At 39.8% G+C, this 41,035-nt stretch carries 32 protein-coding genes, 1 tRNA gene and 1 pseudogene; 22 read left to right on the forward strand and 12 right to left on the reverse strand.

All coding sequences use genetic code 11. The features are described from left to right. On the forward strand, positions 1-854 hold an 854-nt coding region (locus tag CXF69_RS13120), incomplete at its 5' end, for an ATP-grasp domain-containing protein (RefSeq protein WP_102078715.1). Between the two features lie 40 nt (positions 855-894). Here the strand turns inward: CXF69_RS13120 and CXF69_RS13125 are convergent. After that, positions 895-1,254 carry a hypothetical protein gene (locus CXF69_RS13125; RefSeq protein ID WP_228706795.1) on the reverse strand — a complete coding sequence of 120 codons (360 nt, stop codon included), beginning with the start codon at positions 1,252-1,254 and terminating at the stop codon, positions 895-897. Between the two features lie 387 nt (positions 1,255-1,641). Between CXF69_RS13125 and CXF69_RS13130 the strand changes: the two genes are divergently transcribed. After that, positions 1,642-2,031 (forward strand): DUF6122 family protein, encoded by a 390-nt coding sequence (locus tag CXF69_RS13130; protein WP_025652669.1) that lies wholly within the window; start codon positions 1,642-1,644, stop codon positions 2,029-2,031. Between the two features lie 209 nt (positions 2,032-2,240). On the opposite strand, the gene CXF69_RS13135 is transcribed toward CXF69_RS13130, so the two are convergent. From CXF69_RS13135 to CXF69_RS13155, 5 genes are all read right to left on the reverse strand, one after another. After that, the gene (locus CXF69_RS13135) at positions 2,241-2,834 is read right to left on the reverse strand and encodes a hypothetical protein (RefSeq protein ID WP_057758583.1); all 594 of its coding nucleotides are present in this window, start codon (positions 2,832-2,834) and stop codon (positions 2,241-2,243) included. After that, on the reverse strand, positions 2,831-5,896 hold the full coding sequence (locus CXF69_RS13140; protein ID WP_102078716.1) for a site-specific integrase: 3,066 nt from the start codon (positions 5,894-5,896) through the stop codon (positions 2,831-2,833). Before CXF69_RS13140 ends, CXF69_RS13135 begins: the two co-directional genes overlap by 4 nt. After that, on the reverse strand, positions 5,896-8,433 hold the full coding sequence (locus CXF69_RS13145) for a hypothetical protein (RefSeq protein ID WP_057758587.1): 2,538 nt from the start codon (positions 8,431-8,433) through the stop codon (positions 5,896-5,898). Before CXF69_RS13145 ends, CXF69_RS13140 begins: the two co-directional genes overlap by 1 nt. Before the next feature lie 118 nt (positions 8,434-8,551). Next, complete coding sequence (locus CXF69_RS13150) at positions 8,552-9,727, reverse strand: site-specific integrase (protein ID WP_057758589.1); 1,176 nt, start codon at positions 9,725-9,727, stop codon at positions 8,552-8,554. A gap of 2 nt (positions 9,728-9,729) precedes the next feature. Continuing rightward, positions 9,730-9,945, reverse strand: a complete 216-nt coding sequence (locus CXF69_RS13155) for a hypothetical protein (protein ID WP_021813684.1) — start codon at positions 9,943-9,945, stop codon at positions 9,730-9,732. A 136-nt stretch (positions 9,946-10,081) separates the two neighbouring features. Here CXF69_RS13155 and CXF69_RS13160 point away from each other — a divergent pair, with 136 nt between their 5' ends. Next, a complete protein-coding gene (locus CXF69_RS13160; RefSeq protein WP_057762347.1) occupies positions 10,082-10,291 on the forward strand; it encodes a helix-turn-helix domain-containing protein in 210 nt (69 codons plus the stop codon). A gap of 225 nt (positions 10,292-10,516) precedes the next feature. Continuing rightward, entirely contained in the window at positions 10,517-10,795 is a 279-nt protein-coding gene (locus tag CXF69_RS13165; RefSeq protein ID WP_057758591.1) for a hypothetical protein, read from the forward strand. 447 nt (positions 10,796-11,242) lie between these two features. On the opposite strand, the gene CXF69_RS13175 is transcribed toward CXF69_RS13165, so the two are convergent. Beyond that, positions 11,243-14,476: a hypothetical protein gene (locus CXF69_RS13175; RefSeq protein WP_102078718.1), complete on the reverse strand. Its 3,234-nt coding sequence runs from the start codon at positions 14,474-14,476 to the stop codon at positions 11,243-11,245. Positions 14,477-15,007: 531 nt separating this feature from the next. Here CXF69_RS13175 and CXF69_RS13180 point away from each other — a divergent pair. From CXF69_RS13180 to CXF69_RS13200, 5 genes are read left to right on the forward strand one after another with little or no spacing between them, the layout of a single operon-like run. Beyond that, positions 15,008-16,312, forward strand: coding sequence for a 5'-methylthioadenosine/S-adenosylhomocysteine nucleosidase family protein (locus tag CXF69_RS13180; RefSeq protein ID WP_102078719.1), 1,305 nt, complete (start codon positions 15,008-15,010; stop codon positions 16,310-16,312). Positions 16,313-16,329: 17 nt separating this feature from the next. Continuing rightward, on the forward strand, positions 16,330-17,460 hold the full coding sequence (locus tag CXF69_RS13185; RefSeq protein WP_102078720.1) for a GTPase-associated system all-helical protein GASH: 1,131 nt from the start codon (positions 16,330-16,332) through the stop codon (positions 17,458-17,460). Between the two features lie 2 nt (positions 17,461-17,462). Then, complete coding sequence (locus CXF69_RS13190) at positions 17,463-18,440, forward strand: TRAFAC clade GTPase domain-containing protein (protein WP_102083184.1); 978 nt, start codon at positions 17,463-17,465, stop codon at positions 18,438-18,440. Further along, positions 18,433-19,278 (forward strand): TRAFAC clade GTPase domain-containing protein, encoded by an 846-nt coding sequence (locus CXF69_RS13195; protein ID WP_102078927.1) that lies wholly within the window; start codon positions 18,433-18,435, stop codon positions 19,276-19,278. The genes CXF69_RS13190 and CXF69_RS13195 overlap by 8 nt, the downstream gene beginning before the upstream one ends. Beyond that, entirely contained in the window at positions 19,271-21,706 is a 2,436-nt protein-coding gene (locus tag CXF69_RS13200) for a GAP1-N1 domain-containing protein (RefSeq protein WP_102083185.1), read from the forward strand. The genes CXF69_RS13195 and CXF69_RS13200 overlap by 8 nt, the downstream gene beginning before the upstream one ends. Positions 21,707-22,028: 322 nt before the next feature. Here CXF69_RS13200 and CXF69_RS13205 read toward each other — a convergent pair. Continuing rightward, positions 22,029-22,105: transfer RNA gene (locus CXF69_RS13205), tRNA-Arg, on the reverse strand. Positions 22,106-22,457: 352 nt separating this feature from the next. On the opposite strand from CXF69_RS13205, the gene CXF69_RS13210 reads away from it, so the two are divergent. The 4 genes from CXF69_RS13210 (at position 22,458) to queF (ending at position 26,150) form a co-directional block, all read left to right on the forward strand. Then, the gene (locus tag CXF69_RS13210; protein ID WP_101204943.1) at positions 22,458-23,114 is read left to right on the forward strand and encodes a c-type cytochrome; all 657 of its coding nucleotides are present in this window, start codon (positions 22,458-22,460) and stop codon (positions 23,112-23,114) included. Positions 23,115-23,431: 317 nt separating this feature from the next. Further along, positions 23,432-24,394: an ABC transporter ATP-binding protein gene (locus CXF69_RS13215; RefSeq protein ID WP_101204942.1), complete on the forward strand. Its 963-nt coding sequence runs from the start codon at positions 23,432-23,434 to the stop codon at positions 24,392-24,394. A 29-nt stretch (positions 24,395-24,423) separates the two neighbouring features. Beyond that, positions 24,424-25,197, forward strand: coding sequence for an ABC transporter permease (locus CXF69_RS13220; RefSeq protein WP_057762348.1), 774 nt, complete (start codon positions 24,424-24,426; stop codon positions 25,195-25,197). 65 nt (positions 25,198-25,262) lie between these two features. Further along, positions 25,263-26,150: an NADPH-dependent 7-cyano-7-deazaguanine reductase QueF gene (gene queF / locus CXF69_RS13225; protein ID WP_101204941.1), complete on the forward strand. Its 888-nt coding sequence runs from the start codon at positions 25,263-25,265 to the stop codon at positions 26,148-26,150. Between the two features lie 123 nt (positions 26,151-26,273). On the opposite strand, the gene CXF69_RS13230 is transcribed toward queF, so the two are convergent. Continuing rightward, the gene (locus CXF69_RS13230; protein WP_101204940.1) at positions 26,274-27,992 is read right to left on the reverse strand and encodes a proline--tRNA ligase; all 1,719 of its coding nucleotides are present in this window, start codon (positions 27,990-27,992) and stop codon (positions 26,274-26,276) included. 593 nt (positions 27,993-28,585) lie between these two features. On the opposite strand from CXF69_RS13230, the gene CXF69_RS13235 reads away from it, so the two are divergent. Next, a complete protein-coding gene (locus CXF69_RS13235; RefSeq protein WP_227522903.1) occupies positions 28,586-29,332 on the forward strand; it encodes a DUF4230 domain-containing protein in 747 nt (248 codons plus the stop codon). Positions 29,333-29,353: 21 nt separating this feature from the next. On the opposite strand, the gene CXF69_RS13240 is transcribed toward CXF69_RS13235, so the two are convergent. Next, the gene (locus tag CXF69_RS13240; RefSeq protein ID WP_101204939.1) at positions 29,354-30,982 is read right to left on the reverse strand and encodes a cryptochrome/photolyase family protein; all 1,629 of its coding nucleotides are present in this window, start codon (positions 30,980-30,982) and stop codon (positions 29,354-29,356) included. Between the two features lie 171 nt (positions 30,983-31,153). Here CXF69_RS13240 and CXF69_RS13245 point away from each other — a divergent pair, with 171 nt between their 5' ends. The 7 genes from CXF69_RS13245 (at position 31,154) to CXF69_RS13275 (ending at position 39,422) form a co-directional block, all read left to right on the forward strand. Next, positions 31,154-31,855 carry a phosphoribosylanthranilate isomerase gene (locus CXF69_RS13245; protein WP_264754899.1) on the forward strand — a complete coding sequence of 234 codons (702 nt, stop codon included), beginning with the start codon at positions 31,154-31,156 and terminating at the stop codon, positions 31,853-31,855. 160 nt (positions 31,856-32,015) lie between these two features. Next, on the forward strand, positions 32,016-33,290 hold the full coding sequence (gene trpB, locus CXF69_RS13250; RefSeq protein WP_101204937.1) for a tryptophan synthase subunit beta: 1,275 nt from the start codon (positions 32,016-32,018) through the stop codon (positions 33,288-33,290). 142 nt (positions 33,291-33,432) lie between these two features. Then, positions 33,433-34,257, forward strand: coding sequence for a tryptophan synthase subunit alpha (gene trpA, locus CXF69_RS13255; protein WP_101204936.1), 825 nt, complete (start codon positions 33,433-33,435; stop codon positions 34,255-34,257). A 382-nt stretch (positions 34,258-34,639) separates the two neighbouring features. Further along, entirely contained in the window at positions 34,640-35,587 is a 948-nt protein-coding gene (gene accD / locus CXF69_RS13260) for an acetyl-CoA carboxylase, carboxyltransferase subunit beta (RefSeq protein WP_180952657.1), read from the forward strand. 200 nt (positions 35,588-35,787) lie between these two features. After that, positions 35,788-37,146, forward strand: coding sequence for a bifunctional tetrahydrofolate synthase/dihydrofolate synthase (gene folC, locus CXF69_RS13265; protein ID WP_101204935.1), 1,359 nt, complete (start codon positions 35,788-35,790; stop codon positions 37,144-37,146). A gap of 258 nt (positions 37,147-37,404) precedes the next feature. Continuing rightward, positions 37,405-38,628, forward strand: a complete 1,224-nt coding sequence (locus tag CXF69_RS13270) for an SPOR and LysM peptidoglycan-binding domain-containing protein (RefSeq protein ID WP_101204934.1) — start codon at positions 37,405-37,407, stop codon at positions 38,626-38,628. Between the two features lie 251 nt (positions 38,629-38,879). Next, positions 38,880-39,422 carry a DUF2726 domain-containing protein gene (locus CXF69_RS13275; protein ID WP_102078690.1) on the forward strand — a complete coding sequence of 181 codons (543 nt, stop codon included), beginning with the start codon at positions 38,880-38,882 and terminating at the stop codon, positions 39,420-39,422. A gap of 81 nt (positions 39,423-39,503) precedes the next feature. On the opposite strand, the gene CXF69_RS13280 is transcribed toward CXF69_RS13275, so the two are convergent. Both CXF69_RS13280 and CXF69_RS14365 read right to left on the reverse strand, forming a co-directional pair. Continuing rightward, positions 39,504-40,481 (reverse strand): DUF1853 family protein, encoded by a 978-nt coding sequence (locus CXF69_RS13280; RefSeq protein ID WP_101204932.1) that lies wholly within the window; start codon positions 40,479-40,481, stop codon positions 39,504-39,506. A 102-nt stretch (positions 40,482-40,583) separates the two neighbouring features. Beyond that, positions 40,584-40,751 (reverse strand): hypothetical protein, encoded by a 168-nt coding sequence (locus CXF69_RS14365; RefSeq protein WP_180952655.1) that lies wholly within the window; start codon positions 40,749-40,751, stop codon positions 40,584-40,586. Positions 40,752-40,949: 198 nt separating this feature from the next. Here CXF69_RS14365 and CXF69_RS14665 point away from each other — a divergent pair. After that, positions 40,950-41,035 (forward strand): annotated as a pseudogene (locus CXF69_RS14665) (transposase); the annotation flags it as partial.

Here is a 41,035-nt window from a genome sequence, read left to right on the forward strand (position 1 = left end):
AATGCTGCCACCCTTCTGAGCAAAGTGCTGATATTACTAAAATGCTTGATGGGTTTGAAGAAGCTGTCACTAGCATGTTCATACAAGAGTGGCAGCGACAATCAGCTACTGCCATGCCTAATCGCATAGCTATTATCGATAATGACCCTAAGAATCAGTTCATGTTTTTGGAGTTCCAGTTAGCACGTCAACTGCTCCAAGCTAAGGGCGTTGACACTGTGATACTAGATCCCTCTGAACTCGACTATGTCGATGGTACGTTAACAGCCCATGGCCAGAAAATCGATATGATATACAATCGTCTGGTCGACTTTGCATTTGAAAACCCTAACCACGCCGTGCTTAAAAGTGCTTATCTAGAGGGTGCTGTGGTGGTGACACCCAATCCCCATGTACATGCTATGTTGGCCAATAAGCAAAACCTGACCTTGCTATCCGATTCGCAGACATTGCGCGCTTGGGGTCTAGATGAGGCTGCAGCGAGGTACCTTGAAAAGTCGATACCAAAGACTAAGCTTGTATCAAAAGACGAGGCAGCAGCGTTGTGGCGTACTCGGCGACAGCTGTTTTTTAAGCCAGTTGCTGGTCATGGAAGCAAAGGGGTCTATCGCGGTAGCAAGCTGACTCGACGCGTTTTTGAGAACATTCTTGATGAGGATTATATCGTACAGACCTTTGTTCCTGCAGGAGAGCGATCAATAAAAATTGATGACACTGTAACAACGAGAAAGGTGGATATACGTCTTTATACGTATGACGGACAACTGCTACTACCTGCGGCGCGTGTGTATCAAGGTCAGACGACTAATTTCCGTACACCAGGAGGTGGGTTTGCGCCCGTCTTTCAGGTGTAATGAGCTAAATAGCACCAACTGCTCTTAATGCTAACCTCTATTAATTGGATATCTGCCAACCTAGGAACATCCACTTGACAGTGTAGATTAACAGTATCGGAATGACCACCCACTGAACGAGCGGCAACGCACCTATGCTTAATAACGGAACATCAGGCATCAGCCCACTATAATTCCACCTTTGGCCAGCGCCAGTTGCCCAGTATTCAAAGAGTATTGTTACGGTCAGGCCAACGCCAAGGTATATCGATAAAGTCGACAGACGCCACGGCTTTGCAATCCAAAGCCAATCTTTTACAAATAACGCCGCAAGCACGTAGGCGCCAAAAGCAATATTGGCATCACCGACGGTCGCACGCGTACAAAGCCAGACCACGTCCCAGTGTCTCGCTTCGGCCATACCGGAGAAGAACGGTACCTGTGCCATCTCCCAAAAAAAATGGAGAAAGAAACTTACGCTCCATATCATTAGGGCAAGCACTGCTGATGTCGCTGCTCGGCGGGATAGGTTTGCAAGAGTCATCATTCCTCCAAAAATAGCCATAGCAATAAATGCAGTTCCATGTTTACTCGTTCGTTATTACCAGACCGAAACGCCGCTTACTGGCGTCTCCCAACGGCAGATTAGTATGTTACTTGCTGCGCGTGTTTATTAAGGTCAGGTGACTAACTTCCGTACGTCAGGTGGTGGATTCGTGCTTGCCTTTCAGGTGTGAAGGTATACCTCAGATCGTGTATGATACTCTTAGAACAATTTTTAAAACACCCTCTTAGTTCGGAAAAAGCGATGAGTCAAACCGTTATCCATTATTTTCTACATTTTGGCATGCCGTTGATTATCGCCTATATGTTTTTTCGTAGTGACTATAAGCGAGTTTATTTGATCCTAATAGCAACCATGCTAGTTGATTTAGATCATCTGCTAGCGACACCTATCTTTTCGCCCAATCGTTGTAGTATTAATTTCCATCCGCTACATACTTATTATGCGATGGCAGTATATGCGGGCATGTTGTTTCTACCAAAGCCCTATAAGATAATTGGTTTAGGGTTATTACTGCATATGTTGACTGATTTAAATGACTGTATAATGACCTATATTAATTGTCCACAGTGTTTGAGTCAGGCTCCTGCCCGTGAGTTGGTAGCGTGGTTAGGCAGAGCTATTAAGTTTTAATACGGTTGTGACTACATCCCTTTGTATTTCTCTCATAAATCATCTCTTTAATGACTCCTAGAAGTAGATATATCGCTATCCAATCCTGAATAAGTCCTCGCATTAGATCGCTTGTGTTCCAATTCGAGGATTAAGGTTGTCTAGCTTGTTACTCTAAGCTTAGTGAGATAGCTCTGTTTCTAATCAGGCATAGCGGAAAGAATTAACCGCTACTTCTTTAGTTTAGTATGACTATTCAATGTGCCACGTGTTGTATCAAGCAGATCGGCGACGTTATTTAATAAAATGTAATCTTTTGGGGTTTTTGATTCCCTATTGAATATTTCACTCCATATCTGACTTTTATACTCTTGCATTATTGTTTTAAGGCTTGGATACATAAGCCCAGGTTTAGCTAACGAGAGTATTGATATTGCTCGGATAAAGTCCATGTATATAAAGTCAATCACATCCTGATCAAATTCTTTCTTAACTTGTTTCTTATGCTCAGGCTTAGAGTCTTTTTTAGAGGTTTTATAACTTAAGAAAATAGTATTGTTGTTATTAATATCTTTGAGGTTAAATACAGGTGAAAAACAACCACCAATGAGTAAATACTCATTCACATCCTTATTTACTAACGATACATTATGAATAGGTAAACTGTTATAACAATCAAACTTAGTCTGCATAGATTTAATATAGGCTTCTTGACCACCACTTAAGTAGGCTTTCACTATTAGCTTAGTTAGTTGGCTAGCCAACGGATGAAGACTAATTTTAGTGCTACTATTAATGCTGATAGACTTTGCTGACAGATTCATGGCTTGTGATCTCCTAAATTAATTCTTTGCCCTATCATAATGAAAGCGTAATGACAGAAAATTTGTAAAGTTCTAACGGTCCATTGCTTGATTGGGAGATTTGATTTCTCTCTATTATTAAGCCTAGTCTGCTCAGTTTGGCTAGATAGTGATAATTCAGCACGGATCTGCTTTTTGTATATCTTGCCGTTTAATTTATCAGCTACATTGCACTTTTTTATTTGAGATGAGGCAAGTAATTTCATCACAGGCTTCCATTGCTCTTTATCATCATCGCTAGCTTGTGCATAATGGTATATTTTTAAATTAATATTTTTTTTAAAGACTAGTTGTCCTAATACTTGTATATAGCTATATAGATCTAATGCTTGATCAAAACTAATATGATTTTTATGGTATTGGGAGTTCATAAGCGTATGCGCTATAAACTGAAGCATAGATTCTCGTCTTTTTTCTATCTTATATAAGTCACGAAATTTATTGGTCATCTGCATGAGTATGTTGTTATCTTCGACATACCTGTCGAATACCGGTAATAAGCTCATATTATCATCAGGCGCGAATAATCTTGAATTACCATGTATGGTTTTAAAAGAAGGGTGATCTTGCAACTGCTGAGCGTTATTAAGCCATATTTCAAAAGTATTTTGATCAAGCTTATAAATATCCATTTTTTCCTTGAAATCTTCTTCCTTATCATGTACCTCAAGAGTCTGACGGACTTCATCGAATGAATATCTTTTTGGCTTTGTAGATGTTTTATCTTCTGTCTTTAGTAGTTCACTATGTTTTGGTTTAGGCAGTGGTTTAAGTTTGAGCTTGTTAAGCAAATAATAATTAATTGCAGTAGGTGTAGCACCTAACAGCTTTTCCCTACGTCTCGGAACGCTTAGTAATTTATAGTGTTTAGCCGTCAACTGGTAATCCATGTGCCAAAGTAGCAATCCAATCTGAATGTCAGTCAAATGCACATAAGAGTCAAAAGTAGTGCTAGGACTGGCATGTCCAGCTACTCCAGCTAAGGCATATATTTTTTTGTATTGTAGGGATGTCTCAATATAAGCCAATATTTTACAAGACTTGTCTTCGTCATAAGGTAATAAGTCTTTTAAAGTTTGAGAGCATTGATGCCCATTAAAAGCATTAGCTTTATCATACAAAAATGACATTAATTGAAAATTAGTTAAGAAGCTATGTCTTAAATGATGGGTCGTGAGATGAGAAAGTCCTGTTGTAGTTTTAATTAACTGAGATATGGTTTTTGATAAATCACTGGCACGATAAGCCATACCAGCTTGATTAGCGATTAAGGTATCCCCTTTACTTTTACTACGCCTAAGCTCGACTCTCTTGAAAAACGACATTTCTGAATTTGTTAAAAGTTGTTCTAACAATGTCCGTCTTAAGGCAGAACCCGTTTTATTATTACCATATTTATTATTACGCACTTCTAGATAAGCTGAAGTTATAGCCACATCTTTTAATCTAATCTTAACTATTTCACCTATCCTGAGTCCACAGCGCTGCCCTAAAATCAAAGCGAGCTTCACCGCTTCTATTTCATCCTTAGTCATTTCAAGATTGTCAGCATTATTAAGAATAGCCTGAAACATGGTTTCTGAAAGATAGCCTGTCCTATGATGCGCTCGCTTGGTAGATGAAAAAGGTGCAATAGGTTCAATGCCATGATGATTAACTAAATATGCATGTATCTCATCAATATTAGTGGCAATAGCATTTTGAGCGTCTTTAGACTTACCAAGTTCGATAAGTTCGCTATAAAGTTGAATATAATCCTCTTCAGTATGATCCTCAAATGCAACACCTTGAGTTAATGATAACCAGCGATTCGTAATACCACCGCTATGAGTCCGCATGCTGCTTACCTTTTTACTAGTCACTGTTTTCGTCAGTAACCAACCTACGATTGCAAGCTCACTCAAAGGAGCGTTGTTCGTTAATAAACGTTCATATAGCTGCTTGAGACCAATTGTGAATCTAGCCATTGAGGTTTTTCCATCTTTAGTCGTTTTCAATAGCTTTGCAATCTCAACGGTAATGGTAGGATTGCCTTTTTTAGGTTCCACTGCGACATCTTTGTGACACTCAATGTTAATAGCTATCTTAGTAGTGGGCTTATGAGATATGCTAAAGATTAAAGACTGCCAGTTAGCTATTGACAGGCCATATGTCGTCTCCAAACCAAGTAGTAGATACCAAGTATGTTCTGGCAGATCTAAAAATAGATAATCTTCTAAAACATAGACCGCACCTATCAAAAACTCTTCTAAAGTCATAGATAGGTGATTTTGGCTAAGAGATTTTGTCATCTTTAACATTTGATAAAGATTTTGAACATCAGTACTAGACTTTAATTTTCTAGTTTCATTCCCTTTGACATAGAGCTTGATCAAATAGCTCGTTAATGGCGATAAAAAGACTTTTACCTCATGCACCGCTTTTGAATTGCTATAAGTATTAGTATGATAGCTATCGTCGTCAATAATGAGAGTTACTACAGGCAGTTCAAATATGCTTTCTATAGTTAATGATTTGTCACTGATGCAAGATATAATCGTTTGCAATACTGGCTTTCTCAATATAGCACTGTGGAAAATCAGTGATAGCATCAAATCTGTGATAGTAATCTCGTAAGCTTTGCTAGCTATACTATCCATCCAATATAAATAAAAATCTAATATTTGCTTTTTTTCAGAAAAGGTCACTTTATTTCTAAAGGACTTTGGACGGTATGAGGTAACGATAAGCTTTGGAAAGCCAATAGCAATGTCCTTATCTTCAATATAGTTTTGACAGCAGTTTACTGCTTCGTTATATCCTTCTACATAACTAAGATAGCCCTGAAAGTGTTTGTTTTCTGATAATCTCTTATCAAGCTGCTCCCACATAGCATTAAATATTGTTTGAGGATCACTTGAGGCAATAATTTGGTCAAAATCTATAGACTCTTTGACCAGTCGTTTGGATAAGTTTTTACGCTTCGAGGTTTCCTTATGTCTATTTTCTGAACGCTGGTCAATAGCTGATTTACGCTGAGCCATTATCTAGTCTCCAAACTTATGACTTTAAAGCCGTTATATTTAATTATTCCATTAAGCTCATCAGAGAATCGGCGCAACTCGCTCCTTCTAAGTCCACTGTGCTTATCGTAGTAGTCAAAACCAAGCTCATCAGCGTGACCCATCCAAGCGCCAATTACATCGTGACCGAAGCTATTAGATAATGATGAGTTAGGCTTAGCAGAAAAGATTCCAACTTCTAGGCTTTTATAAGATCGTATAAAGTGACGATGCCAGTTTGATGGGAGATCTAAAATTTTAGACAGTCTTCCGTGAATAAATGTTTTGGTAAGACTAACTTCAGTAATAGTGTTAGTTTTTTCATCCAGCTTTAGATAAGTAATAAGGCCAATATTACTGTCAAGAATATCTGAGTAAATATCACCTAGACTATTACCCAGACTATTTAAAATAAAGGCATTACTCTTTAAATACTTGATGTACTGCTCAATCTGTTGATTTGCTATATCAGGTAGATAAATATATCTGCCTCGAGTATGTTGACGGTTTTCCTTGTCGCTAATAAAATATTTTTTAGTTCTAACATCTATATCTACAAGCCTACCAAAAGGTTCACGTACGGGACGATAACCGCTTGAGACCGAGAGCAGAACATATAAATAATCAGTAAAAATATTATGTAGGTCAACTATAGATCTAGGATTGAGAGTTTTTTTATCCCAAAGGGCAGAATTGATCTGAGTGATTAAATCGCTAACTATAGATGTTAAGCGGCTTTCTCTTATGGCTAAAACACTACCTATTTGTTTATCCCAATATCCTGTAACTCTTTCGTCAGGTAATTCAAAAAATTGATATTCTTCATTACATTTGGATTCATCGCTGACTGTATTAAATGCTATATCATACAAATGATCATTAAAATCATATTGGCATAAGAATAAATCTAGCTGGCTAACATTAAAGTAAGGAAGTGCTGAAGAATGGTGTATTGGTTTGCTAATTAGAACATTAACTAAAGCTTGATCTCGACCACTCTGTATGAGGTAGTGTTCTAAATAGTTCTTAACTTTATTAAAAGTTAATCTAGTTTTGCTCTTCTTATTTATAGCCTTTAGAGCCTCACTGGCCTTTTGTTTGACCTCCTCCAAAACCTTTGTGCTTATGTTACGTAAAAGATGAGAATATATATTGCCAACTGCAATAGGGTAGAAAAGATTGAGAGTAGATGTATTATCTGCGCATAGTTTAGAATCCCAGTTTTCTTGAACTTTACTACGAGTAGGTGCAAACTCTAGTGGATACCGATAGCATAAATAACTCTCCCTCAAATCTTCTGAGATAAGTAGTTCAGATCTACCTGTCAATAAAATTATTAGTAGATATAAAGAAGTTTGATGGTCTAGATCATATTCAATGTTTAAAGTACCTTGTTCATCATTGTTGTCAGCATTTATACTTCTGATATCTAAACTCATCAGACTATTGAGTAAATATGTGACTAAAATCTGTACTTCATCAGCATGTGCAACATTTACATCAGTTACCTGACTTAAAGTCCGTTGATGTCTACAGTTAACTTGTTGTTCAGCTCTGATTTTATCTAGATAGTAGTTTGTAGGTTGCTCGAAATTAACCTGCTCAAACGATTGCTCTTCATCGTCTTGGCGTTCTTGGTCTTCAAATCCATTTGCTTCGCTAGCATTTTCTGATATGTAGGTGAGATCGCTAACAGTATTGCCAGTGATATCATCTTTATCCTGTAAGATACTTATAATCTTATGAGTCTCAGTCGTCACGCGAGTAATGCCGGAGTCATTTTTGAAATAGTTTTCGATTGGTAAGATATATTCGTAAAGGTATTTAGCTATACGTTCATTGATTTCAAATTGAGCTTCAACAGATGATAGAGATGTCTCTTTACTTAATAATCTATTCTTGTACTTCTGTATTTCAAAATCAAAAGTTAGGGGCCGCTCATCAAGCCATCTAGTGTAGCTATCGTTTTGTTGAGCATTAATAAGAAACTCCTCAATATCCTTTAGGCTTTTCAATTCTGTTACATCAGGTAAAAACGGAACTAAAAATTCACGAGTTTTGTTCGTTAAAAATCTGCATTCATCGAGCGTAGTTTCAATTCGACTATCATAGTCAGTTAACTCAACCATCCTTAAACATAGAAAAAAGTAGACAGCACGGATAGTATTTATTTTAGACGAGTCTGCTCGATGGATTAAAAAGGTAATTAGATAGAGATCTTTTAAATGCAGATGAGGCTTTCTAATATTTTCTAAAAATACTTTATGAGCAATTCCATTTTCGTATATCTGTAATTCATGCGTCTTCGTCAAATTACTATTCACATCTAATGTTTTTATCCATTCAGACAATGTTCGATACTCATCTTTCAATTCTGATCTAAATTGCTCAGGTAAGGTATCTTTTAAAAATTTTAGCTCGATAAGTAATATTTCAAGATCATTGCCATTAGCGAAATCAAGGAGATTTAGCTTCAACCAATCCTTAATATTTGTAGAGTTACTATCTTTATTAGCCATTATGCTGCTACCGTTACAAGTCATTCAAATAACTGTAGCTTCATTAATGTAAAGCATCCAGCATTAAAATCGAAAAAAGACATCTATTTGGATGTCTTTTTGTTAAACATAGGTATTTTCATGGATTTTGTATTATACCTCGCTCTATCAGTAGCTTATCTAAAGCACTCCCATCCTGACGAGTTAGATTGGGCACATAACGTGAATACACTGTGAATAACATTGTAGTGCTGCTATGACCCATTTGCGCAGCAATCCATTCAGGAGACTCGCCTGCAGCAAGCCAAAGAGTGGCAGCCGTATGTCTACTTTGATAGGGATTACGTATATCAAGCTCCAGATATCGCAATAACGGATACCAAACTCTCTTTGTCACATTGCGATGACTCAAAGGAGTACCTGCTTTTGTACTAAACACAAACTCACTTCGATGTTTAGTGAAGCTCTGCTGCTCAATCAATGCATCGTAAACCAGTTGATTCATGTGGATAATACGATTAGAGCCGGAAGTTTTAGTGTCACCTATAACACCTCCAACAATTGCTTGATCAATAACGATTTGTCTACGTTCAAAGTCAATATTTTTCCACGGTAAACCGTCAATTTCACCTGTACGCATGCCTGTAAAAAACCGTACTGTGAAATATGGCTTATAGTCTACTCTGACGTTGTCAATGATGAGCATGACTTCCTCTAAGGTAAAAGGACTAACATTACTTTTAGGTACACTTAGTGGCTTTATATTCTTCCAAGGGTTCTCAAAATCAAAACGCTCAGATGCTTCGGTAATCACCATACGTAATGGCGTCATAATGTGGTTGATTCGAGATGCTGATAAAAGTCGTCCACTATTTCCTTCCTTGACTAGATTACCCCGAAAAGCCATTATTTTAGCTTTGTTTATGGTATTTAGTGGCACATTGCCAAAATGGGGAAGTAGATAAATCTTAAGTATGTTTTCTACATTAGTTATCTGAGAGCACCGCCATTCCGGTTTTTTTTCCTCTAACCAAACTCTGCTAAAGCAATCAAATCCTGAGCTTGAGTCCTTATGGCTATTCGTTGATCTCATGAGCTCTAAGCTTTGAAACTGCTCAAGCTTTTTACTCTGTGGAAAATAGTTTTCATATCGAAAACTACCTAATTGAATCTCTGCTTGCATTTTACTAACGAAATTTTCTAGACGCTTTCGATTAGGCTTAGTGTCTGCCAGTAAGGTTTGCTCTCTACAACGTTGGCCTATGTATCGAAAATCTACATATAGGTTGCCATTACGGCTATTGATACTCGCCATGATTACGCTCCCGCTGCAAATGGAATGTTATCGTCGTAGCCTGTCAGCATTAACTCTTCAATCTTTTGCCATATGAAAAGAATTTTTCTACCTCCAAATGGTTTGATGTAATGAACGCCCTCAATGAATACCGCATCCTTAAGTTGATTGCGTATTGTCTTGCTGTCATATTTAATACGTTGTGACAGCTCTTCGGTTGTTAAATAGGTATAACTCATAGTAAAATCCTTACTAAAGATTAAAGTGTTATTATCTAATAGCTTTATGACCTGCTATAGAACATAATTTACACTAAAAATCATCTTTTGCAAGACATTTTTATCTACAGTAGGTTATTTTATTATGGGGGAGGTTATGGTGAAATGTAATTTATCTAGAATTATGGGCGAAAAAAGACTTAAGATTGCCGATGTGTCTAGAGATACAGATGTCAACAGAGGCACAATCACACGTATGTATAACGAAGAAGCGACCAGAGTGGATCTAGAGGTAGTAGAAAAGCTATGCTTATATTTAGATATTGAAGTGGGCGACCTTTATGAGCTAGTTAAGGAAGAAGAATAAACTTTCCTCCTTTTAAAATTCAAGATAGTGCTGCGCTTATCAGTTATTACACCAAATAATACGCAGCAATATAGTTTCTCAAATGAGTTAAATGTTCTATTAAGTAATAAAAAGCTCTATAGAAGGTCATTTTGATTTGCATCAGCTCAAAATGTATGTATAATTCAATCTGTAGGAAGTCATTACGACTAACAGAAAGAAATATTAATCTACAGGAGGTTATACATGAACACATTTATTAAGTCACCGCATGCTTCAATCTGGTTAAGCGCCGAAGCGATATCGCTATCTACCAAGCTTATGGTAAACCTGCAAATACAACAGGGCTCGCAGTTAGCAAGAATGCTAGGCGTTAACCCCCTTTTCTACAATGATGAAGCGGTTAGGATATGGGTTCAACGTGAGCTCAATGAGGGGTTAGCGCTAAATCATTATGCATTAACGAATCTTGAGACCAAATTTTTGGACATTATGAATCACTACGATATTCCTTATTCGTTGTGATCAACGTTAACTATTTGGTTTGGAGATAACCATGAGCTTAAAACTTATTTTTAGCGCCAATGCAGATCAGTCCGACATACAACTATGTGAAGACTATTGGGCATACGGGCATAATGGACGGTATGTAGAGCATATAGAAACGCTCTGTAGACAGTATAGTGTTGATTATCATATTTTGTTTGGTGTATTAGCGGAGTGCCAAGCTTACTTAGATGATGTGCACTGTGAGTACTGTGGACGGCCTTATCAACTTGATGTACCAGCGGATATACCTTATATCAGAAAACAATCATCTTGGTTCTGCGAATCATGTATTAGTTTTTCTGGCGGGCAGCTTACAGTTGGTAGGTGAGATTTAAGAGCAGTAATAATAACCAAATAGTCTATCGGTTATTTGGTTATTATTATGTCATAAGATAAAGAAGTTTCTATTTAGAGCGATCTAGCTTATTTTGACTCTAATACCTTCTGAAAAGGTGGATTAACTATACCTTCTGGTACTAGAATATTATCTTCAGGGTGTATAGCTATTTTTTCAATATCATTAATACCGATTTCCCAAGCTTGCTTGACATGAATTTCTTTTATACTGATAGCGGAATCAAACTCAACTTCTGGATATTGATTTCCTTTGATCATATAGGCTGGCGCTAATCTAAAGCTTTTGAACTTATTGTACGATTCTTCAAACTGCATCCAACTTGAGTCATTATTAGGTTCCATTGTTTGGATTCTAGCTATCATAGTAAATAACTTTGCATTACTTCCTGTTTTAATATTTTCTGATAAAACTACACGGTAGTGAGCAGGGTTTTCTCTATCAATTCCCCTTATAACTGATACACGAAATCTTTTACCTATGTCTACATGTGTCAATTGTTTCAGTAAGTGCTCAAATATACTCAAGCCCTTCTTTTTATCTTTAAAGAGTAGGAACATGTAAGGGGGTTCATCAGGTGATCCCATGTAACCAACTCCCTCCCATCTTGTTGAGTCCCACAAGTCTGATCTGATTAGCTTTGTTACTACAATGTCTTTATGAGTATGTTTCTCCATATCGAATACAGGTATGTTTTCATGATCACCTAGCTCTATGGGTTCAATATCTATACTATCTTGTTTGGGTGCATCAACATCCCACGAGATGTTTCTCAGCAGTGGGAAATGTGTACCTTGAGTCAATTTTTTAAGTAAATCGTTATGTGAATTCTTACCTAGAATATTATAAATAGCTCCTAAACAGGTTTCAAACATCATTGATCGCGCAAAAATTTTATCTTCTGTAATTAGCTTCTCAAGAGTCATTTTAGAGTCTTTGATTAAAAAACAGCTATCAACAAAATCTGCAATAAAGAACATAAACCATTCACCTATAATAGGTTTGTTATTTTGGTTTAGATCTTCCCATAAGAAAGGGTGGCACAATATTTCGAATACTGTTCCTCTATCATTAACAATATATTCATGAGAAATTAAGTTTTCAGAATCTTCAAAAGAGACTATATCAATATTTACGATAGGTATTTTTGCAATAATATTATCTATCAGAGCAGTAGCTAAGAAGCTTTCAAGACTAGTTAAAATCGCCTCTGTCAATTCAATAAACGGTGTCTTATTAGGGAAGGATAATTTAATTTCACAACCTAATATTTTGGTACTATAAGTATTGTATTGAGGTAATGAAGGTAGCACTTTTGAAGTAGGGTGTTCTGTATCGTAATTTCTAAGGTCCAGCATTAACTTCAGTACACCTTCATCGTTACTACTTTCTAAAAGTTCCCGTACTTTATCTTTATATCCCAAAGTATATAATAAGGTTATCTGCGAATAAAATAGACCTAGCTCTTCTAAATTATCAACTAAATACTCGAACTCTTGAATTTCTTTTAAGTTACAACTAAGTATTAAATTAGCCATGCAGCCATCAAAATTAATAATCTTATCTTCATCTATAAACCTATCATTAATAACTTGCGAGCTCCATAATCCAGTTTTTAACCATGTTAATGATTGAGCAATACGGCCAAGAGTAAGTTCGTTCCAAGCTAGTGAGAAGTATGCTTCTATAGCCAATGGAAGAATAACTTTATTTTTATGAAAGTAGTTTGTCAACAACGAAGCTGCGTTTAAAAGAGTTCCTCTTGCTGCCCAATGCAAATCGACTTGTGAATATATATCCGATAATGCCATATTGGCGTAAGTCATCTCTTCAAGTGCTTCTTCTTTATTTAAGCCTACTAAAGTCTTTCCAATCAATTGAATAGCTCTATAGTAGTTACCTCTCTCTGCCTGCTTAATACCACGCTCAAGAGCTATTTTACTAGTCTTTAAGTCACCATTACGTTTGATAGATTGTTCAGTTAGGTAGTCTTGTAGCGCCTGATAATTTGGGTAAGTATGAAATATATCGTCTAACTGATCAATATACCCATAAATATTTTCAAATGAAAAACCTATTAGATATTCACCTTGTTGGCATACTTTCTGGATTCTTTGAAAGATTTCTTCCATTTTATCTTTACTATCAAAGTTCAGAATAAGCTGTAGCTGAGTCAAAGCTATTTCTGCTTGTAAAGCGTTACTAGGTCGGCTTTTATCCAGAATGATTTCATTTAACTGAGAAACAGTATTGTTTGTAACATTATCAACTGCATAAGTACCTTGTCCTTCATGTCTATATCGATGACTAATCTGAATAACTAATAAAGTAACAAAGTCTGCCCAGAGAATAGAGTTACTGGATTCAGTGATTGTTTCGTACGCGCTCTTAAAGTTACTTTCGAAACTTTTAAAATCTTCATGCCAGTAGTATGAAGCTCTAGCATAGTTGTAATAGGCATAAAATATTTGGTTTGTTGTACCATACCTTTGAGCTATTTTGACAGCTCGGTCATACAAACCTTGTGTCTCAAACACTGGATTTTCAAGTTGCTTACTCAACTCAGCAATATCTAAGAAAATATTAACTTGATTAAAAGTAATTTCATTAGGATTAATGTCACTATTGATTTGAAAAGTAAGTTTCTCAAGCCTTTGCTTCTTGCCATAGTCCTCAGGACTGAGGATAATTTCTCGTTTGAAATTAGTTGGAACCTGTAAAGTATCAATAGCAATATACTCAAGTTTATTTTTATAAGTCTCATCCAATAACCAGTTAATATCTAAGATGCAGACTTGAATACTGTATTGGTTTGAAAGCTCGTCTTCAAGCTTGCTTCTTTGATCAGCTTTAGCAAGCTGATTTGTAATACAAAAAACTTTAGTATAGCCTCGATTAGTTTCAACTATTTTCTCAACATCTTTTTTACATTTTGTTTTCCATGACTTTTGAGTGCTGACTGCGAATGCCCAACGTTCATTATTAGCATTACTATTTACACCTACATACCAAAGTAGTTTGTTCTGCTCTGAGACTGGAAAAGTCTGTGTGTCCGTTTTGCCATCGCCACCTGCTACAGGGCCAGTTTGCTCAAGCAAGTTTGGGCAAATAGTTTTTTGGCATATTTCTTTGACAAATGTTTCAAATGCGAGCTCTTTGCTCTTAGCATTTAGGTTAGATAAGTAGGTTTCAAGGTGTACTCTGTCAAGCTGACTACTAATCATTTTTTCAGAAGAAGAGAATTGTTCGGGACGTCTGTTTTTGAGAAACTGCTTCGGAGTAGGTAAGGCTTTAATATCCATATGATTTTTCCTGAAGACGATGAATACGTTATACGACTATTTGTGAATCTATATGATAGCAACTGCAATAGGCAAGCCAAGCGGTCACAAGCTATATTGAACACCTGCTATTCACTAAATCTGTTCAATATAGGTGTATCGACTAACTTACTTCTTTGTTTTCAGCCATAGATGGCTGACATGTTAAGTACTTAAGATGCTGAATGGTAATTTGTCATATGAAAGGCTCACTCTCTCCAGATATCGACTGATAATGCAATGTCTTATTAATTTGCTCTGGTAGAGCTACTTTAAGCTACTTCAGATATTTTTCAGCGTTGATTTGGCTAGTTGCGATATTACCTGTCATATACAAATGCTCTGTAACTATCAATTTTTGTGAAGTATTGGTATATTCCATAAATATAAATATTTGATTAGTATGACTGCTGCTGTCAAACCGCCTTCTCATGTTGATGCGGACAAACACACTACCGTATTTTGAAGTAGTGTTAAACTATAAAAATTTGAAAGTTACAATTAGGATCTAAAATGTACTCAACTCCCTCTAATACCGATATTTTGATAATGTGTGCATTAAAAGATGAATATGACCAACTCATTGAGGTAAATAGTGGAATATCTAAAAACTGGCAAGAATTTAATGTCAGTGATAGAAACGCTTCTAAAGCTGAATTTGTAACCGATTCGGGCACTACTATTACTATTGTTGCAACATGGGTAGCATCTATGGGAAGAGAAAGTGTACAAGCTGTTGTTGGACGCTTAATAAGTGAGTTAAACCCTAAATGTCTTGCTATGAGTGGTATATGTGCTGGCAGAAGAGGTAAAACTCAACTTGGAGATGTTATCTTTGCAGATCGTTTATGGTCTTATGATGTTGGTAAGCGAGTTGTAGAGAATGGTATCGAAGTCTTTCAAGGCGATACGTTGCAGTACAAACCAAGTGAAACAATAGTTCAAAACATGCAACGTACAAGTACGTTATATAAAAATCAGAGTATGGCATGGATGGAATTAAAGCCTCAGTATTCTTTAGAAGCGCAAGAAAACTGGGTATTGAGTCAATTAATAGATAATAAGAAACCAGTTGAACAAGATAATTTTGATGAAAAGTGTCCAGATTGGAGCGATGTTATCTTGAGACTTAGAAAAAGAGGTTATATCGAGAAACCAGTTAAGTTAACCGAAGCGGGTATAGAATATATTCAAGATTTATTATTACTCAACCCGAGAGGACTACCAGCAGAACCAGAGTTTTCTGTCCATGTTGCACCTATCGCAACAGGAGCAACTGTTACTGAAGATGAGCAAATATATAATAAGCTTTCAAGTTATATGAGAAAAGTGCTAGGACTAGACATGGAAGGAAGTGGGTTAGCTGCATCAGCTGATAGCTACGATATGCCATTTATATTTGCAAAAGGAGTATCAGATTTTGCAGATCCTTATAAAGATGATCGTTACCGTACTTTTGCAGCACGTGCTTCAGCTGAGTTGCTTATTCTCTTATTAAGGAATAGTGAGTCTTTATTTACTCGTAAAGAAGATAAGTTACCAGAAATTGAAAGCGATAATATGGACAGTGATGACATAGTGCGTCTGCTTGCAGAGTTGTATCCAGACTTTGACGAAACTCAAGTCTTATGGGAAAGAGCAGGAGGTAAGCTGAGTGATTTAGAAAATAAGTCACGCCCATATACCCGCTGGCATACCATATGGAAAAAAGTAAACCAAGGCTCAGAAGTAACACCGAAAGCGCTTTTACAAATCATTCAAAAAGATAATCCTCAATGCATAGCTATAAAATCTTTATTAAAAGCTTACCACTCATAAAATTTGGAGTACAGTAAATGTCAAGAGTATTGGATGGAGTCAATAGTTTAGGTTTAATTGAAAAGCTAGATGGCGATGATAGGCGTTTTGATAATATGGTTGAGGCAACTACCTTACTAGTAGAAAGGTTGAAAGAAGATGAGCCATTGCTTACCTCATTTGTATTAACCAGTATAAACCAAACGCCTAATAGCGATGATATAGCAATAAAAATTGCAGATGAATGTTTTACAGAAGTATGGAGGTCGGCCAGGTCAATCTACATAGACACCCCATTCTTACTTTATCGCTCTATGCTTCTAGATGCTTGTCAACAATTAGCATTAGATAATCAAAGGTATGCTTATATACTGTGGAATACAATTGCTGATATGCTACCCTTCAAACGGTTCGCAGAAGAAAAAGAAGTCTTTGAAAGTATATTTTCACAATGGTCTAAAGAAAGTGAGGAATATTCAAGTTTCGATCTTCTAGAGAACGGAAAAGGGAATAAAATACCATTTCCAAGAAAGCTTCCTACATTTGAACTAAGTACTGAGCTTGAAGGCATCCAGGACTTTCAAACCATGTATACTAAATTATCTGAAGATTTTACGACCCGAGAAAGTCTTTATCAAAGCCAGTATCAAAAATTTGAACAATACAGAAATAGTATAAATGAAAATATTAGGTCTAATGAAAATTTAAAGTTAGACACCATTTGGTGGAGTAAGGCTTTATACTCTCCTTCCTTAAATCAAAGCTATAGAGAGTTTGAAGGTAAAATTGCCTTAATAGTCATGGTGAGTGATTTACTGTCTCTAATGGAAAATGCGCCACCAGCAAGTATTTCTTATTTAATCTTTGAAACAGTTGCCGACTTACCTAATATAGATATTGAAGAAAAGTTTTCTTTAGAAAAGATATGGGAATTTTATTCAAAAAATAAAGATAGTGTCCCGAAAGAGACTATTCGGCAACTAACAATTGGTTATAAAGACAATTGGTCACTGAAGGACTTTGTTAGTTACGCTTTTTCTGATGATTCTTTCGATACAGATACCGCTATATCTAAACTGAGTATCTCCAAAGATACAGAAATTAGTCTTCCTAAATTGGCTCAAGCTATTTTTCGAGAACAATCTGCTGAAAATCAAGTAGAGACATGAGTATGAGTGATAGTGAAATAACCGTAGGTGGTGTTTGTTCTAGAGAGGGAAAAGATTGTTATGTCGGTGATGGCGGAGCTTGTAGTGAGGGTAAGGATTATCCTAATGAATGCCAATATTTTGAAGTTAAATTAAAAGAAACTACAGAAAATCCTGAATTAAAGCAATATAGGATATGGTGGTCGGGTAATAACTTAGGAATACAAGACTTAAGCCAAATTCGGGCACGAGGCGAAAGCCGTTTTATTGGTGTGTTTGGTTCGCATGACACGGGAAAAACCACATTCTTACTGATTGCTTATCTAAATTATATACGCCAAGGACTTAAATTAAGTTATAAATTTGCTGGTTCTAAAAGCTTGGTAGCATGGGAGAACCTGTCATCTTATTCAAGACTCGATACAACTAAGTCCACTTTCCCACCTCATACTTCTCGACAATCAGAGAGGGTTCCAGGGTTACTACACCTGGCATTAAGAGATAATGAAAGCAATTTGATCGACTTGTTACTTACTGATGCTCCTGGCGAATGGTTCACTACATGGTCATTAAACTCAGATGATCCTAATGCGGGTGGTGCGCAATGGATGGCTACGAACTCAGACATGTTTATCATAACAGCTGATTGTAATAAGTTTGCAGGAGAAAATAGAGGAAAGGCACGAAAAGAGTTATTTATGTTATTTGAAAGACTCATTCCATTTACCAAAAAAAAACCTACAGCTTTAATTTGGACTAAGTCCGATGAGTTAGTAGAAAACCCGATTTCAGACAGAATGAAAAAACAAATTACTGATAAGCTTTTATTTAATATTCCACATGCCAAACAATATAAAGTAACCATAGAAAACCCAGATTCAGTTACTAATGTTATACATGATTTATTACTAGAGAATGAGTCATTCAGACAACCGATAATAGTTTCTGACCCTATTGTGAGCAACTCACCTTTTATGTGCTACCGAGGAAGTCATGTCTAAGAAAAATATATTGGTTATTGGTCGAGCTAACAGTGGTAAAACACACTTTTTTGGACAACTTTATGGTCGTCTTAAAGAGCCTCGAAGCTCACTAAATATCAATGGAACACCAGCAAATTTAGAAATGCTTGGTGAGGTTTTTGAAGCACTAAGCGAAGGTAAAGCTTCTGCTCATACTGTGGCTGAGACTTGGAATAGCCTAAAAATACCATTAATAGATGAAAATGGTAAAGAGTTTGATATAAATTGGCCTGAATACGCAGGTGAGCAATGGGATACTATTTTCTCTACACGCTCGTTAGATGAGAAATGGAAAAGCCAATTAGATGATAGTGATAAATGGCTTATCGTGATTAGGGTGGAAAGCGAACCTACATTCCCAGATTTCCTTGAAAAATTGGCCAATAATGAAAAACCAGAAAAGAAGCATGAATCACCTAATTCCACAAATTGGGACGCAAATCCTTACTGGGTAGAAAAGTTACAGATACTATTACAATTATCAAAAACGCAAATAGCTAACAAAGTTCAAAGCCCTAAGGTAGCCGTTTTGCTTTCCTGTTACGATGAAGTAAATACTGAAAATGCCACTCCACATATGATTTTAGAGCAACGACTACCAATGTTAGCTTCGTATTTGGTCTCTAACTGGGACGAGGATAAATTAAGTATATGGGGGCTTTCTGCATTAGGAAAGGAATTAACAGAAGCGTCAAAAGATGAAGATTTTATTGATGAAGGTCCAGAGAACCAGGGCTGGGTTATATCGCCAAATGAGACTATTGAGCAGAAAAATATCGACCTAACTTTACCTATTAAATGGTTGCTTAATGACTGACTCTGATTTAGCTTTTCCTATTTATGCCACCTATGGTGATAAAGACAATAAGCATCAACTTATCCATACTACTAATTCCGAAGTAGAGCTTCCAAGTCAACTGCTATCTATTACTGATAAACCAGCAGGTTATTTGCCAGCGAATGTAGTTTGGTATCCAGTTCTTGGATGTGAGGTCTTTAACGATTATTGGTGCTTATGGTGTACGTATCCTGATTTTGGAGCTTTTAGAGGAGGAATGGTTAGAAGTAAGGTTGCCTTGTTACCTGTTAATCAAGCGATAGAATTAAACGATTTGACAGATATTTTAATATCAATTATGAATTCTGAAAAATTACCAGAAATTACTAATGAGCAGTTAAAAAACGTATTTGACTCATTAGTAATAGCAACTCACCCTGTCTTAATCTTAGAAAATCTAGCTTCTTTTGCCACTATCATTATGGAGCTTTGGAGAAGTTTATGGCCAAAAGCTAGGAAAAGGCTAATATGTAACGTGAAATGGAGTCCTTCTCAAATCTTAGCCGATGAGAGCGAATTCAATATTGTCGCATCTATAGCATCTAATAAGCTTCGATGGATTGAACCTTATACTGCTATTAGTAGTACTGGCAACAACAATGAGGTTAGCGATACTAGAGCGGTAAAATTTCTTTTAGACCATCAGGATACTATTCTTGAAAATCTCTTAGAGAACACATCATTAGCCATAGAAAAACCTCCGTTACAAAGACTGAGAAAGTTATCAAGAACTGTGGAGTTGATAGACACGTTTAATACAGAACCTTCAGCGTCTCTTGCAATTAACCTTATTAGAAATAGCTTATCATTTGAAGATACTGAAGGTGACTTAGATATATATGTAAACAAAGCACTCATATATCTTGCAGAGAACCTAACAAGTTTAAGCTTTATGGAAGTAGAAAAAATACAAAATATCGTATTTAAAAAGAATCACAACTATAACTTACTATGTCTTTCGTTAGCGAGTTACATCGAAAATAAATTTACTTTATTGAAAGATGAAGATAAAAATAGGTTGATAGCCGACAGTATAAGGAAGAATAGGTGGTGGTATATAGCCCTAAAGAAAGGTATTAGTCAGGGGGTTGATACATTGACGCCTAGTTGGCTTCAACAAGCTAAACAGCTGATTATAGATGAAGAATTGTTTGCCATAGCGAGTGATGTTATTTCAGACTCAAAAGATATTGAAAAGGGCATCTTAGAATTGACTCTTGAAAATGAGCCTAATGATAATGATATCGAAAGGCTAAAGGAATTTGCTAGGTCAAAAAACTGGGCAAAACTATATGCCTGGTGCTTATTTAGATTAGATCAACCTATAATGGCTCTGAATAAAATCTTAGATTTTGAGCATCCTGAGGTAGTTGGCTTTGATTACTTGATTGAGTTATATAACGAAAATGAACTATTAAGTACTTTTAGGGTCATCGATGATACGAGAGTAATTACAAACATTGAGAATACAGATACACTCGTTGAAAATTTACTACCCTATCTAGAACTAGATAAGAAGTTTGATAGATATTTGCTTTCACAGGGCTATCGCAGTAAGTTATCAATACCATCCAAAATTATCATCAACGATGGAATAGACAGTATTTTACGTAGTGCTACTAATGGTCATGAAACATATGGATTGATTGAAATACTAGCAGAGAAAAGCTTTGAAGAAAATCTTGCTGAGCGAGCACTGTTGCAGTTAACTGAAGGTTTTTCTTGGGATAAATTAAGTAAATCGGATACGCAGGTACTGATTAATACGGTAAGTAAATATGTCGTTGAAAACGGCATCAGTAACGTAACTGATAAAATCATTCAAGAAAATATAAAGGAGAAGTTCCTAAAATCAGAGATAGCGCCTAAGGTAATGGATTTATTAATAGGATGGAATGTTCATGTGAATGAATCTGAAGTAATTAATATTTTAGGTCAATATACTGACAACAACTGGAGACAGTATGGTAAAAATTTAGGAGAGTTCATAAACTCAAGTAAATGGATATCAATAACTAAGGCTTTATATACATTGTATGGAAATAAGAAGGTTGTTAATAATGCGCTGAAATATTGCTACAGTCTATTACCAAAAAAACAAAAGTGGGCCTATTCATTTAAATCTAAGATAAACCTTGATGAATTGCCAGATGATTATCTTATTAGTAGATTAGTTGACGAAGCCAGTTCCTTATATAGTTCAGAAGAATTAGAATTCCTGTGGGAGAAAGCAGGTGGCAAACTCAAAGATTTAAACTCCAATGGAAACCTTGGCAAACAATGGACTAAAGCGATTAAAAAAGCAAAAAAAGGTAACATAGAAGGAGGCGTGCTTACTTTGATTGATATCATGCTAGAAAGGTATCCATATAATACTGAATTAAATGAGCTGAAGACCTTTTTTTAAGCAAAAGTTATATGAGTTGTTTTATCAAATCATCGTTTCTATCGTTGGAGTGATAGAAGTTCCTGTGTTTCTCAACCTTGGTCACAAAATGGTCACCGTTTGGTCACTGATAACTTGGTCACTGATTTTTAAGAGAGAGAATGTATGTACGCAAACTTATAGCTAATACAGGATTAAAGAGAATGTGACTTCATGAGAGTTTAGAAAGATAAAATAGCCAGGCATTGTGAATAAAGGGCTTGATCTAAAATTCAGACACAAAAAAACCCCAAACAATCTAATGCCTGAGGCGAAATTTGAACAAAGCTTAAGCTATAAATAGTGGTGCGCTCGGCGGGAATCGAACCCACGACCCTCGGCTTCGGAGACCGATACTCTATCCAACTGAGCTACGAGCGCATATGATAACGATATGTCTGACTGTCACGCTTAGATGCGCATGATAATTAGCATAAGGTGTCTAGAAATAAAGACCGCTTAGTCTAACAAATAAAAAGCATAAAGCCAATAAATGACAGTCGCGATTGAGGTTTTTTAAGAAAAAACAGCCAAGTCATTAAACAAGCATGGCAATTTACCTGCCTTTTCCCTTATAATGTTGGGGAGAATTCATATTTATAATCACCGATTGCAAGTGCGCTGGCACGCGGGATGGCTGTCTGCTATTGAAGACTTAGAGGTCGTCAAAGGAGGACAGACAGAATGTCCGAGCCGTGCTAGTCCTTGTATACGTAATAAGAGAACGTGACGAATGAGAAAAGTAGTTATGTTATCGGCAGCTGCCATTCTAGGAATCGCTAGTATCGCGGTGAGCCAAGCTGAAGATGTTGTAGACACTCCTGTAACTGCATCAGACGTAGCAGAAGGCCAAGAGGTCGTAGAAGCTGCTCCTGAAACGCTAGGTGACGATACCCAAGCTGCTGCAGATACGACAGATGGTGCTGCACCCACTGACGAAGCCGCTCCAGCAGAAGGCGAAGAAACTGCCGCTGCAGCGCCTGCCGCTGATGAAGAGCCAATTCCACAAGATACGCCGCAAGTACAGAAGCTAATTGCTTTGTACCCTAATCTGATTGCGCGTATCCAGCCTGTTGCCAATATCTGTTTTGAAGACGGTGAAGCTTGTGATGTAACGGCACGCTCATCTGGCCCAGCTGCTGGCGACGGTCCTCGTGACGGTAAAGCGGTATATAACGCCGTATGTCATACTTGTCATACAGCAGGCTTGCTAGGCTCTCCTATCTTTGGTGATGCTGGCGCTTGGGGTCCACGTATTGCAAAAGGTAAAGACACGCTATATACCCATGCTATCAATGGTTTCAATGCGATGCCTGCTAAAGGTGGCGCGGATATTCCTGATGAAGAAGTTCAAAATGCCGTAGATTATATGGTCGCAGAAGCAAGCTAATCTTTGTTGATTACCTTCCAAGCTTTTACGATGTATATCTATAAAGCGCCTATTTCAGTGATGAGATAGGCGCTTTTTCATGATGAGTATTATTAATATGGTACTTCGAATATAAGGCAGTTGAAATTCGTCATGAGTAGCCTCATTTTATGAGATTAGTTCGTTTATTACCGTACATTGTCACCTTTAGAGAGTAGAGTGTGTTGAACATTCTTATACGGCTTTTGCCTATATGATAATGATAGTCGAATGTTCAACACGGCCTATTATTCTAAAATCGCATTTTATACAAATTGATAACAAATAAAGAGGTCTTCATGTCTGATGCACCAGCACTCTCCATAAAAAACCTATCCAAGACCTATGACAATGGGTTTTCGGCATTAAAAGGGGTTGATTTAACGGTACCACAAGGTGGATTCTTTGCATTACTTGGGCCAAACGGCGCAGGTAAATCTACTATGATTGGCATTATTAGCTCATTGTTTAAGCCAACCACCGGTAGCGTCCATATTTTCGGTACAGATCTATTAGAGAACCCTTCAATTGCTAAGCAGTATCTTGGCGTTGTACCGCAAGAATTTAACTTTAATATGTTCGAAAAAGTCGAAGATATCTTGATTACGCAAGCGGGTTATTTTGGTATTCCTGCAAAAGAAGCCAAACCACGAGCAAAAAGACTGTTAACCGCGCTAGGACTATGGGATAAACGCGACAGCAAATCACGTGAGCTATCTGGTGGTATGAAGCGCCGTTTGATGATTGCCCGTGCTTTGATTCACAAACCAAAACTATTGATTCTAGATGAGCCAACGGCGGGTGTCGATATCGAGCTTCGTCGCTCGATGTGGGAATTCATGCAGCAGATTAATATCGAAGAGAACACCACTATTATTCTGACGACTCATTATCTCGAAGAAGCTGAGCAATTGTGTAAACGCATTGCGATCTTGGATCACGGCGAGATTCGAATCAATACAGAAATGAAAGAGCTACTGGCGCAGCTGTCGGTAGAGACGTTTGTATTTGATTTGGATACGCCGCTCACCGAGCAGTTGGCTCTGACAGGAGTTACAGGGGTTTCGCAACCAGACGAGCAAACGTTAGAAGTTACCTTGACAGAAGGTGAGTCACTAAACGGTGTCTTTGATCAGTTGTCTGATAAAGGTATCAGTGTGGCAAGTATGCGCAATAAAGCCAACCGACTAGAAGAATTATTTATGCGCTTGGTAGACAAAAACATTCAGAGTGCAGATAGCATGAAGGAGGCGGGATTATGAGTCAGGAACTAGTCGATCATAATAAAACAATGTCATTGAGTAAGAAGTGGATTGCGTTTCGTACTATTTGGTTCAAAGAAGTACGCCGTATTTTACGTATTTGGCCGCAGACATTACTACCACCAGTTATCACAATGAGCTTGTATTTTGTCATTTTTGGTAAGATGATTGGTTCGCGTGTGGGTGAGATGGGCGGTGTGCCATACATGCAGTTTATCGTGCCTGGTTTGATCATGATGTCGATCATTACCAACAGTTACTCTAACGTCGTCTCAAGCTTCTTTAGTGCTAAGTTCACGTCTAGTATCGAAGAGCTTCTAGTATCGCCAGTATCCAAGCATGCTATTTTGATGGGTTATATCAGTGGTGGTATCTTCCGTGGACTGGCTATCGGTGTCATTGTCTCGATTGTCGCGCTATTCTTTACCGATCTCGGTATCGAGCATTTATTTGTCACTGTATTTACGGTACTTGGCACGTCTATTTTGTTTTCACTAGGCGGTTTTATCAATGCGGTGTTTGCACGCTCATTTGATGATATCTCTATCATTCCAAGCTTTGTATTGACCCCGCTGACCTATTTGGGCGGCGTGTTTTATTCGATGGAAAACTTATCACCATTTTGGCAAAATATCTCGCTATTAAACCCTATCGTCTATATGGTTAACTCGTTCCGTTACGGTATTCTTGGATATTCTGATGTCAATGTTTGGTATTCAATGGCGGCTATTTTTGTGTTCTGTGCGATATTTTATACCATCGCCTATCGCTTGCTAAGTAACGGTTCACGTGTACGTTTGTAGTGTGTATTATTCGCTAAGCATATTATTTAGAGCAAATTTTAAACGGTTTAATATTAGGAAGACAGATGAGTATTCACGGTATCTTGGGTGAGCAAACCACAGACTATCCAACTGAGTATAGCCCAGAAACGCTATATCCGATTGCGCGTAGCATGGGGCGTAATGCGATTGGTTGGCAAGACGATAAGCTAACCGTTGGTGTCGATTGGTGGCAGGCTTTTGAGATATCTTGGTTAAATCCGCAAGGTATCTCGCAAGTGGCTATCGCACGCTTTAGCATTCCTGCTAGCTCACCGTCTATCGTAGAATCAAAATCGCTTAAGTTATATTTGAATAGTATTAACTTTACCGAGTTCGCCAGTTGGAACGACGTACAAGCGTTGATTGCGAAAGACCTATCAGCTTGTTTGCAAGCAGACGTACAGGTAGCGTTATTTGGTCTAAACGATGATTTAAATGGTAACGAAACGGAATTGTTGATTGCTCAGCCTGAGGGTGTTTGTATTGATGAAGCATTGGCAGGCAACACGGATAAAGTTGCATTAACTGAACATCCTGACGCGTCATTGCTGAGTGCTAGCGAAGAAATAGAGGCGAGTAGTAGAAGTGTGGCAAATGAGGGTATGCAGCCCTATACCTTTTATTCCAATCTACTGCGTAGTAATTGCCCAGTGACCAATCAACCAGATTGGGGTACGTTGGCCGTATCGATTACGACTGATAAGCCTTTTAATAATGCAAGTATGCTGCGTTATATATTGAGCTTCCGTCAGCACAATGGTTTTCATGAGCAGTGTGTTGAGCAGATATTTGCTGATTTGAGCCAATACTATCAGCCAAGTGAGCTAATGGTACGGGCATGGTATACGCGCCGCGGTGGTATCGATATCAATCCATGCCGTGTCAGTGATATCAGTCTATTGCCTAAGCCAAGCCGCCTAATCCGCCAGTAAGTTCTCGCTCAAAATACAATGTTCATAAGAATACAATGTTAAATAGTTTTTAAGCCAACAAAAAAGCGCCTATCTCACATGATGAGATAGGCGCTTTCTGTTATATAGTCTTTAATTACAAGACTATTTACCGCTTACTTTTGCCATGACTTCTTCACGGCTTAGCATTTGCTTTTCAGCTTCACGGCGATTGACGTACTCATACTTGCCTTCCGCCAAGTTGCGATCAGAGACGACGATACGATGCGGTATACCAATCAATTCAAGATCAGCAAACTTAACGCCTGGGCGCTCGTTACGATCGTCCAGTAGTACGTTGATGCCTTGAGCTTTTAACTCTTCATACAGGGCGGTTGCCGTCTGCATGACCGTCTCTTCTTTAGACTTCATCGGGATGATGGCGACTTCAAAAGGAGAGATCGAATCATCAACCGTTGGCGTTTTTGGCCACATGATGCCGTTTTCATCATTGTTCTGCTCGATAGCAGCGGCAATGATACGGCTAACGCCAATACCATAACAGCCCATCATCAAGGTAACAGGTTTGCCATCTTCACCAGAAACAGTACAGTTCATCGCTTGTGAGTATTTATCCCCCAACTGGAAGATATGACCAACTTCGATACCACGTTTGATTTTTAGGCTACCTTTACCATCAGGAGAAGGGTCGCCTTCTTGTACATTGCGCACATCAACGATGCGAGTAATACGAGTATCACGTGCCCAGTTCATACCGATAGTATGTTTGTTCACTTCATTAGCACCGCAAACAAAATCTGACAACGCAGCTGCTGAACGATCAACGAATACAGGCATATCTAAATTAACACCGATATAGCCTTTGTGTAGGCCTGCCGCTTTTAGCTCTTCGTCAGATGCTAACGTCAATGGTACGTTGGCTTCTTCGATTTTCTCAGCTTTGATAGTATTGAGCTGATGATCGCCGCGCAACACGATAGCAATCAGTTGTGGCTCATCATTCTCGGTATGACCATGAACGATCAAGGTTTTAACCGTCGTTTCTAACGGGATATCCAAGTGTTCAGCAACCATTTTGCAGCTGGTCATGCCTTCGGTTAGAACGTCTTCACGCTCCATTTTTGGTGGTTGACGCTCAGCGGTGCTGACAGACTCTGCTAGCTCTACGTTGGCTGCATAGTCAGATGAGTCCGAAAATGCAATATCGTCTTCGCCGCTATCTGCCAATACATGGAACTCATGTGAGGCAAAACCACCGATAGAGCCTGTATCTGCTTGTACCGCACGGAAATCTAAGCCCAAGCGGGTAAAGATGCGTGTATAAGCGTCATACATATCATGGTAGGTCTTGGCCAATGAGGCTTGATCCACATGGAAAGAGTAAGCATCTTTCATGGTGAATTCACGGGCGCGCATCACACCGAAGCGTGGACGAATCTCATCACGGAACTTACCTTGAATCTGAAAGAAGGTAATCGGTAGCTGTTTATAACTACGTAGCTCGCCTTGTGCTAGATTGGTAATGACTTCTTCATGCGTTGGACCAAGTACAAAGTCGCGATCATGACGGTCTTTGAAGCGTAATAACTCAGGACCATAATCATCAAAACGTCCGGTCGTCTGCCAAAGTTCAGCAGGCTGAGTCATCGGCATAAGCACTTCTTGTGCACCAACGTTTTGCATCTCTTCACGAACAATACGTTCGACCTTTTGTAAGACGCGCAGACCCATAGGCAACCAAATATACAATCCAGAAGCAATCTTGCGGATAAGACCAGCACGCACCATCAATTGGCTTGAGGCAATGTCGGCGTCACTTGGGGTTTCTTTTAGTGTGGCAAATAAAAATTGACTGGCTTTCATAAATAAAGCGTAACCTTATCAACGATAAAAAAATAAGAAATAGTAGGATGTTGAGCGTATGGCTAATCGTTTCATTGCCGCCGCAAGCTTACCTTTATCACTTAGCAATAATCTAGGGTATTTCCTAGTTACCAATCTGCTTATATACAAAGCACATCAGTAAAAACCACTCTCAGAAAAGAGAGGCAAATTTGATTTGATGTATCAATATGCCAAAAACGCAATATATTCAGGTCAAAACCCTGATAAATGCTTCAAGACTGACATTTTATTCATACAATCTGACTATGTTAGGTAAAGTTCGCCTAAGACGCAATGACTTTTTGTCTTTTCAGACCGAACGTGACGCAAAGGGTTCAATAAGGGATAAATAATTGAACTATTCATATGATTTTATAGCGAAAGTACTGCTTATTTTGGCAACAGTTTATTGAGGTGGTTGCGTAGAGGTTTATGGATAAAGTTATGTAGAGGAATGGTAGCCATTACTTGAAGTTACTGCACAATAGTCGCATCTATAGACTAAGCATCTGTTCTATTTTTACAACGCTCTTAGCCTTACCAAACGATGCAACATTATAAAGGTAGCTTCTATGGATAATCCTGATATGAATAACGCTAATACCACTCAAAAGCCTGCGAAACGTCCTATTGCGACAATGTCGTGGGTGATATTACTTATCGGCGGTCTAGCAGCGATTGCCTTTGCTATTTATAGCGCGCAAAACAAACCAGAAGAAGCGCCGATAGAAACTATTACTCGCGAAGGCGTGGTTACGCAAATTCAGCAGTTAAATCGCTTACATACTGTCGCATTCAGTGTCGATACAGTGATTACGAGTGAGCGTCCGGGGAGTTGGATGAAGTTATGGCAAGATGAACAAAAAGCGCTGTTTATCGCTCATGGTCGCGTAGAGGCAGGCGTTGATCTGAGTGCTTTGACGCCTGAGATGGTGCAGGTCATTCAGCCTACTCAGACTATGACTGATGCAGAGGATGAGCAAGCAGCGAATAATTCACCTGCTTCAGCCATGCCACAAATCAATATTACCTTACCGCCTACAGAGATATTTTCAGTATATTTAGATGATATCGAGATCTATGACTGGCAGACAGGCGCTTTTGGCATGATGCAAGTCGATCCTAAGATATTGGCACAAGCACAGACCATGGCAAAAAAAGAAGTGCTTGAGCGTGCCTGCCGAGGTGATGTCATGAATATGGCATTGCAAAATGCGCAAACCCAATTGCAGCAGCTGTTTGCACTCACGGGAGCGGTAGTGACGGTTACCACTCAGGGTGCAGGTGCATGTCAGTTGCCAGTCACTACCAATAGCTAGCCTGCTGGTTGTTTTCTAAAATTAAGCTTCTTTTTTAAATTCGGCGATAGCTAGCTTGCGTGCTGATTTATGCTCGACCATCGGCGCAGGGTAGTCGACATCGGCAAACTTACCACCTTTTGCCAATTCTTTACGCATCTTATCTTCGTTATGTAAGATACTGTTAGGAATATCTTTTAACTCTGGTAGCCAAGTTTTAATAAACAGAGCTTTAGAATCGTGCGTATTGGCTTGGCTAAAGGGGTTCATAATACGGAAGTAGGGCGCTGAGTCCGTACCTGTCGACGCGCTCCATTGCCAACCGCCGTTATTGGACGCAAAATCCCCATCTATCAGTTGCTGCATAAAGTAGCGCTCACCCAAGCGCCAATCAATCAACAAGTCTTTGGTCAAAAACATCGCGGTGACCATTCGCAGGCGATTATGCATAAACCCTGTCGCATTTAAGCAACGCATTGCTGCATCGACCAATGGCACGCCTGTCTTACCAGTGCACCATGTCTCAAAATCATCGTTGTCATATGACCAATTAACCTTAGTGTCAGTCTCTTCTTTATAAGCCTTATGACGGATCAGGTTTGGTTTTTCGACCAGTACATGGCGATAAAAATCTCGCCACGCAAGCTCGCTTATCCAACGATTGATGTCTTCATTATCACCGTCATTGCCGTGTAGTTTTTCTTGTGCTTTGCTCGCCTGTAGATAGCATAATCTAGGACTGATAGAGCCTATGGTAAGGTAAGCCGATAGCTGGCTGGTTGCGTGCAAATGGGGGACATCACGGCTCACATCATAATTATTGATATCATCATCGACGAATGCCTCTAGACGCTGGCAAGCGGCCGACTCACCTGCAGGATAGGCGTCTCTTGCTTGGTCAAGCTGAGCTGTCATATCGATATGCTGCAAGGAGTCGTTCTTCTCTAATGTCTGCTGGTAGTCACTCAGCATTTTTTCATTTAGTGCTTTGATATCGTCGATTGTATTGGCAAACGTTTGCGATGATGGTAGTTTGATTTTATAATCGCTATCCACTGTGGGTACTTCATGCATTTGAATGGTGCTGACGTCCAACGTATGTCGCCATTTTTTATAAAATGGGGTGAAGACCTTATACATGCTATCGCCATCATTGGTCGTGATAGTTTGCGGTGGCAAAATGCATTGGTCATGCCAGCGCACGAACTCGATATCGCCTTTTGCAAGTTGTTTGCTTAATTGTTCATCACGATCAATCTCATTGCCTTCGTACTCGTGATTGGCCATGACGCAGCTAATTTCATTATCATTGCATAAAGTCGTGAGCGCCTCTATACAGTCAGCAAAGCTTGGACAGAGCTGTACTGTTAAAGTGATATTCAGGTTTGATTGCAAGTCATTGGCTAAGATAGGTAGCGTGCGAGCAATATGATCAACTTGTACAAGGGACGTATCATGCGCTTGCCACTGCTCAGGGGTTAAAAAGAATATGGCAGACACTGAAGCGTCGTCTTCTTTTGCACGTTCACAAAGCGCTGCTAAAGCGGTATTGTCATGGATACGTAGGTCACGACGAAACCACATCAAGTAATGCGGTGGATTTTTGCTAGTAGCATTGTCGCCAGTATCAGTATCAGTATCAGTAGCGGCTGTCTGTGCAGTCTTAGACATCAAAGTATCCCTATATTAATCAATCGCAATCATAAACAAAACTAAGGATAAAAGTATGCTAGGATAAGTTTTTGGATGCAATGGCTTTGCCGTTAGGTTAACAAAACCTCATCACATCTAACGATTTATCTTTAGCTTGAACTTATCTGATGCCGCTATAATCGGTGTCATATTCAGTACGATGAAACGCAAGGTCACAAAATGCACGTTAAGTTTTGCGGGTTTACTCAGCTTAGTGATATACAGACTGCGGCACAGCTAGGTGCAGATGCAGTGGGTTTGGTGTTTTATCCACCAAGTCCACGTGCAGTCACGATAGCGCAGGCGCAAACCCTGAGTGCTGCCGTACCTGCTTTTGTCAGCGTGGTGGCCTTGGTAGTTAATATGCCTGAAGATGAGCTGCTCAAATTAGCAAACAACGTCTCTTTTGATATTATCCAGTTCCATGGTGATGAAACGCCTGAGCAGTGCCAACAGCTGGCAGGTATGGTCAATAAACGTTGGATCAAAGCATTGCGTATCAATACAGAGCAAGACAGTCTCGATAGCGTTCGCGCCCAAATTAATCAATTTGCGACCGCAGGTGCCAGTACTATTTTATTGGATGCTTATCATCAGCATAAGTATGGCGGTACAGGCGCACGTTTTGACTGGAGTCTCATTCCATATGACAGCGCACTACCGATCGTTTTGGCTGGTGGGCTCGATGCTGACAATGTTGCTGCGACATTAGATTTGCCTATTTATGGCGTCGATGTGAGCGGTGGTATTGAGGTTGATAAAGGTAAAAAAGACGCTGCCAAAATGCGTGCCTTTATGAAAGCGGTCAAGCGTGATCGATGGCAAAACGCTACGGTCACTGGCGCCATCTAAATGGGTTTGTATCTAGCTATTTGCTATACGTAATCTGCTTAGTTGATCGTTATTCCGATTTTTCTGCTTAAATCTTATTAGATTATTATCCCTTTTATTATTTTCTCTCTAGTTATCTAAAGTTATCTAAAAAATACCACTTATTACAGTAGGAATTATCATGAGTCATGTCGAGAACAAAGATTTATCTGCTACCGCACAATCGGTTAATACCTTTAACAATCCTGAAAACGTACAGGACTTTAACCAGTATCCTGATGCGCGCGGTCATTTCGGTGTACATGGGGGACGTTTTGTCTCTGAGACGCTAATGGCTGCTCTAGAGGAGCTAGAAACGCTTTATACCAAGGTCAAAGCAGATCCAGCATTCTGGGAGGAGTATCACAACGACTTGGTCAATTATGTCGGTCGTCCAACGCCGCTGTATCATGCTAAGCGTTTAAGCGATGAGATTGGCGGTGCGCAAATTTACTTCAAACGCGAAGACCTAAACCATACTGGTGCGCATAAAGTAAACAACACCATCGGACAAGCACTGCTTGCCAAGATGTGTGGCAAAAAACGTATCATCGCTGAGACTGGCGCAGGACAGCATGGTGTCGCGACGGCAACGATTGCTGCTCGTTTAGGGCTAGAGTGTATCGTCTATATGGGCGCGGACGATGTCGAGCGTCAAAAAATGAACGTCTATCGTATGCGTTTGCTTGGTGCGACAGTTGTGCCAGTAACCTCTGGCTCACGTACGCTCAAAGACGCAATGAACGAAGCCATGCGTGACTGGGTAACCAATGTCGATAGCACGTATTATATTATCGGTACGGTGGCAGGACCGCATCCTTATCCGCTATTGGTACGTGATTTCCAAGCGATTATTGGTAAAGAAGCCCGTATCCAGCATTTAGAAAAAACAGGCAAGCTTCCTGATGCATTGGTCGCTTGTGTGGGTGGTGGTTCAAACGCTATTGGTTTGTTCTTTGACTTCCTAAACGATACTGACGTTAAAATGTATGGCGTCGAGGCAACGGGTGATGGTATCGAGTCAGGTCGTCATTCAGCACCATTGGCTGCTGGCCGTATTGGCGTACTACATGGTAACCGTACTTACCTAATGGCAGATGATGATGGTCAGATTCAAGAGACGCATTCTATCTCAGCGGGTCTTGATTATCCTGGTGTCGGTCCAGAGCATAGCTTCCTAAAAGATATGAAGCGTGTTGAGTATGTCGGCTGTACGGATAAAGAAGCATTGGAAGGCTTTCATGAGGCAACTCGCAAAGAAGGTATTATCCCTGCGCTTGAAACTGCTCATGCCGTCGCTTATGCATTGAAACTGGCTAAAACCATGACGCCTGATCAGACGATTATCGTTAATATGTCAGGTCGCGGTGACAAGGATCTGCATTCAGTGATGAAGGCAGAAGGGATTGAGTTGTAGTAACGAGTATCTTTATAAGTTATCAAATTTATAAGTTACTAGATTCTTCTTTATAAGAAAAATTGTTTGACCTCTTATTGTTCAATATAGATTATTAAATGAAAGGTCAAACAAGCCAGTTTATAACAATTAAGAGACCACTATGACCAGAATTGAAAGTACCTTTGAAACCTTAAAATCACAAAACAAAAAAGCCTTGATTCCTTATGTGATGGCAGGCGATCCTAATCCAACCACTACTGTAGGTCTGTTGCACGACTTAGTGAAACACGGCGCCGATATGATCGAAGTCGGTTTACCATTCTCTGATCCAATGGCCGATGGCCCAACTGTAGCGTTGGCTGGCGAGCGTGCATTAGCAGCAGGTACGAGTACTCGTGATGCATTGAAGATGGTTGCAGAGTTCCGTCAAACAGATACGCAAACGCCAATTATCCTAATGGGCTATCTTAATCCTGTTGAAATCATCGGCTATGACAACTTTGTCGCGCTATGCGAGCAGTCAGGCGTTGATGGTTTATTGATGGTAGATTTGCCACCAGCAGAAGCGGGCAGCTTCACTCAGCATTTGACCGATCATTCGATGAATGAGATTTTCTTGCTATCACCAACCACTTTACCTGAGCGCCGTGAGCAAGTATTGACTCATTGTGGCGGCTATATTTATTATGTATCACTAAAAGGTGTGACTGGTTCAGCCACGCTAGATACTGACGATGTAGCAACTCAAGTACAAGCAATCAAAGCAGAAACAGACTTGCCAGTATGCGTCGGCTTTGGTATCCGTGATGGTGCTTCTGCAAAAGCGATCGGTACTCATGCAGATGGCGTTATCGTCGGTAGTGCCTTGGTACAGAATTTTGCCGATATCGATGCCAACGATACCGCTACGGTTGCAAATGCACAGCAGAACATCATGGCAAAAATGGATGAGCTACGTGAAGCGTTAGACAGCTTAAGCGCCTAATAGCTATTGCTTTCATATTGTTGTTACTTGAAGAGATAGTTATTTGAAACAGCAAAGTCAAATCGCAGCTATTGTTTACCTAAAGACTTTACTTAAAAGCTTTACGTGAAGACAATACTAAATGACTTTGCTAAAATTAGTTTACGAGTGTAAACTAACATCACTATTATATGGTGTCTGATAGCAGTGGTTTATTTGTCATTTTGATTGGCAAATACATTATCTATCAACAAGCGCATAATCAAATTACCGACATACGAGATTTATTTATCAGTATGTCGCATGACTGCTCATGTTATGACTGTATTAGACGCTTTGTTTAGACAACCATTAAACTCTCAATGACAAGCGAATGAGCAAACTTGTCAATAAGCCTTTTATGATGGCAAATAATATGACTGATACAATAACAAAACCCGATAATAATACTGCTAAAGCCGCGCCAAACAGCAATACGGATAGGCAGTCATGGTTTAACCGTCCTATCCCAGGCATCAAGCAGCATTTGACTGCGCCACTGTCTGCGGTAGAGACTGAACCGTCAACTAAGTGTAGCAATTGTCATTCGATGATTACCAACACAGCGCTGATTTTTAACTGTTATGTGTGCCCGCATTGTGATCATCATTTACCGATGAGTGCTCGTGAGCGCCTGAACTGGTTACTTGATCAAGTAGACGGCGAGACAGGACAAGAGTTTACGGCAAAAGATCCATTGAGCTTTGTGGATAGTAAGCCATATCCTGCGCGTATGAGTGAAGCACAAGAAAAAACAGGTGAGTCTGAGGCGTTGGTTGCTATGTATGGCAAGCTGCGTAACCTTGATATCGTCGCCTGTGCTTTTGACTTCCGTTTTATGGGCGGGTCAATGGGCTCGGTCGTTGGCGATCGTTTTGTCCAAGCAGCTGAAAAAGCCCTAGAGCAAAAAGTACCTTTGGTTTGCTTTGCTGCTTCTGGCGGTGCACGTATGCAAGAAGGCCTGCTATCGTTGATGCAAATGGCACGCACGGCAGCAGCGATTGAGCGTCTAAGAATCGCTGGGATTCCTTATATTGTGGTATTGACCAATCCTGTTTATGGCGGCGTGACCGCATCCCTTGCGATGCTTGGTGATATTCATTTAGCAGAGCCAAAAGCGATGATAGGATTTGCGGGCAAGCGTGTGATCGAGCAGACTGTACGCGAGACGCTAGAAGAGCCATTCCAGCGCGCTGAGTTCTTATTAGAGCATGGTGTGGTGGATGAAGTAGTACATCGTCATCAGCTAATCGATACGATTTATCGTCTGCTTGCAAAACTATGCCGCGTACCAAATGTAGATGCTCAGTAAAATGAGATGCTCGATAAGGTAAATGACTCAGTATAATGAATCATTTATTGAGTGCATAATGACTTAGCTGCGTGCTAACATCTACTGCATATGCAAGACCCTCTAATAGCATTTATCGTCATTGCACGGTAAGTGCTATTTTTGGTTTTAGCTAGCACATATATTTTTATCTCTTATTAAATTTTATATAGGTTTTATCCATGTCTGACCTTCGCAGCCCCAACGCCCATAGTCCTAATGAAAGTGCTAGCCTAACTGAATGGCTCGATTATATGCAGCAGATTCATGTATCTGCAATCGATATGGGATTGTCACGTGTATTGCCTGTTGCAGAAGCGTTAGGTGTGGTGCAGTCAGCTAAAGATGACGCTTATGTATTTACTGTGGCAGGTACCAATGGCAAAGGCTCTACAACTGCTGTCATTGCCGAAATGTGTAAAGCCGCAGGGTACAAGACGGCGCTATATCAGTCGCCACATCTTAGCGCCTTCAATGAGCGTGTACGTATCAATGGCGAGATGGTCAGCGACCAGACGCTGATTGAGGCCTTTAGCAAAGTAGAGGCAGCGCGTTTACAGTGTGAGTTGACGTTGTCTTTCTTTGAGATGACTACACTAGCGGCGCTATTGATATTCGCTGAGGCAGACTGTGACGTGTGGGTATTAGAAGTAGGGTTAGGTGGCCGCCTAGATGTGGTCAATATTATTGATCCTGACATGGCAGTCATTACCAATATCGGCATCGATCATGTTGACTGGTTGGGTGACAATGTCGAGGATATTGGCCGCGAAAAAGCAGGTATCTTGCGCAACGGCATTCCTCTGATTTATGGTGCTACTGAGATGCCAGCCAGCGTGCAAAAATCCATCGATACCCAGCAGGCAACTTGCTATCAAATAGGACAAGATTTTAGCTACCACGATATTGATTCAACGACTTGGCAATACAGTAATGCGGCGGTTACCTTGCAGTTACCACGTCCTGCGTTATCGTTAACTAACACGACCAATGCATTATCAGCAGTATTAGCAAGTCCATTAGATGTGGGTATCAATGCGATTGAGCAAGCACTACAAACTGTTAAACTGGCAGGTCGCTTCGATTATCGTGAGAACCATAGCCGCCATTGGTTATTTGATGTGGCGCATAATGAGCAAGGCGTTGAGTTCTTATTAGCCCAGCTATCACCGTTTTGGCAGCAGCATGTAGCCAAGCAAAGTAATCAAGATAGCTCAGCGGATATCCCTACACCAAAGATAAAAATGCTATTTTCTATGTTAGGTGATAAAGATATTGATAAGGTTGTGCAGCGCTTAACCCAAGCAGGCTTACCGATTAGTGACTGGTTTATCGCTGAGATTGATTACCCTCGTGCCGCGACTACTGAACAGCTGCAAGATGTCTTGGCCAAATATGTTGATAGCACCAATATATATGAGTTTGATGGTCTGCATATAGCGACCCATGCAGTGATAGAGGCGAGCCAGCCGCAAGACCTTATCGTCGTATGTGGCTCGTTTCATACGATCGGGGAAGCGTTAAGTGCCCTTAGCGTATGATAATTTAAGTTAAAGTAGTGCCTGTTTAATGTTAATCTTAGTCATAGCCTGATGGCAGACAGCATGAAAAATATGCTTTATAATCAAAATGATTTGCCAGACCAGTAGAAGATGGTCGGTATAAATTTTGAACCCTGATGGCATTAACTGACAGTAACTGGCGGTAAGAGATCATGATTAAAGCGATTGGATATACTGCTTTAAGATAGTCGCTGCGCCGCTCAATCAACCTTATTACCAACTAAGAGACGTAAACGGATGAACTTTTCGAGACAAGCCTTATTGGGCATTGGGATGATTATCGGCGGTAGCGTGATGCTATACGCCATGGTGCAACAGATTGGTGATAGCGATCAGCCAGAGCCGATGTCAGCGATGGTTGACAAACTAAGCTCGGAGCAAGAGTCTCCGCAGCCGCTCACAACTGATATCGAAACAGAAAAACGTATCCTTGCGCAAAAGCAAAAAGAACGTGCAGCCCGCGTTGCAGAGCAAGAAAAACGTGCAAAAGAGTTTCTGACAGAGCAGGAAGTTGCAGAAGCAGAAGCATTGGCTAAGGCACGTGCTGAGAGCCAGCAATATGTTGATAATAGTGCGCCAGCTATTGATGACACCAGCAGTACAGAGGCTACAAAAGACGTTGCTACAGACCTAACGGTTCAGCTTCGTAATGAGAGTCAGTCTACTACTGATACTACAAAGTCTAGCGAAGCAGAGAAGCAAAAAGCGGCTCAAGAGCAAAAAGCGGCTCAAGAGCAACAAGAAGCTCAAAGGCAAGCGGCTATAAAAGAGCAAGCGGCCGCCAAAAAACTTGCCGAGAGTAAAAAACAGGCGGAGGCAGAGAAACTAGCCGAAGCAAAAAAGCAGGCTGAAGCCCAAGCAGCGGCTGAGAGAAAAAGAGAAGCAGCTGAAGCGGCTAAAAGTGAGCCACCAAAATCGCCTTCTGAATACCAAATCAAGAAAGGCGATGGACTCATCAAACTGGCAAGACAATACAACATGCCTGTAGAAGTATTGGCTCAAGCCAACAACTTATCACCATCGGCAGCGCTACAACTGGGTCAAAGTATCACCATCCCATCGAGCAAACAGGTACAACATTTAGAACGTGAAGCGGCTGCCGCTGAGCAAGCACGTGAGAAGAAGCGCCAACAAGAAGAAGCGCTAGCGAAGAAATCTGCCGATGCAAAACGTGAAGCGCAGCAAAAACTGAGTGAAGCGCGTAAAGAAGTCAAAGAAACAGACGCTAAAGGTAGCTTCGGGGTGCAAGTAGCTTTAGCAAACGACCAAGCCAAAGCGGATGAGTTAGCGAAAAAGTTCCGAGCAGCAGGTTATCAAGTCAAGACCAGTGCCACTAGTCGTGGAGTGCGTGTCGTAGTTGGGCCTGAACGTGGCAAAGTCGCAGCATTAGCATTAAAAGATAAAATCAATAGTGACCCTAAAGTAAATACGACCAGCGCTTGGGTGCTTTACTGGCGTTAAGCTAGAGCGTTTCTAACGGTCTCGATTCGGCTTTGATCTACTTTATATGAAAACACGACAAATACTGTCGTGTTTTTTGTTTTATAGATTGCTGATTGGCGTAGCCTTAGTTAAGATGAGCGCCATTTTTATAATCTGTTGTTGTATAACCTGTCAGCCTATATAGGTTGCCTTGTCGTGGTTGGCGCATTATTAATTGCTATTAATAATAACAATTAGCCCATCACTCTCATATTGTATAAGGTAGAACCATGTCGTTTGGTGTTATATTTTTAATATTGGCCGTTGGGTTTTTAGGGCTGATTACGTTACCGAAGCTGCTACCAACACTACTGACGAAGCGCCCCGTCGTTGAGCCTGATCCAAAACCTGTGCGCGGTGATGATTTGGCTATTTGGCCATTTGCGCCGATGCCAATCATGACCGATACGGAAGTAATATTTTTTAATAAGTTAAAAAATGCGCTGCCGGAGTATCACATATTTGTCCAAGTACAGCTGTCACGGATCATTGAAGCCAATAGTAGTGAGACATCAGAGCGTAGCTTTTGGTTCAATCGTATTTGCCGTCAGAGCGTTGACTATGTGATTGTGGATGTCGATGCTCAGACTACTTTGGTCGCTATCGAGCTTGATGACTGGACGCATAGTAGTAAAGCCCGCCAAAAAGCGGATGATAAAAAAGATAAGGCGCTTGCCAGTGCAGGTATTGCGATGGTGCGCTTCCATGCTGAGCGTATGCCGAGTGCCGATATGCTTAGATATGAGTTAATGCAAGTGATTGAGAGTTATTAAGCATTCTGTGAAAGCTGCTCGATTGTTAAGGCTAAAACATTATCCAAGCAGTTTCATTTTAAAATTTTAGGTTAGCTAAATTTATTCATCGATCTGGTCTGACTGCCTTGGATAAATAACGATTGGTCGATTACCTTCAAAATATAAACCTGTCTTAGGTAGCTCGCTATCTGACCAAACTATCGGCTGCTGGTGACCATCATGAGCAGTTCGCCCATCATAAAAGTCGCGCTTGGTGAACCACTCAATATAATGCGCGGCTCGCAAAGCTTTAGTGTCAATCGTTGCAAGACTTGCCATGTCTCTTTTATCACACCACTCATGTATCGGAAAGCTCGGCGTTAGCCAATATGGCCAATCATAATCGCCGCAATCAGTTGTATTAATCGGTAAAAAGAATCGCCCTTTGATCACGCCATAACGCTTATCAATTTTTACCTGTCCATGATTTTCCGTATCTACCCACACGGCTCGAAACTGCTTGGTTTGCATATGTGTCATTTTGCGCTGTAGATTATCATTGGAGTTAATCCCAACCCAGTTCACAGGTTCAAAAGGTGCTGATCCCATAAAAAACTTAATGGCTAGCTCCCAATGCTCAACCAGCTGTTCTGCATGGTTATACAAGATCAAATCAAGCTCGCCAGTTGTCTGCTTACCATTATAGAGCTGCACATTGCTAGCCAGTGTCTCATACGGATGCAGCTTGCGCACAAATCCATCCTCTAACCAAAATGACAGTAAGCCTTCAAAATGAAACCCCAGTCGATTGGGGCTAGGGCGTTTGAGTAAATAGCGAGTCAGCTCTTGATAGGCGGCAGTGGTATCTAGCTCTGTTAATCGTTGCTCATATGCCTCAAACTGTGTCTGCCAAAATTGTGCGCTATGCACGGCAACCGTATGTGTACTCTGATGCGGCGCAAAGTCTAGCCATTGTGTCAAAACATTGGGACATGCCAACACATAAGCCAAATCGCGCACATAGGGTCGGCGGTAACGTTCCCAAGGTGAGTTAACTATGAGGCGATTAGGTGTGGGCTGATTGACAGGATCGGACATAGGATAAACCAGTGTGAAGGTGTAGCATTTACCCTAACGGCTCGCTCTATAAAAGTCTATAGATGACAAGTATCAGCTAAGGTAGTGCTAAGCTTTTTGGCGCTAAAATATGATATTAATGTGATGGATATGAATGCTGATATCAGGCGGTGATAGCAGGTAGGGTAATAGGATGCTAACTACCGCTTTAAGTAGAGAGAGCTGCCATTTAGGCTGATATTGAGATGGCTTCTGTTTTGGCTTAGTTGGGATATGATTTCTCTGTTTCATGTATCTAGCTCCATATTTGCCGTAACTTGATTGTACGGCTTATGGTTGCTAGTTTATGGAGTAAGGTTGTCCGATAGTTCTAATTAGAAAAACAGGCCTTCTAATTAGAAGCTAGTTAGAATTAAATAGTGTTTTCATGGGCGGGAGTTTCCTAAAAACTGTGTAACTGCTTATAATCCATTAACAGGAGAATAAGCAATGACTACTCAATCTGACATTAAAAAACTGGCCGAGCAAATGGCTGGTAGCATGAAAAGCTTTGATGACATCAAAGACTTTCAGAG

Source organism: Psychrobacter sp. Choline-02u-9 (assembly GCF_002836505.1).
Lineage (GTDB): Bacteria > Pseudomonadota > Gammaproteobacteria > Pseudomonadales > Moraxellaceae > Psychrobacter.

Excerpts from the sequence above, each read along its gene's own strand:
- CXF69_RS13125 (WP_228706795.1), bottom strand. The coding sequence starts at position 1,254 with ATGGCCGAAGCGAGACACTGGGACGTGGTCTGGCTTTGTACGCGTGCG.
- CXF69_RS13130 (WP_025652669.1), top strand. The coding sequence starts at position 1,642 with ATGAGTCAAACCGTTATCCATTATTTTCTACATTTTGGCATGCCGTTG.
- CXF69_RS13135 (WP_057758583.1), bottom strand. The coding sequence starts at position 2,834 with ATGAATCTGTCAGCAAAGTCTATCAGCATTAATAGTAGCACTAAAATT.
- CXF69_RS13140 (WP_102078716.1), bottom strand. The coding sequence starts at position 5,896 with ATGGCTCAGCGTAAATCAGCTATTGACCAGCGTTCAGAAAATAGACAT.
- CXF69_RS13145 (WP_057758587.1), bottom strand. The coding sequence starts at position 8,433 with ATGGCTAATAAAGATAGTAACTCTACAAATATTAAGGATTGGTTGAAG.
- CXF69_RS13150 (WP_057758589.1), bottom strand. The coding sequence starts at position 9,727 with ATGGCGAGTATCAATAGCCGTAATGGCAACCTATATGTAGATTTTCGA.
- CXF69_RS13155 (WP_021813684.1), bottom strand. The coding sequence starts at position 9,945 with ATGAGTTATACCTATTTAACAACCGAAGAGCTGTCACAACGTATTAAA.
- CXF69_RS13160 (WP_057762347.1), top strand. The coding sequence starts at position 10,082 with ATGGTGAAATGTAATTTATCTAGAATTATGGGCGAAAAAAGACTTAAG.
- CXF69_RS13165 (WP_057758591.1), top strand. The coding sequence starts at position 10,517 with ATGAACACATTTATTAAGTCACCGCATGCTTCAATCTGGTTAAGCGCC.
- CXF69_RS13175 (WP_102078718.1), bottom strand. The coding sequence starts at position 14,476 with ATGGATATTAAAGCCTTACCTACTCCGAAGCAGTTTCTCAAAAACAGA.
- CXF69_RS13180 (WP_102078719.1), top strand. The coding sequence starts at position 15,008 with ATGTACTCAACTCCCTCTAATACCGATATTTTGATAATGTGTGCATTA.
- CXF69_RS13185 (WP_102078720.1), top strand. The coding sequence starts at position 16,330 with ATGTCAAGAGTATTGGATGGAGTCAATAGTTTAGGTTTAATTGAAAAG.
- CXF69_RS13190 (WP_102083184.1), top strand. The coding sequence starts at position 17,463 with ATGAGTGATAGTGAAATAACCGTAGGTGGTGTTTGTTCTAGAGAGGGA.
- CXF69_RS13195 (WP_102078927.1), top strand. The coding sequence starts at position 18,433 with ATGTCTAAGAAAAATATATTGGTTATTGGTCGAGCTAACAGTGGTAAA.
- CXF69_RS13200 (WP_102083185.1), top strand. The coding sequence starts at position 19,271 with ATGACTGACTCTGATTTAGCTTTTCCTATTTATGCCACCTATGGTGAT.
- CXF69_RS13210 (WP_101204943.1), top strand. The coding sequence starts at position 22,458 with ATGAGAAAAGTAGTTATGTTATCGGCAGCTGCCATTCTAGGAATCGCT.
- CXF69_RS13215 (WP_101204942.1), top strand. The coding sequence starts at position 23,432 with ATGTCTGATGCACCAGCACTCTCCATAAAAAACCTATCCAAGACCTAT.
- CXF69_RS13220 (WP_057762348.1), top strand. The coding sequence starts at position 24,424 with ATGTCATTGAGTAAGAAGTGGATTGCGTTTCGTACTATTTGGTTCAAA.
- queF (WP_101204941.1), top strand. The coding sequence starts at position 25,263 with ATGAGTATTCACGGTATCTTGGGTGAGCAAACCACAGACTATCCAACT.
- CXF69_RS13230 (WP_101204940.1), bottom strand. The coding sequence starts at position 27,992 with ATGAAAGCCAGTCAATTTTTATTTGCCACACTAAAAGAAACCCCAAGT.
- CXF69_RS13235 (WP_227522903.1), top strand. The coding sequence starts at position 28,586 with ATGGATAATCCTGATATGAATAACGCTAATACCACTCAAAAGCCTGCG.
- CXF69_RS13240 (WP_101204939.1), bottom strand. The coding sequence starts at position 30,982 with ATGTCTAAGACTGCACAGACAGCCGCTACTGATACTGATACTGATACT.
- trpB (WP_101204937.1), top strand. The coding sequence starts at position 32,016 with ATGAGTCATGTCGAGAACAAAGATTTATCTGCTACCGCACAATCGGTT.
- trpA (WP_101204936.1), top strand. The coding sequence starts at position 33,433 with ATGACCAGAATTGAAAGTACCTTTGAAACCTTAAAATCACAAAACAAA.
- accD (WP_180952657.1), top strand. The coding sequence starts at position 34,640 with ATGGCAAATAATATGACTGATACAATAACAAAACCCGATAATAATACT.
- folC (WP_101204935.1), top strand. The coding sequence starts at position 35,788 with ATGTCTGACCTTCGCAGCCCCAACGCCCATAGTCCTAATGAAAGTGCT.
- CXF69_RS13270 (WP_101204934.1), top strand. The coding sequence starts at position 37,405 with ATGAACTTTTCGAGACAAGCCTTATTGGGCATTGGGATGATTATCGGC.
- CXF69_RS13275 (WP_102078690.1), top strand. The coding sequence starts at position 38,880 with ATGTCGTTTGGTGTTATATTTTTAATATTGGCCGTTGGGTTTTTAGGG.
- CXF69_RS13280 (WP_101204932.1), bottom strand. The coding sequence starts at position 40,481 with ATGTCCGATCCTGTCAATCAGCCCACACCTAATCGCCTCATAGTTAAC.
- CXF69_RS14365 (WP_180952655.1), bottom strand. The coding sequence starts at position 40,751 with ATGAAACAGAGAAATCATATCCCAACTAAGCCAAAACAGAAGCCATCT.